Genomic DNA, 57,671 nt, shown 5'->3' with positions numbered 1-57,671 from the left:
AAAAGTGGATTCAGTTACAACAACAGTTTTATACTGAAATTGAAAATAAGTTTTCACCACAATTAATATTAGTGACATCCGTGCCGCCAATGGACTTATTTCCTGCTTTGCCAAATCCTTTAGGATGGTTATTTGGACAATACTCCAGTGCCATGAATCAGAAATTAGCAAATTTTATTCAAAATAAATCATTACAACAGAAGGCAACGCGCTATCAATTAATTCAGTTTGATTTAGCACATTTTAAAGCTTTAAATTTACAAATGGCAAAAGATGGTTTTCATCCAAGTAAAGAGATTTATCAGATTTGGGCAAAAGAAATTTCAACGTTTATTTTCAGCAAATTCCTGTGATAAAATAAGTGAAATTTAACAAGAACATAAAATATGAATTACTACGCAAGAACTCTCTATTAGGTTTCAACTACCTAATGAGAGAAATATGGATAAACTTAAATGCCTTAAACAACAATATGTAAAAGTTGTTAAAAAGGGGTTAACTGGTGATTATGATGATGAATTTTTTCCTAATCGCCAAGATAAATGGTATCGCCATTTTAGTACAAAGCAGGAGAAAAGTTTTTATTTCTTACATCGTATTGAATACAAAACTTATCGTATTAGATTAAGGTATAAGCGTTGTAAGATATTTGATTCTTGGGAAGACCTTACACCATTCTCTTGCTATGGTGGAAAAAATTGGAAACATAACTCAAAAAGAAAACATCAATACTATCGTGAAAAGAATTAAAGAATAGGGAGCAAAAGCTCCCTATTTTTATCTTAAATTTTAAATACTTGACACCTATATAGATGCATATATTTATATAAATTAATGAAAGAACAGACTTATTTTGTCTTTTAACGTGTTAATGTAAAATTTAAAAATACATATCTACTGCTATTTATGAAAATGTTAAAATAAGTCATGCAGATGAACAAATATTGTTATAAATGACAGATCAAATTATAGAAACCCATCCACTAAAACCATTCCTACCACCCAATGCTAAGCTTTTGATGTTAGGAAGTTTTCCACCACCAAAAATTCGCTGGAAAATGAATTTTTATTATCCAAACTATCAAAATGATATGTGGCGGATTTTTGGATTAATTTTTTTTAATGATAAAGACTACTTTTTAGATTTGTCGAATAAAAATTTTAAAGAACAATTGATTAAAGATTTTTTAAATGACAAAGGCATTGCAATTTTTGACACAGCGTATCAAGTGATTCGTTTAAAAGGCAATGCATCAGACAAATTTTTGCAGATTGAAACACCAACTAACTTAAAATTACTGTTGGATCAAATGCCTGAATGCAACAATATTATGACCACAGGTGATAAAGCCACAGATACTTTGATGTTATCTATGATGGACAGTGCAGAAAAGCCACAGATTGGTCATTCAGTTCAAACTGTATTTGATCGGCGTTCTATAACTTTATACCGTATGCCATCATCTTCACGAGCTTATCCTTTACCATTACAACAAAAAGCTGAAGCGTATAAAAAACTATTTCAAGAAATTGGTTTAATTCACTGATCAATAATATTATCAGTAGATAAATCATCTGTATTCTTGGATTATTTATAATATTTTAAATTTCGCATAATGTATATTATGTTAAATAACATATCAGAGATTGTAGCCTGCACATATAAACTCAAAGAATTTTTAAGACAAAAATTTTGCTTTTTCGATCGCTCTACGATTCACTAAACCTTGTACAGTCTTTCCACCTGATTTAATCCATACATCAAATTGATCACTCGCAGATTTAAAATCAACGGCATTTAAATATTTCAACAATGTTGAACTCTGAAATGCTGAAATTCCAATGTTATAGGTTAAAGACACTAAGGCATCAAATTGACTTTGATTCACTGAAACTTGAACTGCTCTAGCGACTGCTTTTTCAAAACGTTGTAAATCATGTTGCATAAATTCTTGTGCTTGCTTGAGTGTGCATTGGTCATTTTGTGAAACTCGCTGACCGTTTGGATAAATGGTCGTTCCATAACCAATAGTCCAAATATTTGCACTGTCTAAATAAGCCTCTAGACTTAAACCCTCAAAATTACAAATTAACTCGACACCTGCTGGGCTAATATGTGAAATTTTATCCTGAGCAAAGCCAATATTATTCGAGTCATTATCATCTGTTGCGGTTGCAATATCTGTTTGATATTTTGATTGATTTTTCTTTAATTTATTTAAAAGTGTATGTGTTACAGCAGAAATTAATTTAGACCAAAATGAATTCATAAGGTGAAAACTCAAAAATATCAATTTAATAAATTTTAAACATGAATATTGAAGATATATAGTATGCTTTGGTTCCAATATATTTTAATGATAGCCATGATGTTGAGAAAGACTAAATTATCACTTAATCTTTCCCATTTTTTCAACTGATGATAAAATAGACGATGTATCTTCCAGTTGACACGCTTTAATCAAACCGCGAATTTCAGGTAAACAAGAACCACAGTTCCCCCCTGCTTTTAAACACGCAGTCACTTGTTTTTCATTGCTGATATTATTGGCTTTAATCGTTTCAATTATCCGATTTTTACCGACTTTAAAACAACTACACACTAAAGCACCATCACTGCTACCCATTGACATGGCTTGACCTGCAAGCAAAGCCTTACGATGCATCGCACTTAAGCGTTCACGTTTAAATAAACTCGCCACCCAATCCCGATCAGGTAACAATGCTTTGGGTGCAATATATAAACTTGCGATCAATTGACCATCTTGCAGCACCACACTATGACTGATCTGTGCAGTTTGATCTTCAAGGTTCAGCCATTCAAAACTTTCATCTTCAAAAGGTAAAAGTTGTTTTAAATGTTCTGTAGTTTGAGTAAAACGACGACGATCAGCCAATTCATAACGCACCGCTTTTGCCGTTTGAATCTTTGTCCACCACACAGCATTTTCAATTGGACTTTTGACAATATGCTCAAAACCTTTGCGTACATAAAACACGCCTTGCCATTGGGTATAAAATGGCTGAATCATCACAGGTGTATGTTTAAACTCAGGTTCTCCTGAAATCTGATCGACCACAGGATTGACCACTTTACCTATACGCGCATCTGAAGCAAATTGATCATTCCAATGAATCGGGGCAAAAATCTGCCCACGACGAATATTGTCGCTTAACATGACACGCAATACGCACTGTCCCCAAGCCGATTTTACTTCAACCAACTCCCCTTCTTTTAAGCCATATTTCAAAGCATCGTGAGGATGAATTTCACAAAAAGGCTCTGCTTTATGTGTACTTAAATTGGCTGATAAACCTGTGCGTGTCATGGTATGCCATTGGTCACGAATCCGTCCTGTATTTAAAATTAAGGGATATTCAGAATTGGTTGAATACATCGGATCTATTGCAGCGGGGGCAATAAATTTTGCCTTAGCATCCGCATGGCTAAATTGTCCATTTGCAAACAGTTGTGCATAGTCCGTATTTGATTGATTTTTTTGAAGAATGGGCCATTGCACAGGCTCAAGTTCGTTATATTCGGACAATGAAAGTTCAGTTAAACCTTGTAAATTGAAATATCGAAAATTTTTAACATCATCCCGTTTGGAGATTTCCGCATTCTGATAAGCAGATAATTGCGCATGTTCTTTAAAAATCTCATGGCTATTTGCGAAATCAAAACCTGAAAATCCCATTTTTTTTGCCACTTGAGCAACTGCCCACCAATCCGCTTTGGCTTGTGCAGGTGCGTCTAAAAAAGCTCGTTGCCTTGAAATACGACGTTCCGAGTTAGTCACTGTGCCATCTTTTTCACCCCAACCGAGTGCAGGTAATAAAACGTCTGCATATTGTGTGGTATCCGTATCTTGGCAAATATCTGAAATTACAACAAATTCACATTTGTCTAAAGCACGTTTGACCTGATCTGCATTGGGTAAACTTACTACAGGATTGGTCGCCATGATCCAAAGTGCTTTTATTTTGCCACTTTCAACGGCTTCAAAAAGATCTACTGCTTTTAAACCCGCTTGCGTGGCAATGGTAGGACTATTCCAAAAACTTTGTACAAGTTGCTGATGTTTTGGATTATCCAAATCCATATGCGCAGCAAGCATATTGGCTAGTCCGCCAACTTCACGCCCTCCCATGGCATTCGGTTGCCCTGTCATGGAAAATGGTGCAGCACCCAACTTGCCTATTTTCCCTGTGAATAAATGACAATTAATAATGCTATTGGCTTTATCGACACCACGAGAAGACTGATTGACCCCCATGGAAAATAGCGTCATGACTTTTTCTGTTTGGGCAAATTTTTTAAAGAATAATTGTAATTTTTCGAGTGAAATCCCTGTTTTTAAGGCAACATTTCCAATATCTGATTCAGCTTGTGAACTGTCTAAGAATGCATCTAAACCTTGTGTATGTTTTTGAATAAACTCGCTGTCAGCATGACCATTTTGCTGTAAATATTGCAATAAACCATTGAATAGTGAAACATCTTGTCCAATCAAAATCGGTAAATGTAAATCAGCAGTTTCACACGTCGCTGTAAAACGCGGGTCGATCACCACAACAAATAAGTCTCGCTTTTCCTTGGCTTGCATAATCCGTTGATATAACACAGGATGACACCAAGCCGTATTTGAACCGACTAAAACCACCATGTCGGTCTGTTCAAAATCTTCATAACTCGCAGGAACCAAGTCTTCGCCAAAAGCACGTTTATGTGCTGCAACGGCGGAGGACATACATAGTCTTGAATTGGTATCAATGTTTGCTGTACCCAAATAACCTTTGACGAATTTATTCACCACATAATAGTCTTCAGTCAGCAATTGACCTGATACATAAAAAGCGATGCTGTCACGACCATATAGGTCTATACATTGTTGAAATTTATTGGCAATTAAATCTGTTGCGGTATTCCAATCTGTAACTTGTCGTTGATTTACAGTATTTCGCCCAAGCATGGGATGTAAAACACGAGTTTCTAAACCCACTGTATCGGCTAAATTACTGCCTTTAATACAGAGTTTTCCATAATTTGAGGGATGATTGACATCGCCCACCACAGACACTTTTTGCCCAAGCACTGTATTTTCAACTGTTGCAGTCACCCCACACCCCACACCGCAGTAAGGGCACGTGGTTTGGGTAGTCGTTTTATTTTCTGTGGAGCTGTGCAGTTCCATTATAGGGATAGTGTTCATTTTCTGCTGTGCTCCTGAATGATTAAACCGTGATTCAGCTAACTAAGATTTATTTAAAAATAATATTTTGTACAACAGAAGCTTTAATCCTCCCCAACCCTCCTTTAAGAAAGGAGGGAGCCTCTACTATTCAAAATATGAGGGGTTAGGGGAGATTGCTTTATTCACCCTGCCTTCTTCAAAGCAAAATCCTTACCAAACAGCAATTTATTACGAATTGAAGAAATTGGCGTTTGATCCGAAATCAACTCGGCATACCAAGTACCATCTTCCGTATCACCAAACAACACCGCACCAATCACCTTATCTTTTTGAATAATAATCCGTTTATAAATCTGACGTTTTTCATCATTCAACACGATGTCTTCAAACTCTTCATCAGTATTCTTTTCAAGATCAATTCTGCCTGCTGAAAACACATCACAACCACTGACTTTTAACTGTGTTGGAACCGTTGGTGCTTTAAAGGTCAAACTGCCATGCTCCGCCAAATGCGAGGCACAAATAAACGCTTGTCCCCACAACGGCTCAACCAAACCAAATGTTTGCTGACGATGCTCAATACATTCTCCAACCGCATAAATACTTGGGTCATAAGTTTGCATGGTGTCATTGACCAACACGCCACGGTTACAACGTAAACCTGCACTTTGCGCCAAAGCCATATTTGGACGAATACCCACAGCAAAAACCACTAAATCTGCACTTAGAATTGTTCCATCTTTCAGTTGTACTTGCGTCACATGACCATTTTCATCACCAAGCAATGCTTCAGTATTTGCTTCGGTGATGATTGAAATGCCTTTTTGCTCAATACTATGGCGTAGCATTTGGCTCGCTTTGGCATCCAACTGACGTTCCATAATGCGATCCATCAAATGCAAAACCGTGACATTCATACCACGTTGTTTTAGACCATAAGCGGCTTCTAAACCCAAAAGACCACCACCAATCACCACCGCATTTTGTTTAGACTGACAATAATCGAGCATTTTATTGACATCATAAATATCACGAAAACTGATTACACCGTCCAAATCTGCACCCTTAACAGGCGGAATAAATGGTTTTGAACCTGTGGCTAAAATCAGTCGGTCATAATCCACGATTAAACCTTTTTCGGTATAAATCTGCTTACGTGGACGGTCAATGCGTACAGCAGCATCACCTGCAATAAAACGAATATTTTTCTCGCTATACCATGCATGCGGATGCAGCATAATGTCTTCAATGGTTTTATCTCCTGACAATACAGGCGATAACATAATGCGGTTATAGTTGCCCCACGGCTCTTCACCAATCACTGTCACTTCATAACGTTCAGGTGCCATATCAAGCAAATCTTCGAGACAACGCATACCTGCCAAACCATTGCCAATTAACACCAACTTCATTTTTTCCTGTGAAGTGCCGTTATTGGTAATATAAGTTTTTTGTGGTGTCGGGCTAATCATCACTCGACCATTTTCAATTTTGCTCGGAAAAACCAACAATTTTTGCTCCTTATCTTCCAAACAACGCCCTGTTGCCAAGCTGAAATGCTGTTTGTAAATGGGTGAGGCAATCACACGTTCGCCTTGCACATCGCCAATAATGCCACGAGCCATCACAAAAGCTTTGCTAAATGGGTCTTGGTTGCTGAGTGCATAAACACGCTTTTCAGAACCCACACGGAAAATGGCAATTTGTTGATTTTCAATCAACGCGCCAACACCTGTATTTGCGGTAATTTCTTCTAATGCGCAAATATCAATCCAATCTAAATCATTCATTTCTTTTAAAATTGTCATCTTATGTTCCTCTTTTCACTCTTTAGCTTTTTTAGATCTCTTGCTTAAGTTTAAGTTGTTTTTTATCCATCAATTCATTTCAGATTCAAGTTCCCTCTCCTCATAGGAGAGGGTTAGGGAGAGGTATTCTCCTCCTAGAGCCTTGTTACTGAGCCATATTGGGTGCAAGATCAGGCACTTTTAATTTGAAAAATAATGGAAAATTTTCATTTTAACTTTTGCAAGTTTTCTATTGCTTTCATTAAGCCTCAACCACAGGAATACGACTCACATCACGTTCAGCTTCAGTTTTTGGACGAATTTGTCCACGAACTTCAGTAAATTGGATATGCGGATCTTGTTGTTGTTCCGCTTTGGCATTGATAAAGGTCACAAAACGTTTACGCACTTCAGGGTCTTCAACTGCAGTACGCCATTCATCTTGATAAGTCCCGACCACATGACTCATACGGCGTTCAAGTTCGGTAGCGACTCCTAAAGAATCATTGACCACTACATCTTTGAGATAGTCCAAACCACCTTCCATGTTGTCGCGCCACACAGAAGTCCGTTGCAAACGATCCGCCGTTTGGATATAGAACATAAAGAATCGGTCGATATATTTGATTAAGGTTTGTGTATCTAGGTCAGAAGCTAGTAGTTCGGCATGGCGTGGTTTCATCCCACCATTACCACAAACATAGAGATTCCAACCTTTTTCAGTGGCAATCACACCGACATCTTTGCTTTGTGCTTCGGCACATTCACGGGTACAACCTGAAACAGCCATTTTCAGTTTATGCGGTGAACGTAAACCCTTGTAGCGATTTTCAAGGAAAATGGCTAAACCGACAGAATCATCCACACCATAGCGGCACCATGTACTACCGACACAGGATTTGACTGTACGTAATGATTTACCGTAGGCATGACCTGATTCAAAGCCTGCATCAATCAGTTTTTTCCAAATTTCAGGCAGTTGATGCAATTGTGCGCCAAACATATCCACACGCTGACCGCCTGTCAGTTTGGTATACAAACTATATTCTTTGGCAATTTGACCAATCGCAATCAAACCATCAGGTGTGACTTCACCACCTGCCATACGCGGTACAACCGAATAAGAACCATCTTTTTGAATGTTGCCAAGATAGTAGTCATTACTGTCTTGAAGCCCTGCGTGGCTTGGTTTCAGCACAAAGTCATTCCAACAAGAAGCAAGAATATTTGCCGCCGTTGGTTTACAGATATCACAGCCCAACCCATGCCCATGCTGTTGAATCAGATCATCAAAAGTTTTAATTTCATTGACACGTACCAAGTGATACAACTCTTGACGTGAATAAGCAAAGTGTTCGCAAAGATGATTATTGACCGTCACCCCTTGCCGTTGTAATTCCGATTTTAAAACTTGCGTCACTAATGGTGCACAACCTCCACATGCGGTTGCTGCTTTGGTGCATTTTTTCAGTGCGCCTAAAGAGGTTGAACCATCCGCAATTGCCGAACAAATATCGGCTTTAGACACGTTATTACATGAGCAAATGGTGGCACTGTCGGGCAGTAGGTCTACACCACTTCCACCTGATTTTGCAGATGATTGTGCATAGCCGGGCATGATTAAACTTTCAGGATTTTCGGGAACGTCCAATCCATTCAGCATCATTTGCAATAAATCGTTATATTCCTTAGCACAACCGACCAACACGGCACCAAGTAGCTTGGTTTTTTCTGCATTGACCACGATTTTTTTATACACCATCGTGTCTTCATCAGCATAGAAATAGCTCAGTGCATTTGGGGTCATGGCATGTGCATCACCGACTGATGCAACGTCAACACCCATCAGCTTGAGTTTGGTGCTCATGTCTGCACCTGCAAATTCAGTACAACTTTGTTGCAGTACATGTTTTGCCGCAATCCGTGCCATATCATAGCCCGGTGCAACTAAACCATAGATTTTATTTTGCCATAATGCACATTCACCAATCGCATAAATGTCTGCATCAGACGTTTGGCAATAATCATTGATGATGATCCCGCCACGCTCACCAATGGCTAAACCACTTTGACGTGCGAGTTCATCACGTGGGCGAATCCCTGCGGAGAATAAGACAATATCGGTTTCTAGTTCAGAACCATCACCAAACTTCATGACATGCGTAGCATTTACACCATCTTCAATTGAAGAAGTAGCCTTTTGGGTATGAACTTTTACGCCTAAATTTTCGATTTTAGAGCGTAGAACTTTTCCACCTAAATCATCAATTTGTACCGCCATTAACCGTGGTGCAAATTCAACGACATGGGTATCCAAACTCAAATCACGTAAAGCTTTCGCCGCTTCTAAACCAAGCAGACCGCCACCAATCACCACACCTGTTTTAGCATTTAAACTCGCTTTTTTGAGCGCATCTAGGTCTTCAATGGTGCGGTACACAAAACAATTCTGACGATCATTGCCCGGAATCGGTGGTACAAACGCATAAGAACCTGTGGCAAGAACGAGTTTGTCATAGCTAATGACATCGCCGTGATTGGTGGTGATCAACTTATTGACTGTATCAATTGCTGTCGCTTTGGTGCTTAAACGCAGATCAATCCCATAGGCATCGGCAAAATCTGAGCGACACAGAGTTAAATCTTTTGCCGATTTACCTGTGAAATATTCAGTCAAATGCACACGGTCATACGCTAAACGGGGTTCTTCTGCCAAGATGGTAATTTCAACTTCATCACCTGCATGTTCCAACACAGATTCAATGAATTTGTGTCCGACCATTCCGTGACCAATCATGACTAGTTTCATTTCAATTCTCCTCAAATTTTGTTGTTATTGTTGTAGTTAAACGCTATTTTTCAGGCTGATGGCTTCTTGCTCAAGGCTTTGGCGCTCAAGTACCGCAGCTTCAAATAACTTTTGCTCTTTCTCTTTATGCTCAACGGAGAAGCGAATCATCAACACAAAACTTGCTGCAATCACCACCAAACCGCCCAACACCATTAATGTCGTTTGAATGTCCAACATGCCTTTGAGTAAGAACCCTGCTGCAACTGCGCCAACATTGCCACCTGCACCAATAATGCCTGCTACACCGCCCAAAGCATCACGGTCAATGAATGGCACAAGTGCATAGGTTGCACCACATGCCATGTGGGTAAATAAAGCAAATACAGTCATCGCAAGAATGGCGTAGATGGCTGTGTTCATTTGTGAGAATACGATGAGGAATAAACCTTCCATTAAAATCATGGCAAACAACACTTTAGTACGACCATCCAAGCCTTTTTTGGTTGCCACTTTGTCTGAAACAATCCCACCTAAAGCACGGGCAAATAACGCAAGTAAACCGAAGATCCCTGCTGCCATGCCTGCTTCTTTTAAACCAAAGCTGAAATGATCGACGTAGTACATTGCCACGATGTTATGAATGAAAATTTCAATCCCGAAACACGCTGCATACGCACCAAATAAAATCCATACACGGTAGTTTTTAGCGGCGTGTTTTAAAATCGCAAGACCACCTTTTTTATCACTTCCGACATGTACGCCTTGCGCACGAAGTTCCTTAAAGTCACCTTGTGGACAGTCTTGGGTAAATTTCCAATACATCGCCCCCACAATCAGCATCATCACACCGGGAATAATCAGTGCAACTCTCCATCCCATAGTTTGTTCAACGCCAAACATCACCAAAGCACTGAGCATTAACGGCATTAAGGCTTGCGTTGCGCCACCACCTGCATTACCCCAACCCGCGGTGGTTGCATTGGCAGTACCGACAACATTCGGCGCAAACATAATGCTTGTGTGATATTGGGTAATCACAAAACTTGCGCCAATTGCTCCAATCAATAACCGAAAAAAGAGAAAAGATTCATAACTATTGGCACATGCCACACCAAAAACAGGAATACTGCCTATGATCAATAATGCGGTATAGGTTTTACGCGGACCGTATTTATCACACAGTGGTCCAACCATTAAACGAACCAAAATGGTAATGGCGACGGCAGCAATGTTGATATTGGCAATCTGATCTTTAGTGAGATGAAATTCCCCTGCGATGACAGGCATTAAAGGTGCACAGGCAAACCATGCAAAGAAACAGACAAAAAACGCGAGCCAACTCATATGGAAGGCTCTCATTGCTGCGCTGCTAAAACTAAAAAGACTGATTTTTGTTGCTTTTTTTGCTTCTAAATTTGAAGACATAACCTTCTCCTGACTGAACTGAGCGTGTTTTTGCAGTCACTGAATAAACAGATGACTGAAGCGATCAGAGCGGACATCGTTGGCCGTCTTACAAATTTTATTGGAGTCGTCTTTGACTCATGGAAGATATAGCAATGACTATGCCAATATTTTATAAAATAATATAAGATGCTGAAATTTATTATTTTATTTATATGAAATTTAAATTTTACATTTATTTTATAAGAAAAATATTAAAATAGTCTCTCAACTCAACTGCATTGTTGATGTGCTGAATGTGCAAAAGTGGTGCAGTCTTGTCTTGAGCAAATAAGCATTAAACTTATGCAATCTTTTTAAAGCATTAACTCAAGGTCAATAGAAACGTTGATTTTTGTGAACATCTTTAGGTATGTTTTAGCAGAAAGAGTTCTCACCTTAGAAAAATCATTGAATTGCATATTGGCATTTATTTTGCTTACAAATTTTCTGAAAAGTTGCACATCTGTGTAGAAAAACCCATGCCTAAACTCAAAATTGCGCTGATCGATGATGATTTGGCGCGTGCACATTTGATTGAACAGTCCTTGCGTGAGCATGACTTCGATGTAGTGGCATGTCTGAGCATTGATCATGTCAATCTAACGCCCTTAAAACAATTACAGGCAGATATTATTTTATTGGATATGGACAATCCACACCGCGATTTGATTGAAAATTGCGTCAGTCAGTTTGATTTGCCCACAGTTTTATTTACCAAAAACAGTCAAAAAGACACCATTAAAAATGCAATTGATGCAGGCATTACCGCCTATATTATTGATGGGATTGATCCCAACAAACTTGAAGCCATTTTAGAAATTTCCATTGAACAATTTAAAAAACATCAGAAATTGGCAAATGACCTCAAAGATACCAAAACCAAACTCGCTGACCGAAAAGATATTGATAAAGCAAAAGTTTTGCTGATGAAACTGCATCATCTTAATGAAGAAAGTGCCTTTGCCCTGTTGCGTAAAAATGCCATGAGTCATCGTATGACCATGGGCGAAATGTCGCGCAGACTGATTGATGCCCAAGCCTTATTGCAAGGTCAACTGAAGGATGAACCATGAATCATATTGCGCATCTTGAAAAAACAGAATTACAGATTGGTTATATTCCTTTGTTGGACTGTATTGCATTGTTATGGGCAGAACATCAGGGTTATTTTCATGATGTCGGTTTAAATGTCACTTTGGTCAAAGAGGCATCTTGGGCGAGTTTACGTGATCGCTTGGCATTTGGTATTTTGGATGCAGCGCATTGTCTGTCTGCCATGTTGCCTGCTGCTGCAATTGGGGATGATCAATTGGGGATTCCCCTACAAACGTCTTTGTTGCTCAGTCGCAATCAGGCGTATATCAGTCTGAGTCAAAATCTGTGTTATCAATGCAAGATCAGCGCACAAGACAGTCCACAAAGTGCCGCCAGCAAAGTCATTGCTGCAATTCAAAATGGACATGCCTTACAGCTTGCCCATGTATTTAAACATTCAATTCATCATTATGCGCTCAGAGAATGGTTTGCACTTGTCGATGAAAATCTTGCCAAAAATTATCCATTTAACACTTTGCCACCGCCTTATATGGTGGAAGCTATCTCCAAACAAATCATTGATGGTTTTTGTGTCGGTGAACCGTGGAATGTACAGGCTCAGATTCAGGGCTATAGTCAGGTTATTGCTTCAGCGCAACAGATTATTCCTGATGTAGCCGATAAAGTTTTGGCAACAAGCTCAGAATGGGCAGAACTTTATCCCAATACGCTCAATGCACTCAGCACGGCAATTCAACGGGCACAACAAGATTTTGATCAACTTGAACATTTGGATGAGGTGTGGGACTTATTAGAACAGCGTCAGATTATTCAGTTTAATTGCTCCGATTGGGTACATGTTGCACATTTTCATAAAATTCAAAAGATTATTCGTTCTTTTTGTACACAACATCCACCCCAAAGTAATGATTTTGAATGGATGATTCAACAAATGTGCAAATGGCAAAACTTGCAATTGGATGCAAAGAAAATCAATGCCATTGCGATGCAATGTATAGGAAAACACCGATTTTCTGAGGTGGAATGATCACATTGTAGGGAATTTTTGTGTGTTATTGACCAAATAAAGCTTGAGTATAGTTTGGTGCAACTGCACTACGTTTTCCATTCGCATCAAAATAACGATCTACATGGCAGTTTTTGGCTTGGGTATCACAGAAAATACCATTGGCAAATGTAAACTGTGTCTGATTCAACTGCGCTTGTGAAAAAACACGTTCCGCCTGCGCTTGCCCTAAATATTTTTCGGTCAGTACTTTAGATAGACCTTCGGCATTGGCACAGATGTATTGATCACATAAAACCTTTGCTTCGGGTTGCTTTAAATCAATCCCTTGAATCGGGTTCTGTGGTTGAGTTTGCCCTGTTTGACAACCCCATAAAAACATGGGAATACAGACCAGATAAGCCAGTTTTTTCATATAAAAATCCAAATATATCATGCAAAAACAAGCGTATATTTTATATAAATATTCTAGCATTTATACAGAAGAAATATTCTGATCTGTTATGACGTTGTTATCTAAACAACCAAATTCAATATTTTCTAAAATTGTACAATTGGCTTGATGATCTCCTGTGCAATGGTTTGCAGAGGCTTGTAATAAATTCACCATACTTTGTAGCTGAGCAATTTTCTGATTTAACACATCAATATGTTTTAAAGTCAATTGTTTCACTTCTGCACTTTGCCGCTCGGTATTTTTCCACAAAGATAATAATTCTTTCATTTGTTCAGAAGAAAAACCTAAGTCACGCGCGTGTTTTAAAAAGTTGAGCGTTTTTAAATCTTGCTCAGAATAAATCCGATAACCTGAAGCAGAACGTTTGGCTAAGTCCAATAAACCAATTTGCTCATAATAGCGAATCATTTTACTTGAAATCCCTGTCTGTTTTGAGATTTGACCTATATTCATTTCAGTGCCCTCTACTGAAAAAAATGACATCAGTGCAAAGTATGCCTCATGTCATTTTTCTTCATGATTCAATGCGATGATTCAAATTTGATTGCATGAAAATATTTTAAGCGTAAAGCATTGCCTAATACAAATACAGAAGACAATGCCATCGCACCCGCAGCAAATACAGGAGATAACAAAATACCAAATGCTGGATACAACACGCCTGCCGCAATTGGAATCAAGGCGATATTATAAATAAATGCCCAAAATAAGTTTTGATGAATATTGCGAATCGTTGCATTACTTAAAGCAATGGCATTCGGCACGCCTTGTAAATTACCTGACATTAAGACCACTTCCGCTGCTTCAATTGCGACATCTGTTCCTGTACCAATGGCGATCCCGACATCTGATTTTGCCAATGCTGGCGCATCATTGATACCATCCCCAACAAATGCAACACGACCATATTTTTGCTGTAATTGCTGCACAACGTCCACTTTACCTTCAGGCAAAACTTCCGCTTCCACTTGGTCAATGCCTAAGCGAGTTGCGATTGCATGTGCAGTATGTCGGTTATCGCCTGTAATCATGGCGACTTTTAAACCTAACTGATGCAAAGCATCAATTGCAGCAAATGTTGATGGTTTAATTGGGTCAGCCACTGCGACAATTGCCGCTAATTTTTGTCCAATCGCCACATAAATTGGGGTTTTCCCCTCATTGCCTAAACGCGCAGCCTCTTGTTCAAACGCGCTGACATTTACACCAATCTCATGCATATAACGGTCAGCACCGATTTGAACCGCTTGCCCATCAACTTCAGCTTTAATTCCAGAGCCTGTCACTGAGTCAAATGCAGTCACAGACAAAAACTCAATATTTTCATCTTCAGCCGCTTTGACGATCGCCAAGGCAATGGGATGTTCCGATTTTGCTTCGACAGAGGCAACGATTTGCAGAACCTGATCACGCTCAAAACCATCTTGTACATGAAAGTCAGTTAAAGTCGGCTTACCTTCTGTTAATGTTCCTGTTTTATCCACTGCAACAACTTTGACTTCTTGCAATAACTGGAGTGCTTCGCCTTTACGGAATAAAATTCCCATTTCAGCGCCACGACCTGTACCGACCATAATTGAAGTTGGTGTTGCCAAACCCATTGCACAAGGACAAGCAATAATCAAAACCGCAACGGCATTGACCAAACTAAAGGTTAAAGCAGGTTCAGGACCAAAAATAAACCAGATGATGAAGGTTAATAGTGCTAAAAACATCACCGCAGGTACAAACCACATGGTAACTTTATCGACCAAGGCTTGAATAGGTAGCTTTGAACCTTGTGCTTGCTCGACCATACGAATAATTTGTGCGAGTACAGTTGATTCGCCAATCGCAGTCGCGCGAATATTTAAAGTCCCATTTTGGTTGATTGTTCCACCAACCACTGGATGACCTAGCGTCTTTTCTACAGGAATCGGCTCACCTGTGATCATCGCTTCATCGATATAACTATGACCTTCAAGCACTTCACCATCTACAGGTACACGTTCACCCGGACGAATTTCAACAATTGTATCTGTTGTGACCTCGCTTACTGGAACTTCAAGCACTTGCCCATTTCGATGAATACGTGCTGTTTTGGCTTGCATTCCGACTAAATGTTGAATGGCTTGTGAAGTACGTCCTTTGGCTTTTGCCTCAAAATAACGCCCAAGCAAAATCAAACTGACAATAACAGCAGCAGCTTCGTAATATACGTGAACCGTACCTTGAGGTAAGACTTCAGGAATAAATGTTGCGACTAAGGAAAAGCTATAAGCTGCTAAGGTACCTACTGCCACCAGCGAGTTCATATCGGGTGCAAGTCTAAATAAAGCAGGAATCCCTTTTTCATAGAAACGACGACCAGGGAAAATTAATACTAAAGTGGTTAATACAAACTGAATGAGCCAGTTGTTATATTGCCCAATATTATGCATGATCCACATATGGAAAGATGGGATCATATGTGCGCCCATTTCCAAAATAAAAATAGGAACAGCCAAAATTAACGAAATAATTAAATCTCGTTTCAGTTGTTGCAGTTCAGTTTCTTTTTTATCTTGTTGTTGGCTGTTGTCCTGCTCAAGTAGTTTTGCATCATAGCCTGCTTTTTTTACAGCTTGAATCAAGTCACCACTAGAAACACCACCATCTGCTTGAATCCAAGCGTGTTCAGTTGCCAAATTGACATTAGCTTGTTGTACACCTTGAACTTTTTTCAGTGCTTTTTCTACACGTGCGACACACGATGCACAGGTCATTCCATCAATAATAAGCTCTATAGGTTGTGCTTTAGGTACATCATAACCTGCGCGTTCAACTGCTTTGACCAAAGTATTTCGGTCAATCGGTTGTGAAGATGTAATGACTGCCTTTTCAGTGGCAAGGTTTACCGCTGCACTTTCTACGCCATCCACTTTTTTTAAGGCTTTTTCTACACGTCCCACGCATGAAGCACATGTCATTCCTTCGATTGACAAGGTTTCTTGGTATTGCGTGGAAACTGTATTTTGTGAGCTCATGATGACCTCCAACGATTTCAATATTCTGAGTTCAGCATACAGATTGACATCATGGGAAGGTCAAGAATTTTTTTGGTATTTATTATTTTTCTACAACACGCTTGACCTTACCATGATGATAAGGTTTAAAATTTAAACCAATACAATTTCTGTTGGAGAATAACCATGAAATTATTGATTGAAAATATGACATGCGGTGGCTGTGCGCGTGGTGTTACTGCAACAATTCAAGATGTCGATGCGAATGCAAAAGTTGATATTGATTTAGCAACAAAAATTGTGACTGTTGAAACATCTGAAAGCTTAGACAAAGTGACCGCAGCTTTAGCAGAAGACGGCTTCCCTGCAAAAGTTCAGTAGTTCAGTAAATAACTGTATAAAATGCGTTCATTATAAACCGTGTATTGATATACGGTTTATATTTTTATTACCCAATAAATTTAAATAATACATAATCTTATTACCACATCAATTAACTTTAATCTTTTAAATTATTGACCATTAACTCTAAGTTATTTCGAATCAGATAGGCTAAATTAATATCAATATTATTCAACATTTTTTGTTCTAATAATTCGACCACTTGGTTACATTCCGCCAATTTATCCCAACCTGAAGCCGTGAGTTGAATTAAAATACGGCGTCCATGCGTTGGGTCTGAATGCTTTTCAATCCATCCTGTACTTTCAAGATCTTGTAAAATTTTATTTGCAGATTGTGGCTTAATAAACGATTTTTCAGCTAGTTTTGCATTGGATAAACCTTTTTTTGCAGCTAAAACTGAAAGTGCAGTGTACTGCGGTAAACTGATATTTAAAGGTTTAAGCTGCTCAGTCAATTGTTTGCTGATAATACGATCTACACGTGCCAGCATATAGCTGAGTTTAGGTGCATTTAAGTTGTGTTGATTCACGTAAAATTCCAATTCTAAGTTCTATTCAATAAGTATAAGAAGTATGATGCGAAAATCATACTTCTTAAAACGTCAATTAATTTGAGGTTTTTAGCACAGGCGTAACCGTTTGATTTTTACGTCTAACCAGCAGTAATGCAGCTATTGCGGCAATCAAAATGATTGGAATACTTGAACCAATGACCATGGTAGAACTTGAGCCGAAAGATAACAATAAACCTGCTAATAATGGACCTGCAAAAGACCCTATTCGCCCTATTGCTACCGCAGCACCTACACCCGTACCACGCATTGCGGTTGGATAGAACATTGCAGCTAAACCATATAATGCAGATTGTCCACCGACAATAAATAAACCACAACCGACAGCCGACAGTGCTAACAAAGCAACCGTTGGTGAAATCGCTAAACAACACAAAGAAAATAAGATCCCGACATAAATAAATGTAATCACAGAACTCATTTTCAGTTTATCTAACATCATACCCATTAAAATAGAACCAAATATTCCTCCGATGTTATAGCCGATTTGTACATAATTGGCTTCGGTTTTATTTAGACCTTGTGCGCCCATTAATAGCGGTAACCAATTGAGTAAGAAGTATAAAACTACAAGCGTACAGAAAAAACTCACCCAAAGTTGCAAGGTTGAAAAACGGCGTTCTTTGGCAAATAAAACCTCCCAATAAGGCGTACTTGGTTTGTGATGCTGTGCCAAATATACTTTTGATTCGGGTAAATATTTCAGTAATAACGGAATCAATAAAATTGGAGCTAAACCGCCAATATAGAAAATATGACGCCATTCACTGTCACCTGCGAGCGCCATTGCTACAAATGAAGTTAACATGCCACCAAATGGAATACCGCTATACATAATACTTACAGCAGTGCCTTTGTGTTGATCTGAAACCGCTTCTGAAGTCAAAGTGATCATCATAGGTAATGCACCACCCATGCCCAATCCTGTTAAAAAACGGATAATAATCAATAAATTATAGTTATTTGCAAAAGCTGTCAGTAACGACATAATGCCAAACAATAAGATACTGAAAATCAAGACTTTTTTACGACCAATTTTGTCTGCGATTCGACCACCCAATAAAGCACCAGGCAAAGTTCCTAAGGTTGCAGCACTAAATGCCCACGCCATTTGGGCATTATCTAGTCCAAATTCAGCACGCATACGCGGTGCAGCAACGCCCATCGACTGTAAATCAAAGCCTTCAAATACTGCTATGGCAAAGCAGAGTGCTAGTGTTGTGACGACTCTTCCTGAGTAGCCTTTTATTGTATCCATCACTATTTTCCTTGTTCTGAACCAAATATATTTTTTAGAGTTATTTCTCTCGCATGAAAAACAACCAGTAAAATATCAGATAAACTTACAAAAAAATCAAATGTTTTTTTTGATTAAATTAGTAAATATTAAAAATAACTATAAAATACAATAGATTAAAATAAAAATGAAAATATTTTCAAAAAAGACTTGAATGTAAGTAAAACTGATATTAAATTGATTTACATCAAATCAAACTTCGCAAATGGAATATGCACTATGAGCTATGAGAATCGTTGGAAAACTGTAGATGTAAAAGTTGAGTCAGGCATTGCTTGGGTGACGTTTAATCGTCCAGAAAAGAAAAATGCAATGAGCCCGCAACTCAATAAAGATATGATTGATGTACTTGAGGTTTTAGAACTTGATGGTGATGCACGGGTTTTAGTGCTGACAGGTGCAGGAGATTCATGGACTGCAGGAATGGATTTAAAAGAATATTTCCGTGAAGTTGATGAACAACCTGAAATTTTCCAAGAACGTATTCGTCGTGATTCATGTCGTTGGCAGTGGCAATTGCTACGCATGTATTCAAAACCAACGATTGCGATGGTAAATGGTTGGTGTTTTGGTGGTGGTTTCTCACCTTTAGTTGCATGTGATTTAGCGATCGCAGCCGATGAAGCAACTTTTGGTCTATCAGAAATTAACTGGGGTATTCCACCGGGCAACTTAGTCAGTAAAGCAATGGCGGATACTGTAGGACATCGTACTTCTTTGTATTACATTATGACGGGTAAAACTTTTGGTGGTAAAGAAGCCGAAAATATGGGATTAATCAACAAAAGTGTTCCGCTTTCACAGTTAAAAGATGAAGTCACTGAATTAGCAAATACACTTTTAGAAAAAAATCCTGTCGTGTTGCGTACAGCAAAAAATGGCTTTAAACGTTGCCGTGAATTGACATGGGATCAAAACGAAGACTATTTATATGCCAAATTAGACCAATGTATTCATCGTGATAATGAAGGCGGTCGTCAAGAAGGTTTAAAACAATTTTTAGATGAAAAATCAATCAAGCCAGGCTTACAAAGCTATAAACGTACAGGCTAATTTATTCATCTAAATGGACATGTAAGGAAACATACCATGCAAAATGTACAGTTACTCATTAACGGTCAATCTTTAAATGCAAGTTCGGGTAAAACTTTTGATCGCATTAGCCCAATTGATGGCTCTATTGCTTCAACTGCTGCGGCAGCAACAATTGAAGATGTAGATCAAGCGATTGAATCTGCTCATCGGGCTTTTCAAACTTGGTCAAAACTTTCTCCAACAGATCGTCGTCTTAAATTATTAAAGGCTGCCGATCTGATGGATGCAAAAACCGAAGCATTTATTCAGATTGGTATGCGTGAAACTGGCTCTACAGCAACATGGTATGGTTTCAATGTCCATTTGGCTGCAAATATGCTGCGTGAAGCTGCGGCAATGACCACACAAATTGATGGCAGTCTGATTCCTTCAGATATCCCTGGCAATATGGCAATGGGAGTCAGAGTTCCATGTGGTGTTATTGTCGGTATGGCACCGTGGAATGCGCCGATCATTTTAGCCACTCGCGCTCTAGCAATGCCTTTAGCATGTGGAAATACAGTTGTCCTTAAAGCGTCGGAGGCATGCCCTGCGACACACCGCTTAATTGGTGAAATATTGAATGAAGCAGGTTTAGGCGATGGTGTTGTCAATATTATTACCCATGCAGGTGAAGATGCGGCACATATTGTTGAGAGACTTGTATCACATCCACTCAGTAAGCGTATTAATTTTACGGGTTCAACACGTGTAGGCAAAATTATTGCAGAAACTGCTGCAAAGAGTTTAAAACCTGTATTGCTTGAATTAGGTGGTAAAGCACCAGTTTTGGTACTTGATCAAGCCAATATTGAAAATGCTGTTAATGCGATTGCATTCGGTACTTTTTTCAATCAAGGGCAAATTTGCATGTCAACTGAGCGAGTTTTGGTTGATGCTCAAATTGCCGATCAATTTATTGAAAAATTAATTGAAAAAACCAAAAATATTACTGCTGGAAATCCGACAGATTCGGCATTTCCCTTAGGTGTTTTGGAAAGTGAACGTGCTGCGCAACGTATTCAAAAGATGTTAGATGATGCGACCAGCAAAGGTGCAAAACTACCTTTAGGTATTCAGATTCAAGGCACTGTCATGCAACCAACCATCGTGGTTGATGTACAGCCAAATATGCAGATTTATGCAGAAGAAACATTTGCTCCTGTCTGCACAATTCAGCGTTTTCATACACTCGAAGAAGCGATTCAATTGGCAAATGATAGCGAGTTTGGACTTTCCTCTGCTGTCTTTAGTGAAAATATTTCACAAGCTTTTGATGTTGCAAAACAAATCGAATCAGGGATTTGTCACATTAATGGTGCAACTGTGCATGATGAAGCACAAATGCCTTTTGGTGGAGTCAAACAAAGTGGTTATGGTCGTTTTGGTAGTAAAGCGTCTATTCCAGAATTTACTGAATTGCGCTGGATCACTTTACAAACAACGCCCCGACATTATCCCATTTAAAATGTTTGTTGGTAAAGATTGAAAATTTGAGTAAGTCAAATCAAGTTTGTACTTGGCTTACTCAATCTGAAAATATTGAAATAATAGATTAAATAGATAGAACTTTTTTGAAAATTTCAAAATAAATGACATGGAGTGAACAATGGCGCAATTGAATGCAGTCCAAGCCCACGCAGCGCATAATGATGTAGAACGTTTTGTAAAACTCGGTGGGCATGAAATTAATTTTCATTATCAAAATCAAACACTTTATATTTCACCCAAAGAGCAACTTCAAGATTATCCTCAGAAGCTTACAGACCGTTTATTACATTTTGCTCAAACTCAGCCAGATCATTTATTTGCAGCCAAACGTAATATACAGGGAGAATGGGTCAAACTCAGCTATGCAGATACCGTGCAAAAAGCGTGGCATATTGCACAAGCATTACATAATCGTGGCAATTTATCAGCAGAACGACCATTGGTTATTTTGTCGGGAAATGATCTAGAACATTTACTTTTATCAATGGCTGCGATGTTTGCAGGTGTTCCATTTTCAGCAATTTCCCCTGCTTATTCATTAATTTCGCAAGATTTTAGCAAATTAAAACATGTTTTTGATGTCCTTACACCGGGGTTGATTTTTGCAAATGATGGACATGCTTTTGCTCATGCGATTCAAAGCTGTGCGAGTTCAGATATTGAGGTGATTACATGTTCAGGCATGTTAGGTGAACAACGATGTACTGCATTTCAAAGTTTATTAGATACGCCTGTTCATAATGTTAAAGCGCATTATGAAAGTTTAGACGAACATCAAATTGCAAAGTTTTTATTTACTTCAGGCTCAACAAAACTACCCAAAGCAGTACCTACAACACACTTAATGTTATGTGTAAATCAACAAATGATTTTACAAACCTTCCCTGAATTTGCAGACACTCCACCTGTTTTATTAGATTGGTTGTCGTGGCATCATACTTTTGGTGGCAGCCATAATGTCGGTATTGCACTATATAATGGCGGAACCATTTATATTGATGATGGTAAGCCTGTTGCAGGCAAGTTTGATGAAACAATTCGTAACTTAAAAGAAATTTCTCCAACAGTGTATTTAAATGTACCAAAAGGCTGGGAGGAACTCACCGTAGCGTTGGAAAATGATGCTGAATTACGAGAACATTTTTTTGCCAAAGTTAAAATCTTATTTTTTGCAGGTGCTGCATTATCAGATGCAGGTTGGAAACGATTAGATCGTATTGCACAGCAGCATTGTGGTGAGCGTATTCGTATTATGTCAGGTTTAGGCATGACAGAAACTGCACCTTCGTGTTCATTTTCAACAGGTCCTAAAGTGATGGCTGGGTTTATTGGTTATCCTGCGCCGGGCTGTGAAATTAAACTCTCTCCTATTGGTGATAAATTAGAATTTTGTGTACGTGGTAAAAATGTTATGCGTGGTTATTGGCGTTTAGCAGCAGATCAACAAGCCAATATTTTTGATGAAGAAGGCTATTATCGTACAGGCGATGCTGTACGTTTGGTCGATCCAAAGCGTCCAGAACTGGGGTTAATGTATGATGGACGTATTGCCGAAGACTTTAAATTAAATACAGGCACATTTGTTAATGTAGGCACACTTCGTAATAAAGTGCTGATTCAGGGTAATCAACTGATCCAAGATGTGTGTATTACAGGTTCAAATTTAAATGCTTTAGGTTTTCTGATTTTTGCAAAACTTGATGCATGTGCCGAACTTGCAGGTCTGCATAAAAATAGTACAGCCACTGAAATCTTAACGCATCCTAAAGTGCATGAATGGTTTAAAAAATTTCTGATGGAATTTAATAAAGATGCAACTGGAAGTTCAAATACCGTTTCAATGTTATCGCTTATGTTACAAGCACCGCAGTTAGATGCAGGTGAAATTACGGACAAAGGAAATTTAAACCAAAGTAACATTTTAAAAAGACGTCAAGCATTGATTGAAGAACTTTATTCAAAACAAACAGATAATCCTTTAATTATCCGTGTTCCTGTGCTGAAAAATTAAAACCTTAAACAAAAAACCTGAGTAAAAACAGCATATTTAAATTTATGCTGTCAGGATTTTTTTGTCTTATTTTTTGAATATTGGGAATTTAAGTATGCAAATTGATCATGATTTTGAGTTATTTCGAGATAATTTTAAGCGTTTTTTAGCAGAATATGTTGCGCCTTTTTATGAATCTTGGGAAGAAAATGGACTCATTCCACGCGAGTTATGGCATCAATTAGGTGAAAATGGTTTTTTATGTGTTGATGTCGCTGAAGAATATGGTGGATATGGCGCACCAGTGCATTATTCACTGATGTTAGTACAAGAAACAGCGCAAGCAGGTTTTACCTCTTTGGCTGTGGCAATGGGTGGGCAAAGTGAATTGGTTTCACCTTATATTCAAAATATTGGGACAGAAGCCCAAAAAAAATACTGGTTACCCAAAATGGTATCTGGCGAAGTCGTTACAGCAATTGCTATGACAGAAGCCAATGCTGGATCAGATTTACAAGCCATTCGAACTCAAGCCATTTTAAAAGATGATTATTATTGTGTTGATGGTTCTAAAACCTTTATTTCTAATGGTCAACATGCAGATTTAATTGTATTAGTGGCTAAAACTGATCCGCATGCACGGGCAAAAGGAATGTCTATTTTATTGGTCGATGCTCATCTAGAGGGGGTCAAAAAAGGTCGTTTACTCAAAAAAATAGGCTTGCATGCTCAAGACACCGCAGAACTTTTTTTTGATCAAGTGCGTGTTCCTCAGGATCAACTTTTGGGGCAAGAAGGTCAAGGCTTTACTTATCTTATGCAAGAATTACCACGTGAAAGATTAAGTATTTCTATGATGGCTTTAGGGTCAATTTTAGGTGCGATTCAGATTACGACTCAATATGTAAAAGAGCGAAAAGCTTTTGGGCAATATTTAAGTCAAATGCAAAATACACGATTTGTTCTTGCTCAAGCCCAGATTAAAGCCAATGCTGCTCAGGCATTTGTCAAACAATGTGCCGATTTATACCATCAAAAACAACTGAACGTCACGCAAGTTGCTGCGCTAAAATGTTTTATTACTGATACTCAATGCGAAATTATGGATCAGCTTTTACAACTTTTTGGCGGTTATGGCTATATGCAAGAATATCCAATTTCACGTTTTTTTGTAGATGCGCGTGTGCAAAAGATATATGGCGGCAGCAATGAAATTATGAAAGAAATCGTTGCTCGTGAGTTACTCGGGAAATAACTCAAAACCAAAATAAAATTTTCGATTTAAAAAACTAGATTTAAACAATAGTTTGCCAAGTTTTCACCACAAGGCAGTACGGGAGCGTATTGCCAAAAATTAAAAACATAAACATTTCAGGATGAAATGCAATGAAAAAACTCTCTATAAGCTGTGCTGCACTTTTGTCATGTTCAACATTTGCCAATGATTTCATTGATAAAAGCAGTGTGACTTTAACCGCACGTAATTTCTATTTTGACCGTGATTATCAAGAGCAAGCAGCTTTTCCTGCGGCTAAAGACTGGACACAAGGTTTTATTTTAAAAGCGAATTCTGGTTATACCGAAGGAACTGTTGGTTTTGGTTTAAATGTACTGGCAACAGCAGGTTTTAAACTTTATGCCGATGACCATGATGCAGGAACAGGAAATTTACCCCGTGATTTAAAAACCAATCAGCCAACTTCGAGTTATGGTGAAATTGGTTTAACCGCTAAAGCCAAAATCAGCCAAAGTGAATTAAAGGTCGGAACATTAACACCTATGAATCCTGTATTGGTTGCCTCACCTGCTCGGCTTTTACCACAGACATATCAAGGTGTTTCATTACAATCTAAAGATATAAAAAATTTAGATCTACAAGCAGCATATATTAATAAAGTGAATCATCGTGATTCAACAAACTGGGAAAATATTAAAATCTCAGGTGTAAATGGACGTTTCAAAGCAGCAGAAACGGATGGTTTATATTATACAGGCGGATTTTATCAACTGAACCCCGCACTGAGACTTGGCTTATTTTATCTTAATGTAAATGATTTATATGAACAAAGTACCACAGGATTTTTATATAAATGGGAAATAGATCCACGTACACAATTAAATACTTATTTTCATTATTATCGTAGTCGCGATGAAGGACAAGCCAAAGCAGGTTTAGTCGATAATGACCTTTATCATACGCATGTAGAGTTAAAACGTGATAATCACAAATTTATTGTTGGATCATTTCAACATCATGGTGATACCGCATTTCCGTATTTATCGGGTGGTGAAACAGGTTTGCTGATTGATACGTGGCCGGGTGAATTTTTAAATCCTAAAGAAAAAGTTTATAGCTTACGCTATGAATATGATTTTAAAGATTATGTACAAGGCTTACGCTTTATGACGCGTTATACACGAGGCTCAAATATTTATGCGCCACATTTAGGTGGAACGAATCTAAAAGAAGGCGAACTTGATTTTGATGTTGGCTATACCGTGCCAAGTGGAACATTTAAAAATTTAGGTTTAAGAGCGCGTTATGCCATCTATGACAATAATATGTCAGCAACAGCCAATATTAAGCCTGTAAATGAAACTCGTCTTAATATTGACTACACATGGAAATTTAAATAAAAAAATATTTGAAAAATAAGTTGGATTAATAATTTAAGTAAATGATTTGAATAATTTTTTATAAGGACATGATATGCAAGATCTGCAAAATTTAGAACTTCCTCCGATTCACCATACTTTAGGTGGGCATGACCTAAACTGGGACATAGAACAACAAATTTTTACAGCGAAATATATGGGAACATCTGCATTTACCAACCCACGTGGTCATATTGAAGGAGGAATGATTTGTGCGATGTTAGATGATGCAATGGGAATTTTTGCAATATGCGCCAATGAAAATCGTGCGGCAACAACCATTAATTTAACTATGGATTTTTTAAGACCCTGCCATATAGGGGAAATCACTGTTCAATGCCAATTTTTACGACAAGGACGCAAGATCTTAAATATTGATGCTTCAGCGTGGCAAGATGAAAAAGTGGTTGCAAGAATGACGGCTAATTTCCTCGTACTTATCAGTTAGGTTTTGGTTTTCAATGTCTTAATTTTCAATAGTTTTTAATATTTAACGTATCAAACCATGAGATGTATGCTCAAGACGATTGAGCATGCTCAAATCATTCGCTTAACAATAGCGAAAAATAAAAATATGGAATCAAAGGAATAATTTCATGAAAAATCGAACAGATTTATCAAAAAAGTCTAAGAAAATTTTGGCTTTAAGTTGCTTAATGACACTGGTGGCGTGTAATGATGACAATACTGAAACTGTCCAAAATCAGCCTATTGCTATTCCACAATTAAGCCCTGCTGTTGCTGCAAAAATGGCAATAGATTGTCAAAACCTAACTCGTTATCAATATAATAAAACCGTCATTACTGATGCTGAAGTTCAGGCAACAGGTGTATTAAAAGTCGGAAATAATCCTATTCCAGAACATTGCCTAATCAAAGGTTATATGGAACAGCGTGTTAGCCCTATAGATGGACAAACATATCAAATTGGTTTTGAAATGCGCCTCCCAATACAATGGAATGGTAGATTTTTATATCAAGGCAATGGTGGCACAGATGGCAATATTGTTAATGCTGTTGGCAATATTGGCAGTGGCGCTCCTATAAGCAATGCGCTATATACAGGATTTGCTGTTATTTCATCGGATGCTGGGCATAATGCGACACAAAATCCACTTTTTGGCTTAGATCCAGAAGCACGTATAAATTATGGTTATGCTGCTATGGGTAAACTCACCCCTATGGCAAAAGATTTAATCAAATTTACTTATGGAAAATATCCAGATCGCTCTTATGCTGGTGGGTCTTCAAATGGTGGACGTCATGCGATGGTTGGAGCAACTCGCTTTGCAGACCAATTTGATGGTATTGTTGCCAATGCACCAGGATTTCATTTACCACGTGCCGCAGCAGCTCAACTTTATACAGCTCAACAATTACGTCGCGTTGCAACAGATGAAAATGATTTAAGTACTGCTTTAACTTTAGCTGAAAGACAAGTGTTAGCGGACTCAATTTTAGTGAAATGTGATGCTTTAGATGGAATTGATGATGGCATGGTTCAAGACATAGATGCCTGTCGTACAGCTTTTAATATATTTAAAGATGTTCCTACATGTCAGACAAACCAACGTGATGGACAATGTTTAACTGAGTTACAGCTTGATGTTATTGATAAAATTTATACAGGACCAATCAACGCTAAAGGCGAACATCTTTATGCAACACAGCCTTATGATCCTGGATTAATTGGTAATAATTGGGCGAGTTGGAAATTCTCTTCGTCGGTTGGCAGTCAGCGTGATCCTGTTGCAGTAGGTATCATTTTTCAAGTTCCACCAAATCCATCGGTGATGGATGATTCTAGAAAATTTGCTTTTAATTATAATTTTGACACTGATTTTTCAAAACTTTTTAATACAGATCAGACTTATACTGAAAGTGCGATGTCATTTATGCTGCCTCCAAATGAGCTAAATTTAGATACCATTCTTAATAAAGGTGGCAAAATGATCATTGTACAAGGTGCTTCAGATGGTGTTTTTTCAGTTGATGATACACAAAACTGGTATGATAAAATTACATCTACTTATTCAGAAAAATCAATTCAAGCCTCAGACTTTGTAAGATTTTTCCGAGTTCCAGGAATGAATCATACTTCAGCAGGAATCGCAACTGATCAGTTTGATGCGCTGACTGCACTTGTTCGTTGGGTTGAATATGGTGAGAAACCAGATCAAATTATTGCAACAGCACGAGGTATAGGAAATTCAAGTGGTGTCATTAATACTGAAATTCCTCAAAATTGGGCTTCTGGTCGTACTCGTCCATTATGTTTTTATCCTTTAGTTGCTCGTTATAATGGTCAAGGAAATAGTGAAAAAGCTGAGAATTTTAGCTGTAAATAAAAATTTATAAAATTTGCTTAGGCTATTTTGGTCAATATTTTAAAGCAGACACATTGAAATGTATCTGCTTTTTTGATTTTTACTCTTTATTTTTAAAGCTAAACGGTGATTTCTTTGACATCGATTGGTTTGGTTTTTTGGCGGTAAAAGATTTTCCCTAAAGCCAAAACAAGAAAAATAGCGAAAATAAAAACAACACCATAATAAGCATATAGGGTTGCAGGTGCTAAACCTTGGTCGAGAAATAATCCTGCTATCGTTGGTGATAAAATTGCACCTAAACGCCCAAAACCAATAGCATAACCTACCCCTCGACTGCGTATATCTGCCGAATAGATGGTTGGAGAAATTGAATATAATCCTGCAACACAACCATTAATCACAATACCCAGTAATAAACCCACTGCTAATGCAATATTGACTTGTGTTGATACGCTAACAAAAAGAAAAACTCCAAGTGCAGTTAAAGCTAAAAATAAACTTAATGCATAAAATATTTTAATTCTTGAAGCAAGTAAACCGATCAGTGCAGCACCAAAAATACCACCTACACTGATTAAAATACCTGTACTCACCCCTTGTTGTGGTGACATTCCCATAGAAATCAGAATTTTTGGCGTCCAGCTCATCACAAAGTAAAAACCGAACATGACGAGAAAAAAAGCGCCCCATAAACATAAAGTTTGCAAGCCTTGTTGTCCTTGAAACAGTTTGGTCATTTGCCCTACTTGTTCTTTTCCCTGATGATTTTGATAAGTTGGTAGATGCGTCAGTCTACTGATTTGCATACGTGCAATAATTGTATTGATTTTTTCCAAAGCTTGTTTAGGTCGTTTCGCAAGTAAATAATCTAAAGATTCAGGCAGTAACCAAGCACTGATACCCAGCATAATTAAAGTTGAAACGCCACCTGCGAAAAAAATACTACGCCAACCCAAATGTTCAATCAAAGTTAATGATAAAATTCCACCAAATGTTGCCCCTATTCCATAGCCAGTTGACATTAAACTGACGGCTAGACTTCTCCAACGGGCATTTGCATATTCACTTGCAAGAACATTACTACATGCCAAAATACCACCGACTCCGACACCTGTAATAAATCTCAGAAGTGCTAAGGTGCTATGGCTTGGCACAAAAGCACATGCCAACATGCTGATTCCTGCAATGAATAAACAGATTAAAATCAACAAACGTCGTCCAATTTTATCTGCTAATGGCGCTAAAAAAATTGATCCAGCCGCCATACCAAATAAACCCGAACTCAGTAATAAGCCGATTTGAGCGCCTGAAAGTGACCATTCTGCTGAAACTGAAGGTGCAGTAAATGCCATGACCATGACATCAAAACCATCAATAATATTTAAAAAAATACAAATAATGATAATAAACCACTGATACTTCATCATTTTATTTTGATTTATTTCTTCAACAATATCTCTTTCCATTTATATATCTCTCCGAATTTGGAAAAGATACACAAGGCACAGTCATGATGAGCTTTGAGTGATTATGCATATCCTTATCCATAATTGCCTAGATCAAATAATCCAACCATTTTGCTTTTTATTAAAAGAAAAATAATGTCTATGAAGCATCCTGCTTCCTTTTTATACTGACTTTATGGATCCAAAAAATCAATATATTTTATAAAAATAAAGAAAAATATACCTATTTAAATACAATAAATTATTTTTTAAATTAAAATTAATTAAATATTATCACCACAATAAAGCATAAATTACAAAAAACAGATCAAGTTACAATCATTTAATTATTTTTATTATTCAGTTGACCTTATCTGAAAATTATCTTAAATTGGATCCAATTGGTGATAAGGAGTCGTCACAATGTTTATTAAAAATGCATGGTATGTTGCTTGTCGTTCTGAAGACATTACAGAAAAACCTTTAGGACGCACAATTTGTAATGAAAAAATTGTTTTTTATCGTGGGCATGAAAATAAAGTTGTCGCTGTTGAAGATTTTTGCCCTCATCGTGGTGCTCCATTATCCTTAGGCTATGTAGAAAATGGTCATTTAGTTTGTGGTTATCATGGTTTAGTTATGGGATGTGATGGCAAAGTCGTGTCTATGCCAGCGCAACGTGTTCAGGGTTTTCCGTGTAATAAAGCTTATGCTGTTATTGAAAAATTTGGTTTTATTTGGATTTGGTTAGGTGATATTTCACTTGCTGATGAAACAAAACTACCTTATTTAGAATGGGCTGATCATCCTGAATGGAGCTATGGCGGAGGATTGTTTCATATTCAATGTGATTATCGTTTAATGATCGATAATTTAATGGATCTGACTCATGAAACCTATGTTCATTCGAGCAGTATTGGACAAAAAGAAATTGATGAATCTTTACCAGTCACTCATGTTGATGGAGACCATGTCATTACTGAACGCTATATGGAAAATGTCATTGCTCCACCTTTTTGGCAAATGGCTTTACGTGGTCATCACTTAGCTGATGATATTCCTGTAGACCGTTGGCAACGTTGTCATTTTTATGCGCCAAGTCATGTACATATTGAAGTCGGTGTCGCGCATGCTGGACATGGAGGCTATCACGCAACAAAAGATAAAAAAGTAGCTGCAATTGTTGTGGATTTTATTACCCCAGAAACAGAAACATCTCATTGGTATTTTTGGGGAATGGCACGCAATTTCCAAGCGGATAACGCAGAACTGACTGAACAAATCCGTCAAGGACAAGGCAAAATTTTTACAGAAGATTTAGAAATGTTAGAGCAACAACAACAAAATATATTACGTAATGCACATCGTAAATTATTAATGCTCAATATTGATGCTGGAGGTATTCAATCTCGTAAAATCATTGAGCGTTTAATTGCAGCAGAAACTCAGCAAAATGAGAATACAATACGCCAATTCCCTAATATTCATGTGATTTAAGGAGTTCGAAAATGGACGTTCGTATTGATAAAATTCACCAACTTACAGCAAATATTCGCGCTTTTGAATTGGTGTCTACAACACATGATCCTTTAGCTCGTTTTAGTGCAGGCTCACATATAGATGTACATTTAAAAAATGGTTTAACTCGTCAATACTCACTCTCAAACAGTAGTCACGAAAATCATCGCTATGTCATTGGTGTATTAAATGATGAAAATTCACGTGGTGGATCACGCTGTATGCACAACGAATATCATGAGGGTGATATTTTAAAGATTGGGCAGCCGCGTAATTTTTTTGAAATTCATGCAGAAACTCAAAGCGCCCTGCTATTTGCAGGAGGTATTGGTATTACGCCTATTCTCTCTATGGCATATCAATTAAAACAACAAAATATTCCATTTGAGTTACATTATTTTGTACGCTCTCATGAAATGTTAGCATTTTATGGCAATTTAACGACACATTTTGCAGAACATCTACATGTTCATATTCAAGATCAGCCTGAAACTCAATGCAATTTGCAACAATTATTGTCTACGCCTTCAGCTAAAAAGCATTTATATGTGTGTGGTCCTCATGGTTTTATGGATTTTATTCGCGAAACAGCACAGCAAATGAATTGGCAAACACCGCAATTACATCAAGAACATTTTGTTGCTCAAAAGCAAACTCAACAAAATGATGAAGCATTTACCATTGAAATACTGGGTTCTGATCAAAAAATTGAAGTTGCAGCACACCAAACAGCCACTCAAGCTTTAATTGAGCATGGTTTTAATATCCCTGTTTCTTGTGAACAAGGTATTTGTGGAACCTGTATCACTTCTGTTGTTTCAGGTATTCCTGAACATCGAGACTTATTTATGACGGATGAAGAACATGCAATGAATAATCAGTTTACACCCTGTTGTTCTCGTTCTAAAAGTAAAATATTAGTGCTAGAACTCACTTAAAAATTGAGCATTTCTCGATGACTACTCATTCAGTAAAAATGTCTCTTTTATTTAAATGATCAGATCTGAATACTGAACAGATTTTATTGACAATTCATTTATATTTTGAAGATAAATAAGTCATTTATGAATTGTCAACAAATCCACCATGTCATTCTTTATTGATTCAAACTTGCTTGGTCTTGCATATCAACATATTCAATATAACCTCGTCCTTCTACATGACGATCAAAATATTGTCCTTTGAACTGATATGCACTCACATAGCCACGACCATGCCCATAGCGATACTCACTATCAATTTCGGCAATAATATTTAAAATAAGTTGTTGTTTTTCATCACGTGCTGTCCAACTAAATCGGCGTGGCAAACGCATTTTGTGCCCATCAGGTGCAACATAGACTTCAGCATCATAATCAATAACTTTAAACTCAACATCGGTATAAACTTCAGCTTTTTGATCTGTATGGCGAATATGCAAAGTGTAAGCTGCTGGCTGCTCTAAAATATCAACTTTAGTTAATAATAACTGTGTCGTTTCATTTAAATTAATGATTTGATAAGTAAAAAAAGTCAGTGGAATTTTATGTTGTTCTGGTAATAACTTACTCATCACACTATATGGTCCCACCGCACGTGCATATTCATAAGTACATAGACCTTGAGCATGTGTCGTTTTATTTTGATAATTTAATTCACCTTTAAACGTACTCAACAAACTAAAATGATCATAAATTGGTGATTTCACAAACCATGACACCTGATCAGACACATCTAAATCAAATGCAAAATCAAGCCCATGATACTGACCTTTCAGTTGAATATGCGGTAATTTTCCAGAAATAGAAACTTCTTGCCCAAGTTCAATCAAATGATTTTCATTTGAAATATGCGTATCTTGAGGAATAATATAAGCTTTCAATAAATGCTGCTCCACCGCAGCAGTGCTTGAAAATAAAGTGGCTGACTGACGCGGATCACCAAGCGTAATATGATCGTGATCGAATGCCAAAACACCAGGCGTTCCAATAAAAATCATAATATTTAAATAACGATGAGGTTCAGGTAATAATGGAAAAAATATTCCATAATGTGACCATGCATATAACTTGTCATTCACACGTGGATCGATCATTTCAGAGGTTTTAAAACTTGATGTCGATGATTTCACAGCTTGGTCTAATAATGCCTGACCTGTTAATAAAGTTTTTCCAAAAAATTTACTAAAAATTGATAGATAAGGTAATTTTCTTTTCATCATTGCCTGTGAATATTTTAAATTTTGTCTATGCTAAAAATAAAAACCAAAATTCAAAAGTGGATTTTAGGACAAGTTTTATGCTTTATAGGACATGAAAAATCATGGAAAATGGTTTAATTCAGTTCATTCAGCCTGATTTGTGAAAATTGCCCGTACTGTTTCCCCTAATAAAACCACACTGCTATGCTCACGCATCAAACTTTCTGCGCGCCCTGCTTGACGATGAAGCAATGCATCATAAATGGAGCAATGTTGTAAATGTGCATAATGCAATCGTTGGTATTCTGACAAAGGTTTATTTGAATCATATGTGAGTGCTTGAGCCGAAGCCATTGGCAGTTGATTATTTTTTGCCAAAGCCTGCATCAAAGCGATATTTTGCGAAGCTTGAATAATAACATCATGAAAAATGACATTTAAATTATGATACTTTTCAATATCATCATCATTAAATTCTGATTTTTCAGCAAATAGTTTTTCGATCTCGACAATACAATGCTTTAGTTTTTCTTGCTGTTCTGTGGTGATGCCTTGTTCAGCCAGTTTTTTTGCAGCCAAACCTTCTAACACGCCACGCACTTCTAAAGCATCATGGATTAAATTTTCTGAAATTTCACGCACCATATAACCACGAGTGGGATTTTTTAATAACAATCCTTCTTGTTCAAGCAAACGAAATGCCATACGGACAGGTTGTCTAGAGACATTTAAAAGTTCAGCCGTTGGAATTTCTGCAATTCGACTGCCCCCCTCTAACTCGCCAGAAATGATCATTTTTCTTAATTTCAATAATACCTGTTGCCCTGAAGACATACCTTACTCATTTAAAAAACTATTTTGATTATGCTAACAATTTCACTGCTAAACTGACAATTGATTTATGCAAAGAAATGAAGACTTTATCCATTTATCATGGACTGACTTATTTTACCATCTTGCTTATTTTCAGTTCAAAATAATAAAAAACCAGAGATGAACTCTGGTTTTTTTATCCTGCATTTAGCTAGCTTTGGGTAGATTTTCAAACTTTTTTATTTCATAAGGTAAACCGACATAGTTTTCTGCCAATGTGGTTTGTCCTGCTTCAGAACCTAAAATATAAGCCAATTCCGCTTGTTTAATTTTTAAATCAAAGTCACTTTCAGTTTCAAAACGATGTAATAAATGCGTCATCCACCATGAAAAACGTTCTGCTTTCCACACTCGTTTTAAACATTTTTCTGAATATTCAATAATACCTTGTTCAGAATTATTAATATAATATTCAATTAATGCACTCGATAAATATGCAATATCAGAAGCAGCTAAATTTAAACCTTTAGCACCAGTCGGCGGTACAATATGTGCCGCATCACCAGCCAAAAATAAATGACCAAATCGCATTGGTTCTGTCACAAAACTGCGTAATGGTGCAATACTCTTTTCAATTGATGGACCTGTCACCAAGTTTTCACGACTTTCAGCATCTAAACGGTTTTTAAGCTCTTCCCAAAAACGCTCATCCGACCATTCTTCAACACGATCTGTCAGTGGTACTTGCAAATAATAACGACTACGGGTATTTGAGCGCATGCTACACAAAGCAAAACCATGCTCCGACTGTACATAAATCAACTCATCAGAAACAGGAGGAACATCAGCCAAGATACCCAGCCAACCAAATGGATAAACTTTTTCAAAAGTCTTAATTTTATCTTGCGGAACACTTGCACGACATACACCATGATAGCCATCACAACCTGCGATAAAATCACATTGAATCTGATATTGCTGATCATTCTGTGTAAAAGTCACATAAGGTTGCGCATAAAAATCATGAATTTTAACGTTTTGTGCTTCATAAAAAGTGGTTAAATCTGCCTCGCGTCGTGCTTGCATCAGATCTTTTGTTACTTCAGTTTGCCCATAAACGGTAACTTGTTTACCCTGTGTTAAACCAGATAAGTCGATACGATGTTTTTCACCACCTGTTAAAATTTCAATGCCATGATGCGGTAAACCTAATTCATTTAAATGCTGATCCACACCTGCTTCTTTGAGTAAATCAACAGAAACTTGCTCTAAAATACCTGCACGAATACGGGCTGCAACATAATCCGCACTTTTTTGTTCAATAATAATATGCTCAATACCCGCTTTATAAAGCAGTTGCCCAAGCAATAATCCTGCTGGACCCGAACCAATAATTGCAACTTTAGTCTTTAAAATTTCCATTTTTCTTACTCCTGATCTTATGTCATTTAAGTTAAATTTTTTATGTGAAATAGACTATAGTAAAAAAATGAAATTCACCGTATAACGGTATCAATATCCGTATAGCGGACAAAATTTAAAAACCTAAATATAGGGAAATAAAATGCGTTATGCACTTATTTACAATGAAAGTTCAGGTGAAACCATCACTCAAGATGATTATATTGCAAGTTTTGCCAAAGGCTTAAGTTTACTCGAAGCTTTTGGCATAGACCGACAAAAGCTCAATGCAACACAAATTGCAGATCGGACAGGCATGAGCCGAACAGCCGCACGACGTTATCTAAGGACTTTAAAATTTCTTGGATATTTAGAGGGTGACGATCATTATTTTTGGTTGACACATAAAGTATTACGTTTTTCGAGTTCATATTTAAGTTCAGCACATTTACCTAAAATTGCTCAACCGATTTTAAATATTTTATGTGCTCAAACCTCACTGACTTACTCCATTGTGGTCTTAGATGATCATGAAGTTGTACCCATTGCACGTAGTTTTTTACCTCAACAAGATATTATTCGTAGTAGTCCTTATGGCATGCATTTAGGCAATCGTTTACCTGCACATGCAACATCAACAGGAAAAGTACTCTTGTCTGCATTTAGTGCAGATGAACAAAAAAAATGGTATGAAAAATATGGGCTTAAACGTCTAACACCATTTACAGTGCAAACTAAAGAAGACTTTTATGCTGTGTTAGAGCATGTTCAAAAACAAGATTTTTGCCTTTCTAAAGAAGAGCATGAACTTGGTGTCATTGCACTGGCTGTGCCTATTGTGAACAGTCAAGGGCAAGCCATCGCTGCATTAAACTGTATGTCACAAACCCATCGTGTGACTGAACAATATTTAATAGAAAATATTTTACCCCTGTTAAGAAATACCGCTTATGAGCTCAGGATGATGCTATAAAATCATGTAAAATATTTTTGGAACAGTGTTCCAATTTTTTAAATAGCTTGCTAACATTGTACTCACATGGATGAATTTCGTATTTAAAGTTCAAGCAAAACTTTAAATTTAATTTAATATTCAAGAAGAATAGTACAATGAAAATTGCAATAGATGGTTATTGTTATCACCGACACTTTAATCAGCATTATCCACTTTTAGAGCAGGAAGCCGTTCCTCAACTTGATTTTTGGCAATGCCTCGAACAAGCAATTCAATTTCAAATTGAAGGAATTTCGATTGAAAGTTTTATGCTTCCTGATCCTACAGAAGACGACATTCTAAAATTACGTCAGATTTTATCAGCCCGGCAACTAGAATTGGTTTGGGCATGGGGACATCCTTCAGGTTTTGAAAGTGGGCAAAATGCACAGGCACTTGTTGATTTTCAAAAGCATGCAAAAATTGCCCAAGCCTTAGGTGCAAAAACCATGCGCATTTGCGCAGGTGGGCGTAAAAGTCGACCTCAAGGTACATGGCAAAATCACAAAAAATCTTTACTCCCTTTACTTGAAAAAGCAACTGATTTTGCAATACAGCATCAGCTCACACTGGCGCTTGAAAATCATGTTGATCTGTTGGCAGATGAAATCGTCGATCTGGTTAAAACGATAAATAGCCCTCATTTTGGAATTTGTTTAGATACTGCAAATAATCTAAGAATGTTAGAAGATCCGTGGCAAGCGATTGAAAAAATGGCACCTTATGCGAAAGCAACACACATTAAAGATGTTCAAGCATTTCAAGGTGATCCTAAAACATTTGCATTTTGGCCCAGTGTCGTTTCGGGTCAAGGTTTAATTCCATTAGAAAAGACATTTCACTTGCTCAATCAATTGAATTATCAAGGACTTTTAGCCTTAGAAATTGATTATTTACATCCGCAATATACCTCTGAATACGATGCTTTTTCACAAAGCTTAAATTATTTAAAAAATCTCAAACAATCAGTTTTAAATCAACGCTAAGAACGCAAGGAAAGCAAATATGTCTTTAAAAAAAATCGCCATTATTGGTGCAGGTGTGATGGGAAAAAAACACGCTCAAACCATTATTCAACATCCTCTTACAGAGTTGGTTGCCGTTTGTGACCCATTTTCAGATGCGATGGCAAAGGAATTTGCTGTCCCAAATTTTCAAGATCTCAATGAATTATTTAAAAATCAATTGATTGATGGTGTAATTATTGCTAACCCAAATCGCTTCCATGTTTCAACAGCGATAACTTGTATGCAACATGGCATACCCTGTTTACTTGAGAAACCACTTGCATTGAATACAGAAGAAGCCTTAAGTTTAATCAGCGAACAAGAAAAATTAAATATACCTATTTTAGTGGGTCATCATCGTCGTCACAATCCGATTATTCAACAAGCTAAGGAGTTGATTGAAAAAGGTATTGTGGGTGAAATCAATACTTTTAATGCCCTATGGAGTGTTTATAAACCTGATCCATATTTTGATATTGAATGGCATCGAAAAGCGGGTGCAGGTGTTTTAGCCATCAACCTTGTGCATGATCTGGACTTAATGCGCTATTTAAATGGCGAAATTGTTTCTGTCCAAGCTATGACTTCTCATAAAAATCGTCAATTAGATGTGGAAGATACGATTTCAATTTTAGTTCGTTTTGAAAATGGCGCTTTAGGTACATTATTGGCATCTGATGCAGCGGTTTCACCGTGGGGTTGGGATCAAAATACTGAGGAAAATAAAAATAGTTTTGCCACTTCGCCTGACCAAGATTGTTATTATATTAGTGGTTCACAAGGAGCATTGAGTGTACCAAATTTAGAATATTGGAATTATCCAGAAAATAGCCAAAAAAGTTGGGCTGTAAATTTAGTGAAAAGTAAAATAGAACCCAATAAACAAGAAGATGTTTATTTACTTCAGCTAAGCCATTTTGTTGATGTCATCAATGGGCAAGTTGAACCTATTTCATCGCCACAAGATGCGATTAAAAATATTCAACTTTTAGAATGTATTGAACAAGCAGCTAAGGAACAACGTACAGTTCATTTATCGTCTTTAACTCAATTACAAAAAACTGCTTAATACTGCTTAATATCACCCTCCTACATGTCATAAAAAAACAGGGAAAATGCCCTGTTTTTTTATTGTAACTCTCAAGTATTATTCGAATACTGACTGACTTCATTTAGACGCTGCAGATCTGCTTCATCGAGTTTTAAATTGAGTGCTTTTATAAATGAATCAATTTGTATAGACGATGTCGCTGAAGCAATTGGAGCCATAATACTCGGTTGTGCCATCGCCCAAGCCAAAGCAATTTCAGAAAGCTCTGCTTGATATTGAGTTTGCAATTGATCCATCGTCTTTAAAATATTTAAGCCATGTGGATTAAAATAACGCGCTAACTGACGTTTTCGTGCTGAACCCTCAAGTTGAGAAATATCACGATATTTTCCACTTAAAAAACCCGCAGCCAAACTAAAATAGGTGATCACTTTTAATTGATTTTCAACACAAATATCACGATATTCCGTCTCGTATTGCTCTCGCTCCACCAAACTATAACCCGGTTGAAAAATTTCGTATTTGGGTAAATTTTGACGATAACTGACCTCTAGAGCCTCTTGCAATTGTTTTGCTGAATAATTAGATGCACCAATTTGACGAATTTTACCCGCTTGAATTAATTCAGCATAGGCAGATAAGGTTTCTGCAATGGGTGTATTTTCATCTGGATAATGACTCAAGTACACATCGAGATAGTCTGTATTTAAACGTTCCAAAGATTCTTCAACTGCTTGTTTAATATATTTTTTAGATAATCCTTGCTTTCCCTCTGCTAAGGGCGCACCTACTTTGGTAATTAAAATTACTTTTTCTCTGTTCGAAGGTGTACGCTTGAGCCACTCACCAATCACTGTTTCTGACTCGCCGCCAACATGTCCTGTTACCCATGTCGAGTACATATCTGCCGTATCAATTGTATTTATACCGCGCTCAAGTGCGTAGTCTAATAAACTGCATGAATCTTCTTGATTGACCGTCCAACCAAACACATTTCCACCCAGAATGATTTTTGAAAAACTTATATCCTTTTTCATCTTATTTCTCACTTTTATTGACTTAAAATTTGTTGTGGTCATTCATTCAACTAAATTAAACATTTATATGTAAAAAGCCAGTTCAATTGAACTAGCTTTTTATTGCTTTAATAAAAAATATGAATTATTTCAATGGTGAAATCGCTGTAGACAATGCAATCATTGACTGCATTTCATGCGTTAACCATTGTGGACCACCTTTTGGTGGCCAAATACCATCAGCGACTGATTTTGCACGAACTTCAGAACGTTCATTCAGTGAAGCATATGGCCAAATACTCACAATGCGTGGATGCCCATCAAGTGCGTACATTGCAACCGTTAATTTTGAGTATTGAGTACGTGTAGGCACTGCATTTTTCCATGCCTCTAAAACATGTGGAACACCGCCATGCTTTAATTCATAAGTACGAATTTCATAAACTGGACCAAATTCGCCTAACTCAACCTCTGGTAAAAAGTCAAAACCTGCAAAATGTTCAACAGAATATTGAATGATATTTTCACTTGAATTAAATAAATTTCCTTGAGCAGCTAAATGTGCATCACCCGCTTCTTGATCTGCTTTAGACTCAAAACTACGTAATACAACAACTTGATTTAATTGACCAATATCTGAAAACCAGACTCCTAATAATTTCGCTTTTGCTTCTGTCTCTGCATGAAAATCTTGAATACCATTTGCAACATTTGCAGCCGTACCCATTTTGATCGTGATATTAATTAGTTCATAAAGTTTCATGCGGTTTTGCGCTCCTGAGTAAAATTTTGAGATTGAGTTGTTTGTGATTTTTCACACAAATTTTCATTTGTATGATTGTTTGAATCATCTTTGAGTTTGCCTGCTGCAAATTGTGCAATTCGCCAAGCAAACACCATTCCTGGTCCAAGCGTTGTACCTGGTCCTGGATAAGTACCTTTAAAAATAGAAGATAAGTCATTGCCACAGGCAAATAAGCCCTGAATCACTTGATTGTTTTGATTGAGTACACGACCAAATTCATCACCTGTAATTCCACCACTACTTGCACAGTCCATAGGGACGACAGGTAATGCATAAAATGGAGCTTTCTGTAATTTTCCTAAACATGGATTCGGTTTTACATCTGGATCGCCATTAAAACGATTCATTACACCGCTACCTTTACCAAAATCTGTGTCTTCGCCTTGTTCCACAAGATGGTTAAAACGCGTCACTGTTTGGTTCAATGTTGCTGCTTGAATACCCACTTTGGTGGCAAGGTCTTCCAGTGTATTTGCTGAAAATAAATATTTTTCTCGTAAAAAGTAATCTAACTTTTTCGCACCAGGTAAAACGAAGCCGAGCCCATATTTTTGAATCGCGGTTTCATCACAAATGAGATAAGACACCACTTTTTCTTTGGCTTTATTGGACTGAATTTGTGCCATACAAAAATCATGATAGGAATCAGATTCATTGACAAATCGTCTTCCATCAGCATTCACAGCAATCACGCCTGGTTTCGCACGGTCTAAAATAATGTGCGGCCAAACTGCTTTATAGCCATTTTTATGGGTATGAATTGAACATGGAAAATACAAAACACTACTGTCTACAGATGGATCAATTTTAGCGCCAATGTTCTGTGCGAAACTTAAACCATCACCTGTGTTTGAAGTCGGTGAAAGTGAGTCAGCGATTAATCCTTGAGGAAATAGTTTTTTGCGTAATTGAGCATTCCACCCCACACCACCTGTTGCCAAAACAACGCCTTGACGCGCTTTCACCATAATCTGTTGATTATTTTTATTAATTTTTGCACCAACTACTTTGCCATTTTCATAAATGAGTTCTTGTAATGGTGCATCTAACCAAACAGGTACATTATTTTGTTTTAAGTTATAAAATAAGCTCCCGACCAAGGCATTTCCCATCACTAAGCGAGTACCACGCGCATAGCGTAAACGTGACATAAAATAAGGCAGCACGACTTTCATCGTTGTCATAAAATTGGTGCCAGACGAAAATGGGTTCAGTAATGCATTTAATTCACTACGATTCACCATCATGCCACCTAAACCCATAAACTCAGGACGGGGTGGACGCACGTATTTAAAATCTGTACCTAACACACGAGCATCAAATTCGGCAGGTGCCAAAGCTCGACCACCAAAAGCTTCTCCCGGTTGGTTTTTGACATAATCAGGATGTGCTAAACATGCATTCAGTTTCACCGTGGTTTTTTCATCTAAGTCTTTAATCATTTTTGGACTAGATTCTAAAAATGCATCACGTAAATGCTCTCCACCACGCTCACCCACCACCGATTTAAGAAAAACCCGTGCTTGTTCAATATCATCAGGAACACCTGCTGCGACACTTAAATGCGACCCCGGTGCCCAAATCGTACCTCCAGAAGTTGCGGTCGTACCGCCCACCTGATCTGCTTTTTCACATAACAGCACATCTAAACCATTTAACTTGGCAAATAATGCGGCTGACATTCCTGCCGCACCTGCACCAATAATGAGTAAATCGACTTGTTTTTCCATGTCAGCATTTCCTATGTATTTTGTTTTTGTACAGATTGCGTGGATTTAGCATGTTGAACCAAATGATTTGCAGCCAAATAACCAAATGTCATAGCAGGTCCTAAAGTAATTCCTCCGCTTGGGTATTGACCTCCCATCACAGTATTCATGTCATTACCTACCGCATAAAGCCCATCAATCGGACGTTGAGTATTTTTATCTAATACACGCGCATCATGATCGGTGATTAATCCTGCAAATGTTCCTAAGCTTCCCGGTACCACTTGCACTGCATAAAATGGTCCTTTTTGTATCGGTGCAATACACGGATTTGGTCCATGATCACTATCCCCTTGCGCTTTTTGATACGGCGTAGAACCTCGTTTAAACTCAGGGTCTTGCCCTTGTTCTGCATGCAAGTTGTATTGCGTAATGGTCTGTTTAAAATTCGCAGTATCAATACCACATTGTTGAGCTAAGTCTTCTAAACGATCTGCTTGTTTGAGATAACCATTTTCAATCCAAGGCTGCATCGAAATTGGAAAAGGTTTCACTGCACCCAAACCATAACGTCGGATAAATTTATGATCACAAATCAACCAGCAATGTGCCAAGTCACCTTGATTCGTATGTTTAAATAAATCTTTGACAAATAAAGGATATGAATCACCTTCGTTGGTAAAACGTTTGCCATTTTTTAATACAGCGATTAAGCCCGGTTTCCCACGTTCAACCAAATGTGGAAAACGTCCTAATATGCCATCTAAACGAGGCATTAATGACACAGGTGCCCAAGCGCCTGACCATGGCAACTGCGTATCCACTTGAGCGCCAACCATTTCAGCAAGCTTTAAGCCATCTCCTGTATTGGTTTCAGGTGCAGCCGAGTAATGAGGTGTTCCTAAAGCAACATGTTCAAATAATTGTTGTTTGCGTTTTTCATCATGTGGAAATCCGCCTGTTGCCAAAACTACACCGCGTTTCGCTAAAATTTTAACCAAACCTTGTGGTGTTTTAAAAATTGCACCGACCACTTTATTATTTTCATAAATCAGTTGTTGCGCAGCATGATTTGCAAATAGTCTCACTTTTTGATCAAGTGCCGACTTGAGTAAACGTGCAACCAATGCATTACCATTGACAATTTGGGTTGAACGATGACGAAATAACAAATCTGCAAAATGTCGTAAAACACGCTTAGTCGCATACATAAACGAAGACACAGCATTAAATGTATTAATGAAATGTTTCATATCAGCACCAGATGCGATTCCCATGCCCCAAACTGTGGTTTCAGGAATTGCAGGTCTCAGCAAATGTAAGTTTTTCCCAAGTTGTCGCCCATCAAATGGTGCAGCAACAACAGAACGCCAACCCACACGAGAACCTTCTATATCAAAAAAGTCTGGAACCAATGCACCTGCATTGAATTTGACCTCTGTTGATTTCTCAAAAAAATCGATCATTTCAGGCGCTTTTGTTAGATATTGATGAATACGAGCTTCATCATATTTTTCACCCAGTACATTTTTTAGATATTTTTTAGGCTGCTCGATAGGCTCTAACTGCCCTGCACGCTGTGCATGTGGCGTGTTCGGGATCCATAGCCACCCCCCAGATACCGCCGTTGTGCCACCAAAAACACTTGCTTTTTCAGCAACAATCACATCCAAACCTTGAACTGCCGCAGTCACTGCGGTAGAAAGTCCACCTGCTCCAGAACCAATCACCAAAACATCACATTCATATTGGTCACGATTTTTTTGAGCTAGAGAATTAAACTCATGTTGAGTTGACGCATTCATGACATCACCCCGCAATAGCATCTGCTTCAGCAAGCGCAACGAGTTGTTGAATTGCTTGCAAATTAATTTGAGCACGTTGCAGCGCTGGTCGTTTTGCAAGTGCAAGATTCGGAACTTCTGCTGCTAAAGTAATATCTTTCGGTAAAGCTCGAATCAGCGAAATCAAATCAATTTCACCTTGCCCTGGAACTAAACGATTAGAACGCGCAATTTTAATTAGACCTTCATCACTTGGGTCATATTCAGCTAAACCATCACAAAGTTGTACATAGTTCATTTGTGTCACAGGTAGCGCTTTGACTTGTTCTAAAGTTGAATCTGAACGATCAAAATGCAGTGAATCAATTAATACTGCTGCATTTTTTTGTCCCGATTGCGTCACGATCTGTTGAGCATGTTGCAGATTTTTAACAGCCGTCCACGGCATAAATTCAAGATCACAACTTAAATGATATTGCTGACTCAACTCGCAGAACGCTGCATAATTTTCAACTAAGCGTTGATGCTCAGTATCATTGCCTGCAATAAGAATATGTTTTGCACCTAATTGTTCAGCAACTTCCAAAAACTGAATATATTTTTGACCATCAAAATCAGGCGTTAAACGTATAATTTCTACATCAGCAACTTTCACGCCTGTATCGGCTAAAGCTGCTTGCGTTTCACGAATTAATGTTGCGTCTGTTAAAATCGGATAGTCAGCTTCATTCGGTGCCGCAGGTAAAAGACGTAAACCGACCTGTGCGTAGCCACATTCTGCCGCGATCTTAATTGCTTCAACAGGTGATACATCCGCAACAGTTAAAAATGACAGTGAATACTGGCGTTGTTTAGATTCAGGCTGCATCATCTACGCCTCCTGAACGCTCATTTTCAAGTAGAAAATTCACCATCAAATCACGAACTTGAATAAACATATCTGTACCTGTTACCGCAGTACAACCGAGTGCCAATGCCTGAGTCACAAATGGTGTTTTTTCTGGTTTAGTGACAACATCCGCAACTGACATGGTATGAGTTAACTTGTCTAGCTGAAATGCTGCTGATGGATCACCATTCATGCCCATCGGAGTTGCATTCACAATGACATCAAAACCTGTTGGGTCATTGTCATGTGCAACAACCTTGCCTTTGCCAAGCGCATTTAAATGGTCAACCAATTGTTGCTGACGTTGTGCATCGACATCAAAAATTGCCAGTTCTGCAACACCAGCCAACAATAATTCGTAAGCAATCGCTTTGCCTGCACCACCTGCACCCGCTAAAATGGCACGTTTATTTTCTAATTGAATATTTTTTAATTTAATCGCTTGCACCATGCCTGTACCATCCAGCATGTCACCTTCCCAACCTGCTTCACAGCGACGAATGGTATTCACTGCACCAATGAATTTTGCACGTTCTGTCACTTGGTCACAGCACTGTAAAGCTGTAATTTTGTGTGGCACAGTCACGATCAAACCATCTGTATTGAGCATGTTTTTCGTGTTATTTACAAACTCTGGAAAATGATCTGGATGTACATCTGCAGGTGGCACAATGGCATTTAAGCCTTTTGAAATCAGTTCCAAAGTCACCCCTTCAGGTGATTTTACTTGTTGGATGGGATGCCCAACCACAAAATAAAGACGAGTCGATCCATTCAATTGAATACTCATAATTCAATATCCTTTTAAAATTCAGTAAATTAAAGTGTTTTTATTAAGCTTTTGCGTCGTCTAAAGCTCGTTGTTGCATACGTTGTGGTGAATAAATCATTTTCATGAGGAGTAAAGCCATGACCATCCCTGCGGCAGGCACACAGAGTACAAGGAAAATTTTACTTGCTGACCAGCCTTGATTGAGGAAATAAGCACCAGCAAATGCACTAGCAACCGCACCTAAACGTCCAATACCATGCATCCAACTGTTTCCTGTTGCACGTGCAAAGAGAGGATAAAATGCACTTGATAAACCATTTACACCTGAGTTTGCACCATTCATCCACATGCCAACAAAGAAACACATTGCACTATATACGTAGAAGTTATGTCCCACTTCACCAATGAAAATCATGAAGACAATTGCGATCAGATAACAAATCACCAAACCGATATGTGCATTGATTTTATCCATCAAATAACCGCAAGCATAACAACCGATCGGACCACCAAGTTGATAAATTGCAGTAATCATAGATGCTTCACTGATACTGAAACCAAACTCATTTGACATCATTGGCAACCAGCTTCCAAGTAGATACACGACAAATAAACCTGAAGCATATGTCCACCACAGTAGGAAACTACCAAGGAAATAAAATGGGCTAATAATCGTTTTAACTGGATTATCTACAGACTTCGTTTTTGGTTTTGGTAGTACAAAAACTTTGTTCGTCGTATCAAAATCAGGTGCAATTTTGTGAATAATGGCATCAATTTCAGCTTTAGGATGTTGCTTTAAAACCTTAAAACCAATGGATTCGGGCAGTTTAAATGCCACAATCACTGCCAAGATCAAAGGTAATATTCCACCAATAATCATCATGGCATGCCAGTTATAGTGCGGAATAACCCATGCCGCTAAAAAGCCACCTAATGCTGCACCAAAAGTAAAACCACTTAAAATCAATGTGACCATTCGTGCATTTACACGCATTGGTGAATAATCAGTGGTTAGCGTCACAGCTTGTGGCATCACACCACCCATAAATAATCCTGCAATAAAACGGAAAATCATCAGTTCTGTGACATTGGTTGAAACTGCTGCAATGAGCGTAAAAAATCCAAAACCAATTAAATTTACAATTAATAATTTTTTACGCCCAAATTTATCGGCTAATGGTCCTGAAATCACGGCACCTAATGCCAATCCGACCAAGGCTGCACTCATTACAGGTGCTAATGCAGTTGTGGTAATTCCCCACTCATTTTTAATGACGGGTGCAACAAAACCCATAATTGAAATATCAATACCGTCAACAACAACGATCATTAAACAAATAAAAATAATAAATTTTTGTAAAGGTGAAATTCTATTTTCGTCTAGAAATTCCCTTAAATCTACCTGTTGCTGCATACACTTGCTCCCTTAGCGTTCACCTATTTCATTTATGCGGTTCCATGCATAAATAGGTTTAAATTTGACTTAGGTTAAAAATGAACTGAGAAGGCTTCAGTTTTTTACCCTAGATCATGCTGATTTATCTAAAAATCATTTAGGATAGAATCTAAGATGTAATATAATCTGTTTTTTGATTTTTTGGAACACTGTTCCAAAAAATATTAGTAATTAATTTGGATTTTTTATGCTGAGTAATAATGACCGCACTTTAACCGTGCTCGAAGCGTTATTAAAAGATGTAAATGGATGTGCTTTAAGCCAGCTTTCAACTGATTTAGATATTCCCAAATCTGCAATGCATCGTTTATTAAGCTCGATGAAAGACATGGGCTATATCTATCAAGATGAACTAAGCCAGCACTATAAACTGACCTTAAAAATCGCTTCAATGGGACTGACATATTTGTCTTCTCGCTCAATTACAGAAACTTTTCAGCCACTACTCAATCAGTTGGCTGAAGAATCTGCTGAACTGGTGCGTTTAGGTCTCATTGAAAATGAAAACATTATTTGGATTGCAAAAGCTCAAGGTTCAAAATCAGGTTTAAAATATGACCCTGATTCGGGCAGTGTTGCGTATTTACCTGCATCTTCTTGTGGTTTAACTTATCTTTCTGCACTTAATGAGGCTGATTTTTTACGCTTAGCAGAACGCGAAGGTTTTGAAAAAGCAAAATTATTTGGTCCCAATACACCCAAAAACTTAGAGGAGCTTAAAGTTTTAGTACAAGCATCTAAAGACCGAGGTTATGGTTTAATTCAAGATACTTATGAGTTAGGGATGACTGCTATGGCAAAAGTTATTCTAAATCCGCATACAGGTATTCCTTTTGGGACGGTGAGTATCGCAGGTCCATCTGTACGTTTAAATGAAAAACGTGTTGAAGAACTCGCACCAGCATTACTTGAAACGGTGGAAAAAGTCAGCCAAATTATTCATTTGTCACAATATTAATGATAAAAAGCGATCTAAGTAGATCGCTTTTTATTGGGGAAAATAAATGGTTTAGAAGTTGAAACGCGTGGTTAAACCCAACACCCATGCATCATCTACTTGCTTTAAACCACCTGCTTGATGCACATATTGAATATTTGGACGCAACATGATTGCTGGTGACCAATTCAAAGTATAATTCAGCTCAATATTGAGCTCATCATTTTGAATAGGTCGGTATAAAGGATTTGTGTAATCTGCCGCAGTTAAACCGTTTTGTTGGTTCTGATAATGCTGACGATCACGAACGCGCTCATTAACATCAAAGCGTGCAAAACCTAAACCAATGCTGTCTTGTGGACGAGCATCGAATGCGCCTTTATACCAAAATGCCAACTGCTGTGACGCTTCAACAGTGGTGGTCGCTTTATCATTCCAAGTGAAATTGGCAGATGCAAATAGACCACGTTTACTGTCATTTTCATGTGCAGTCAGTTGTTGCTGTGCATTTAACCAGACACTTTGTTTATGATCATGGACTTTTGCAGGTGTATCTGCATCAATGATCTGACCTTGTGTATTGGTTTTTATGTCATTTGCATCCGCAGTCGCATAAAATGCACCGAGTTTATATTCTCCTGTTAAACCATTAAAAGCAGCGAGTTTAGGTTTCCAAGTCAACTCGACAGGAATCAAAACGCCTTCGGCATCATCCATGCCTAAGTTAAAGCCACGATCTTCAAAGGTATTTTCAGGGTTAATTTCATAAACCCCTGCCGCAAGTGACCATTCAGGTAGAAATTGGTATTTTAGGTTCATCCCCCATTGTGAAACTGGACTGTTGTACCAAATACTGCCTACGGTTTTACCCAGTTGACCACCACATAGCATTAAGTTTTGAAACTCACAGTGCGAAGCATTGAAATCTTCGGACAATCCCATTCGTCCAATTTTAAACTGCACAGTGTTGTCTAAAAACCCAGATTTTATCCATGCTTGTGATAAACGCCAAGATTGTCCTCGACCATAAATTTCTTGCGCACTACTAAACTGTGATGCGCGTGGATCAGAAATTCGTTCTGCGGATAATGCTTGTCCGTCACGTTTGGTGATCATGACACTGGCTTGGGTATTTTCCAAACCTGCGATTTTCTCCAAATCAAATTGTGAAGCTAACGTGAGTTGAGAAGCATGTAACATTTCTCGATCATCGTTATAACCACCATCGATATTTGTTGCACTTTCATTTTGAAAACCCAAAGTAAACTTATAGCCTTTTTCTTCCAAGCTCTTGCGTTCACCATTCCAGTCTCCCAAAAGCCATTGTCGATCTTCTGACCATGGCATTTGAGCAAATGTAAATTGTGATACAAATAGCGCTGAACTCAGCACAGTTAAGGGTTTTACTAAACAATGTTTCATATGCTTTTCCTTAAGCAAAGATGATTCAACATAAATAACCTTACAATTTCACAGCAGGACTTAATTCAGAACTTGCACCATGAATATTAGTTAAGGTAGCGGTGATTGATTGCACTTTTTGAGTCGGTTTCCATTGAATTTTGGCTTTGCCATTTTCATCAGTCACGACTTGTTCTGTACCTAAGAAGATTTCTGCTTCATTGGCATTTTTTTGCGAATTTCCGAAAAATTCAACACGATACATTGCATTTTTTTGCGCTTGAACTTCAACAGTTACAACGCCTTGTTTCACTTGTAACGTTGGTGCAGTAATATTTTGATTGGCTTTGGCATTACAGTTTTGTTGTGTTGCATCTTGACATGTATGTTGTAACGTCTTTTCATCCATCACCACACCACGACCACGTGAACCAACAAATTCAGCATGCTCTAACGCAGGAACATTCATAATAATTGCACCAGTACGTTGCTCAGGTACACAAGAACCACCAGCTTCACAACGTTTAACATCTTTGCCATTATTCCAAATCAAGTTTTTGGTTAATGTAATATGCGCATTGGCATCTTTTTCTGAGCGAATCGCAACACCAATACGATTATCATGTACTCGATTGCTGTCTAAAATATTGCCGTCACCCGTAAGATTAAAACCAATTGAGTTATGACTTAACTCATTATAAGCAATGTAATTGCGTTTGCCCCAGTTGATTTGCAAGCCATCTGAATAGTTTTTAAACGTATTGCCAACAATGCTATTGTCATTGCCCCATAAAATTTCAATGCCTTGTGAAGGCTCAGGATTTTGAGCAGTCGAAATAAATTGATTATTTGCAACCAAGTTAAATGCTGCACCTCGTGTCAACTCAAGACCATCACCATTGTCCTGAAAATAGTTATTTAATACTTTGTTATTATTGGTTGTGGTTGCTGTTGAACCGCCTTGACCATCATCGCCTGTGAGCATAACACCCGCGCCACCATAATTATTCATGATTCTGTTGTGTTGAATCAGATTATTACTTGCACGGTTAATTAACACGCCTATACAGAAGTTTCTAACTTCAAGTCCCTGAATTTGCACATTTTGAGTATCTCGTAGCACTAAACCAGGCAAAGTTGTTGTACGTACGTTTGTACCAAACTGTCCTGAAACTGCACCAGGACAAGCTTCTACACCTGTACCTTTGACATATTTAGAGCCATCAATTGCAATATATTGACCATTGGCTGCCCATGCTTCACCGACAATAGAAACTGCTGTACGAATTTCTGGTAAAGGCTTTTCAGGAAAAATGACAAAAGGCGCTTGCCCTACAGCTTTTATCTGAATTTGATGTGCTTCTGAAGGCTGACTATTTGCTTGTTCAATAGCCCAACGTAAAGTGCCTTTTTCACCATGATCTGCGTATTGATCAACCACAAAAGTTTGTGCGTGGCTAAGACTTCCTAAACCGAGAACCAAAGCACTCAGCGCAAAAATAGACGATTTCATTGATTTTCCCTAATGTAATGATGTATTTAGTTTGGTTCAACAATATTTAAAAGTTGTTTGAGCTGTTTAACTTCAATTTGTCCAGGTGCAGAAGCCTCACCGATCATGCCAAAACTCATACTTCCGCCCATATTGGCAGTGGCAATACGAGAAATTGCACCCAATTTCGCCATCGACATAGTGAGTAACGGCTTTTTAGTTTGCTGGCTGACATTTAAAGTTGCATTCATCAAGGTAAATACATCTTGTTTAGACTGTGGCATCACTGCGATTTTTAAAATATCAGCGCCCATAGCATCTTGTTTTAACAAACGTTTTTCTATTTCAGCTTGCTCAGGTGTACGGTTAAAGTCATGATTTGACATGATAACGTGTACATTTTTTTGATGTGCCAGTTGTGTTAATTGTTGAACAACCGCCTCATCTCTAAACATTTCAATATCAAGCAATTGCATAAAAGGCTGTTTCAAATATGCACGATAGTTTTTTTGATAATCTGCATCACTGATTTTGAGTTGTCCGCCTTCATTTGCAGTTCGAATCGTTGCAATTAAAGGTTTATCTTTTAAAATTTGATTGAGTTCCTGCCCCAATGCAATCACTTGCTTACTGTCAGCAGCAAAATCAAGTAAATCGATACGAAACTCTGCAATATCCGCATCAGGATGATTTGCAATAATTTTGGCTTGTTCAATTGCTTGTGCTTTGGTTTTTGCTGTAATCGGTACAATGGTTTTTACAGGCATTTCACCGATATTGACATTTTTAATCTGATAAACAGCATCATTTTCAACAGTATTCAATGCAGTATTTGCCTGTACCAAAGAACAAGACAACGCAATCGCAACAGTCAAACATGTTTTGAGTGCAAATCTATTCATTTTCAATCCCAATCATTTTTCCTGTACATCCAGTGGTTTTGTTTCACCAGATGTACATCACTTTAAAATCTATGTATTTAATTAAATATCGAAAAATACAGTTTCTTTGTCGCCTTGAACATAAATATCAAAGCGATAGACGATTTCACCATTTTCTTCGCTGCGCTTAGCAATCAAAGTTTGGCGACGTGGCTCCCACTCAATGCTATTCAATACAGGATCTTTTGCATTCGCTTCAGCTTCATCTTCAAAATAAACACGTGTGTTTAAACCTAAGTTGATACCACGTGCAAAAATAATCAGATTAATATGCGGTGCTTGTGTTGAACCTTTACGACCAGGAACAGTACTTGGTTTGATGGTATTAAAATGCCATACACCTGTTTGGAAGTCTGCGCCAGCACGTCCCCAACCTTGGAAGTTTCGATCTGCATTTTTCTCTTGAAAATCTGCATCACTTGGATAAACGCCGTTTGCATCAGCTTGCCAAATTTCGACTAAAACATCACGTAATGGCACACCCACACCGTCAAATACACGTCCTTCTAAACGGATACGTTGACCTTCTGGATTATTTTTCAACAAGTCATTATTAAAGTTATATTCAAAAACCTCGATACCTGCTTGTTTAGGTAACAAACCGATATGAACATAAGGTCCACCTGTTTGCGATGGGGTTTCATGTAATTCTTGGAAATTCCAACCGTTCATAGCATTTACTCCATGTATTAAACTAATTCATTTTCAAAATAGGTTTTGCGACGACCACGTAAAGTGATGTCAAAACGATAACAACGGCTATCGGCTTCGATAAAATTGCTCTTGTCTTCAAGGGCAATCAAAGCACGTCGTTGATCTTCTGAAGGAATGGTTTTAATAATTGGACAACTGTCAATCAGTGGATCACCTTCAAAATAAAATTGTGAAATTAAACGTTGCGCCCAACCATCAGCAAGTAAAGAAAAATGGATATGCGCAGGACGCCATTCATTAATACGGTTACGCCAAGGATATGGACCAGGCTTAATGGTACGGAAAATATAAAAACCATTTTCATCTGTCATCATACGACCACAACCACCAAAGTTTGGATCTAAAGAGCCAATAAATTGGTCATTTGGATGACGATAGCGACCTGATGCATTGGCTTGCCATACTTCAAGTAACGCATTTTTTACAGGACGACCAAATTGGTCACGAACATAACCATGTACAATGACACGCTCACCAATTGGTAAGCCTTCTTTAGCACAGTTTAAAATAAGGTCATTATCTTTAGGACCGAAATGCTCTGCCGAAAAACGTGGTGAAGTCACTTCTGAAATGGTTTCACCAATCGAAATTAATGCATTTTTTGGTGAACGCAATACACTTGTTTTATAGCCTGGTGCATACGCAGGTGGATGATCTTCACTATTGCGCTGTGCATATGCGCCCCAAATATTTTTAGACATCATAGTTTCCTTTTAAAAAGTAAATTCCTTAACGTGTTATGACTTCGTTATTCAGCATCTAAGCCGAGTTCTTTAAACACTTCTTCAGCCATATGCATCGCTGCATTTGCCGCAGGTAAACCTGCATAAAGTGATGAATGAATAAATAATTCTTTTAAATCGTCTTTTGTCACACCATTGTTAAAACAAGCACGCAAATGTAAACGTAGTTCATCTGTTCTGCCCAATGACAACAAAATAGCAATCGTAACTAGACTACGTGTATGGCGCGGCATTCCTGGACGTGACCACACTTCTCCCCATGCAAAACGACTGATAAAGTTTTGAAAATCTGCATTAAAGTCATTCAAATTATCCAAAGAGCGCTGCACGTGTTTTTCACCTAACACTTCACTGCGAACCTGAATGCCTTGTTGATAACGTTCTTCATCGTTCATAAAGATTTCCTCTTAGGTTGCATCTGTATGTGCAACAAATGATTTAATTAAGATCGCAATTGCCGCAGCAGTCGCTGGAATAAGTAATAAAGATAAAATTGCAGTAAATGACCACTGATTACCCAGTAATACCGCACCAATCCACGCACCAAATACAGCGCCGAAACGTCCAATACCTGACATCCATGCCACACCTGTTGCACGACATTGGGTAGGATAGAAACGAGCACTTAATGCTGGCATTGCAGACTGAGCGCCATTGGCAGCCATACCTGCACATAAGATAAATATTGCTAAGAATGTTGGATAATTTAAGCTTTGACCCACAATAAAAGCGAATACACCAGCTAAGAAATAAAAGCCTGCAATCACACGGTTAGGGTTAAATTTATCCATTGCCCAACCGATAAATAGCGCACTGAGTACCCCACCGAACTGGAACAATCCACCAATAAATGCAGCATGTTCCATGCTTGCACCTGTTTCACGCATCAATGTTGGCAACCAACTGGTCAAGAGATAAATAATCACTAGACCCATGAAATAGGTAAACCAGAGTAAAAAAGTGCCTTTGATATATGATTTTGAAAATAACATACCAATTACAGAATTTTTATTTGCTGCTTCACTCTTTTCTTCTGGAACATGGAATTCATTAACAGATGCAACTTGTTCAGGCGCGATTTTATTTAAAATCTTTTTAACTTTGTCTGAGGCATTACCTTTCACAATCAGATAACGATATGATTCAGGCAACCAAAGTACGACCATGACCATTAAAATAAGTGGTGCCCAACCGCCCACCAAAAACAGACTGTGCCACCCAAAGTTTGGGATCAACCAACTACTGAGAAAGCCACCAATCGCCATACCGAGGTTATAACCACAGAACATACATGTCACAAGCAATGAACGGATACGTGCAGGACAATATTCTGAGAATAAAGTCGTTGCATTTGGCATTGCTGCGCCTAAGCCAATTCCTGTGAGAAAACGAAAAATAACCAACTGATCTAAAGTTGAAGAATAAGCACAAGCTAAGGTAAAGCCGCCAAAAATCAGCATTGCAATCGTTAAAACAATTTTTCGCCCAAAGCGATCCGCAAGTGGACCTGAAAATAATGCGCCAAAAATCATCCCACCTAAGGCAGCACTCATCACAGGACCTAGATCAGCCTTGGCAATACCCCAATCTTGTGCCAATGCAGGTGCAATAAAACCCATTGCAGCCGTATCAATCCCATCAACAAAAACAATGAGAAAACAAACAATTGCTATCAGCCATTGATATTTTGATACAGGAGCATTATTGATTAATGCTTGGGCATCTATCCCCTTTTTAAGGACAGTACTCTCCTGAGATGCCATGTCTATCTCCTTTAGGCAAAATCTGTTTTAAGCTATGTTAAATTTATGCAATGAATTTAGCTAAAATCTGGCTAAACTCTACAGGGCATTCAATATTAGACAAATGCGAAGCTTCTATGCTTTGCAGCTCACTGCCCTGTATTTTAGACTGCATAAATTCACCATCTTGAAGTGTAGTCACGGGATCTTTCGCCCCACAAATCAATAAAGTTGGAATACCAATTTCAGCTAAATCTGCACGAACATCTGCATCAGCCAATGCACGACAAGACGCTGCATAACCTTGAGCTGGTGTTGCGGCTAAGCTTTGAATCGTACGTTGTGCTAAGTCATCGTGTTGATAATCAAATGACTCACTAAACCAACGGGTATGTGTGGTTTTGACTAAGTCCGCTAGACCTTCTTTTTCGACTTGGTCTGCACGTGTAAGCCATGCTTCTGCCTGTCCAATTTTGGCAGCAGAATTTGCCACAGTAATACTTTCAAAACGATCCGCAGTATTGATCCCAAGCCATAAACCTGTAATACCACCCATCGAGATGCCACAAAAATGTGCTTTTGCAATATTTAAGGCATCTAAAATATCCAGTACATCTTCGCCAAGGTTTGCCAAAGTAGAGTTTTCAATTACATCACTTTGACCATGACCGCGTGTATCGTAACGAACAACTTTGTAATTTTCTTTAAAATAAGCAACTTGCTCATCCCACATGTGATGATCCGTTCCTAAAGAGTTCGAAAAAATAATCACAGGTGCATGATCTAAACCATCAACTTGAATTGCTAAAGCCTTTCCTTGTCGATTAATAATTTTGTTCATCACTTTGCCTCTCCTTTGGCATGTTTCAGCACAGCTTCGATTTGATCTTGAATATTTCCCAAATAAGACTCAGGTTTAAATATCTGTTGCAATTGTTCAGCATTAAAATACTGCTGAAGCTCTGCAATTTCAGCAACAACGTCTTGTAAATGACGTTGCTCAGCAACCGCTTTTTTACATGCAGCTTCGACCAAATGATGTGCATTTAGACGTCCCATTTTAGGGGCTAAAGCCATCATGACCGCTTCCGCCATAATCAAACCTTGTGTGCATTCAATATTACGCTGCATATTTTCAGAATTAACTTCTAAGCCTTGTAATACCTCATGTGTGCGCTGCAATGCACCTGCACAAAGCTGAAAAATTTCAGGTAGCGCAAGCCATTCTGCATGCCATGCACCTAAGCTACGTTCATGTTCCTGAACCATACTTTGGTACATGCTCGACATTAAGGCAGGTACTCGATTTGCTGCTGCCAAAATGGATGCAGCCGCGACTGGGTTACGCTTGTGTGGCATTGTTGATGAGCCACCACGTCCTTTAGCTGTCGGTTCAAACACTTCTGCAATTTCTGTTTGCATCATGAGTGACCAATCACGTGCCATTTTCCCAGTATTACCTGTAACAACTGCTAAAAAATGGGCAATGTCCAGTATACGATCACGTTCGCCATGCCAAGTGCAATCAGGTTTAGACAAATCAAGTCGCTGTGCATAAGCCTCAACAACTGCCGAACCTTGATCTAAAATAGATGCTAAAGAACCAACCGCACCGCCCAATTGAACAGTGAGTACTCGAGATTTTATTTGCTCTAAACGTTCTAAATCACGCTGAAAACTACTTGCCCAACGTGCAGCTTTATGCCCTAACGTAATCGGTAGTCCTTGCTGTAACCATGTACGCCCAATCATGACCTGATCGCGATACTGTTCTGCTAAATAAACTGCAACATCATGAGCACTTTGTAATTGTATTTGAATAATAGATAAAGCATCTTTTGCTTGTAAAATTGTCGCAGTATCAATGATATCTTGACTTGTTGCACCCCAGTGTACATAACGAGAAGCTTCTTCATCGACATTTTTTACAGCAGCAGTAAATTGCTTTACAAAAGGAATTGCAATATTGCCAGCCAATGCAGTTGCTGTTGCCAAGCTTTCAAAATCAATCGCATGTATGCCTTGCTCTTCAGCAACTTGGGCAATAATGCTTGCGGCACTTTGCGGAATGACACCAACATCAGCTTCCGCCTGTGCCAAAGCAACTTCTGCCTTAATCATGTATTGAATCAATGCCTGATCACTAAAAATCTGAGTGACATCAGCTTGATAAAACAAACTTGCAAATAACTGGCTCATTTTGCTGATCCTTAAACTCTTTCAATAATCAAAGCAATGCCTTGACCAACACCGATACACATTGAGCACAGGGCATATTTACCACCTGTTGCTTCAAGCTGATTCAGTGCGGTAATCACCAAACG

At 38.1% G+C, this 57,671-nt stretch carries 50 protein-coding genes (1 of these 50 running past the window's edge); 19 read left to right on the top strand and 31 right to left on the bottom strand.

What is annotated here, in order from left to right; genetic code table 11:
- The 3 genes from HX005_RS07160 to HX005_RS07150 all read left to right on the top strand — a co-directional run.
- Nucleotides 1-353: the final stretch of an SGNH/GDSL hydrolase family protein gene (locus tag HX005_RS07160; protein WP_286376828.1), read on the top strand. Its footprint begins 382 nt before the window's first position; only the last 353 of its 735 coding nucleotides appear in the window; its start codon lies off the left edge, out of view; the stop codon is at nt 351-353.
- 88 nt (nt 354-441) lie between these two features.
- A complete protein-coding gene (locus HX005_RS07155; protein ID WP_107007685.1) occupies nt 442-750 on the top strand; it encodes a hypothetical protein in 309 nt (102 codons plus the stop codon).
- A 203-nt stretch (nt 751-953) separates the two neighbouring features.
- On the top strand, nt 954-1,547 hold the full coding sequence (locus HX005_RS07150) for a uracil-DNA glycosylase family protein (protein ID WP_286376827.1): 594 nt from the start codon (nt 954-956) through the stop codon (nt 1,545-1,547).
- Nucleotides 1,548-1,679: 132 nt separating this feature from the next.
- Here the strand turns inward: HX005_RS07150 and HX005_RS07145 are convergent, their stop codons facing one another.
- From HX005_RS07145 to HX005_RS07125, 5 genes are all read right to left on the bottom strand, one after another.
- Nucleotides 1,680-2,270: a lysozyme gene (locus HX005_RS07145; RefSeq protein WP_286376826.1), complete on the bottom strand. Its 591-nt coding sequence runs from the start codon at nt 2,268-2,270 to the stop codon at nt 1,680-1,682.
- 120 nt (nt 2,271-2,390) lie between these two features.
- On the bottom strand, nt 2,391-5,213 hold the full coding sequence (locus HX005_RS07140; RefSeq protein WP_286376825.1) for a nitrate reductase: 2,823 nt from the start codon (nt 5,211-5,213) through the stop codon (nt 2,391-2,393).
- A gap of 164 nt (nt 5,214-5,377) precedes the next feature.
- Nucleotides 5,378-7,003 (bottom strand): nitrite reductase small subunit NirD, encoded by a 1,626-nt coding sequence (nirD, locus tag HX005_RS07135; protein WP_286376824.1) that lies wholly within the window; start codon nt 7,001-7,003, stop codon nt 5,378-5,380.
- A 241-nt stretch (nt 7,004-7,244) separates the two neighbouring features.
- Nucleotides 7,245-9,791, bottom strand: a complete 2,547-nt coding sequence (gene nirB / locus HX005_RS07130) for a nitrite reductase large subunit NirB (RefSeq protein WP_286376823.1) — start codon at nt 9,789-9,791, stop codon at nt 7,245-7,247.
- Nucleotides 9,792-9,827: 36 nt separating this feature from the next.
- Nucleotides 9,828-11,198, bottom strand: a complete 1,371-nt coding sequence (locus tag HX005_RS07125; RefSeq protein WP_286376822.1) for an MFS transporter — start codon at nt 11,196-11,198, stop codon at nt 9,828-9,830.
- A gap of 500 nt (nt 11,199-11,698) precedes the next feature.
- Here HX005_RS07125 and HX005_RS07120 point away from each other — a divergent pair, with 500 nt between their 5' ends.
- Both HX005_RS07120 and HX005_RS07115 read left to right on the top strand, forming a co-directional pair.
- On the top strand, nt 11,699-12,292 hold the full coding sequence (locus HX005_RS07120) for an ANTAR domain-containing response regulator (RefSeq protein WP_107007743.1): 594 nt from the start codon (nt 11,699-11,701) through the stop codon (nt 12,290-12,292).
- Complete coding sequence (locus HX005_RS07115) at nt 12,289-13,302, top strand: ABC transporter substrate-binding protein (RefSeq protein ID WP_286376821.1); 1,014 nt, start codon at nt 12,289-12,291, stop codon at nt 13,300-13,302. The genes HX005_RS07120 and HX005_RS07115 overlap by 4 nt, the downstream gene beginning before the upstream one ends.
- A 25-nt stretch (nt 13,303-13,327) precedes the next feature.
- Here the strand turns inward: HX005_RS07115 and HX005_RS07110 are convergent, their stop codons facing one another.
- From HX005_RS07110 to HX005_RS07100, 3 genes are all read right to left on the bottom strand, one after another.
- Nucleotides 13,328-13,696, bottom strand: a complete 369-nt coding sequence (locus tag HX005_RS07110) for a YcgJ family protein (RefSeq protein WP_286376820.1) — start codon at nt 13,694-13,696, stop codon at nt 13,328-13,330.
- 60 nt (nt 13,697-13,756) lie between these two features.
- Complete coding sequence (gene cueR, locus HX005_RS07105; RefSeq protein WP_286376819.1) at nt 13,757-14,191, bottom strand: Cu(I)-responsive transcriptional regulator; 435 nt, start codon at nt 14,189-14,191, stop codon at nt 13,757-13,759.
- A gap of 68 nt (nt 14,192-14,259) precedes the next feature.
- Nucleotides 14,260-16,743, bottom strand: a complete 2,484-nt coding sequence (locus HX005_RS07100) for a heavy metal translocating P-type ATPase (protein WP_286376818.1) — start codon at nt 16,741-16,743, stop codon at nt 14,260-14,262.
- A gap of 159 nt (nt 16,744-16,902) precedes the next feature.
- Between HX005_RS07100 and HX005_RS07095 the strand changes: the two genes are divergently transcribed.
- The gene (locus HX005_RS07095; protein ID WP_286376986.1) at nt 16,903-17,103 is read left to right on the top strand and encodes a heavy-metal-associated domain-containing protein; all 201 of its coding nucleotides are present in this window, start codon (nt 16,903-16,905) and stop codon (nt 17,101-17,103) included.
- A gap of 118 nt (nt 17,104-17,221) precedes the next feature.
- On the opposite strand, the gene HX005_RS07090 is transcribed toward HX005_RS07095, so the two are convergent.
- Both HX005_RS07090 and mhpT read right to left on the bottom strand, forming a co-directional pair.
- Nucleotides 17,222-17,617, bottom strand: coding sequence for a MarR family winged helix-turn-helix transcriptional regulator (locus HX005_RS07090; RefSeq protein ID WP_107007740.1), 396 nt, complete (start codon nt 17,615-17,617; stop codon nt 17,222-17,224).
- A 115-nt stretch (nt 17,618-17,732) separates the two neighbouring features.
- Nucleotides 17,733-18,956 carry a 3-(3-hydroxy-phenyl)propionate transporter MhpT gene (mhpT, locus tag HX005_RS07085; RefSeq protein ID WP_286376817.1) on the bottom strand — a complete coding sequence of 408 codons (1,224 nt, stop codon included), beginning with the start codon at nt 18,954-18,956 and terminating at the stop codon, nt 17,733-17,735.
- 258 nt (nt 18,957-19,214) lie between these two features.
- On the opposite strand from mhpT, the gene HX005_RS07080 reads away from it, so the two are divergent.
- The 7 genes from HX005_RS07080 (at nt 19,215) to HX005_RS07050 (ending at nt 28,553) form a co-directional block, all read left to right on the top strand.
- Nucleotides 19,215-20,048: a p-hydroxycinnamoyl CoA hydratase/lyase gene (locus HX005_RS07080; protein WP_107007674.1), complete on the top strand. Its 834-nt coding sequence runs from the start codon at nt 19,215-19,217 to the stop codon at nt 20,046-20,048.
- A 36-nt stretch (nt 20,049-20,084) separates the two neighbouring features.
- Nucleotides 20,085-21,536: an aldehyde dehydrogenase gene (locus tag HX005_RS07075; protein WP_286376816.1), complete on the top strand. Its 1,452-nt coding sequence runs from the start codon at nt 20,085-20,087 to the stop codon at nt 21,534-21,536.
- 142 nt (nt 21,537-21,678) lie between these two features.
- Nucleotides 21,679-23,571 carry a feruloyl-CoA synthase gene (locus HX005_RS07070; RefSeq protein ID WP_286376815.1) on the top strand — a complete coding sequence of 631 codons (1,893 nt, stop codon included), beginning with the start codon at nt 21,679-21,681 and terminating at the stop codon, nt 23,569-23,571.
- Nucleotides 23,572-23,665: 94 nt separating this feature from the next.
- Entirely contained in the window at nt 23,666-24,805 is a 1,140-nt protein-coding gene (locus HX005_RS07065; RefSeq protein ID WP_286376814.1) for an acyl-CoA dehydrogenase family protein, read from the top strand.
- Between the two features lie 131 nt (nt 24,806-24,936).
- The gene (locus tag HX005_RS07060) at nt 24,937-26,187 is read left to right on the top strand and encodes an OprD family porin (RefSeq protein WP_286376813.1); all 1,251 of its coding nucleotides are present in this window, start codon (nt 24,937-24,939) and stop codon (nt 26,185-26,187) included.
- 73 nt (nt 26,188-26,260) lie between these two features.
- Nucleotides 26,261-26,653, top strand: coding sequence for a PaaI family thioesterase (locus tag HX005_RS07055; RefSeq protein WP_286376812.1), 393 nt, complete (start codon nt 26,261-26,263; stop codon nt 26,651-26,653).
- Between the two features lie 148 nt (nt 26,654-26,801).
- Nucleotides 26,802-28,553 carry a tannase/feruloyl esterase family alpha/beta hydrolase gene (locus HX005_RS07050; RefSeq protein ID WP_502872728.1) on the top strand — a complete coding sequence of 584 codons (1,752 nt, stop codon included), beginning with the start codon at nt 26,802-26,804 and terminating at the stop codon, nt 28,551-28,553.
- A gap of 98 nt (nt 28,554-28,651) precedes the next feature.
- On the opposite strand, the gene HX005_RS07045 is transcribed toward HX005_RS07050, so the two are convergent.
- Nucleotides 28,652-30,001: an MFS transporter gene (locus HX005_RS07045; RefSeq protein ID WP_286376811.1), complete on the bottom strand. Its 1,350-nt coding sequence runs from the start codon at nt 29,999-30,001 to the stop codon at nt 28,652-28,654.
- Between the two features lie 402 nt (nt 30,002-30,403).
- Here HX005_RS07045 and HX005_RS07040 point away from each other — a divergent pair, with 402 nt between their 5' ends.
- Together HX005_RS07040 and HX005_RS07035 are read left to right on the top strand one after the other, a co-directional pair.
- Nucleotides 30,404-31,477, top strand: coding sequence for an aromatic ring-hydroxylating dioxygenase subunit alpha (locus HX005_RS07040; RefSeq protein ID WP_286376810.1), 1,074 nt, complete (start codon nt 30,404-30,406; stop codon nt 31,475-31,477).
- 11 nt (nt 31,478-31,488) lie between these two features.
- A complete protein-coding gene (locus tag HX005_RS07035; protein ID WP_286376809.1) occupies nt 31,489-32,436 on the top strand; it encodes a PDR/VanB family oxidoreductase in 948 nt (315 codons plus the stop codon).
- Nucleotides 32,437-32,594: 158 nt separating this feature from the next.
- Here HX005_RS07035 and HX005_RS07030 read toward each other — a convergent pair whose 3' ends face one another.
- From HX005_RS07030 to pobA, 3 genes are all read right to left on the bottom strand, one after another.
- The gene (locus tag HX005_RS07030; RefSeq protein ID WP_286376808.1) at nt 32,595-33,695 is read right to left on the bottom strand and encodes a DUF6670 family protein; all 1,101 of its coding nucleotides are present in this window, start codon (nt 33,693-33,695) and stop codon (nt 32,595-32,597) included.
- 126 nt (nt 33,696-33,821) lie between these two features.
- Nucleotides 33,822-34,511 (bottom strand): GntR family transcriptional regulator, encoded by a 690-nt coding sequence (locus HX005_RS07025; RefSeq protein WP_286376807.1) that lies wholly within the window; start codon nt 34,509-34,511, stop codon nt 33,822-33,824.
- A 186-nt stretch (nt 34,512-34,697) separates the two neighbouring features.
- Nucleotides 34,698-35,912, bottom strand: coding sequence for a 4-hydroxybenzoate 3-monooxygenase (gene pobA, locus HX005_RS07020; protein ID WP_286376806.1), 1,215 nt, complete (start codon nt 35,910-35,912; stop codon nt 34,698-34,700).
- A 142-nt stretch (nt 35,913-36,054) separates the two neighbouring features.
- Here pobA and HX005_RS07015 point away from each other — a divergent pair, with 142 nt between their 5' ends.
- From HX005_RS07015 to HX005_RS07005, 3 genes are all read left to right on the top strand, one after another.
- Nucleotides 36,055-36,864 (top strand): IclR family transcriptional regulator domain-containing protein, encoded by an 810-nt coding sequence (locus HX005_RS07015; protein WP_286376805.1) that lies wholly within the window; start codon nt 36,055-36,057, stop codon nt 36,862-36,864.
- Between the two features lie 137 nt (nt 36,865-37,001).
- On the top strand, nt 37,002-37,871 hold the full coding sequence (locus HX005_RS07010; protein WP_286376804.1) for a sugar phosphate isomerase/epimerase family protein: 870 nt from the start codon (nt 37,002-37,004) through the stop codon (nt 37,869-37,871).
- Nucleotides 37,872-37,890: 19 nt separating this feature from the next.
- Nucleotides 37,891-38,961 carry a Gfo/Idh/MocA family protein gene (locus HX005_RS07005; RefSeq protein WP_286376803.1) on the top strand — a complete coding sequence of 357 codons (1,071 nt, stop codon included), beginning with the start codon at nt 37,891-37,893 and terminating at the stop codon, nt 38,959-38,961.
- A gap of 71 nt (nt 38,962-39,032) precedes the next feature.
- Here the strand turns inward: HX005_RS07005 and HX005_RS07000 are convergent, their stop codons facing one another.
- From HX005_RS07000 to HX005_RS06970, 7 genes are all read right to left on the bottom strand, one after another.
- Nucleotides 39,033-39,980, bottom strand: a complete 948-nt coding sequence (locus tag HX005_RS07000; RefSeq protein ID WP_286376802.1) for an aldo/keto reductase — start codon at nt 39,978-39,980, stop codon at nt 39,033-39,035.
- 124 nt (nt 39,981-40,104) lie between these two features.
- On the bottom strand, nt 40,105-40,722 hold the full coding sequence (locus tag HX005_RS06995) for an NIPSNAP family protein (protein ID WP_286376801.1): 618 nt from the start codon (nt 40,720-40,722) through the stop codon (nt 40,105-40,107).
- Complete coding sequence (locus tag HX005_RS06990) at nt 40,719-42,494, bottom strand: FAD-dependent oxidoreductase (protein ID WP_286376800.1); 1,776 nt, start codon at nt 42,492-42,494, stop codon at nt 40,719-40,721. Before HX005_RS06990 ends, HX005_RS06995 begins: the two co-directional genes overlap by 4 nt.
- Nucleotides 42,495-42,505: 11 nt before the next feature.
- A complete protein-coding gene (locus HX005_RS06985) occupies nt 42,506-44,278 on the bottom strand; it encodes an FAD-dependent oxidoreductase (protein WP_286376799.1) in 1,773 nt (590 codons plus the stop codon).
- A 4-nt stretch (nt 44,279-44,282) separates the two neighbouring features.
- A complete protein-coding gene (locus HX005_RS06980; RefSeq protein ID WP_286376798.1) occupies nt 44,283-45,128 on the bottom strand; it encodes a sugar phosphate isomerase/epimerase family protein in 846 nt (281 codons plus the stop codon).
- Nucleotides 45,115-45,936: a shikimate dehydrogenase family protein gene (locus HX005_RS06975; RefSeq protein ID WP_286376797.1), complete on the bottom strand. Its 822-nt coding sequence runs from the start codon at nt 45,934-45,936 to the stop codon at nt 45,115-45,117. Before HX005_RS06975 ends, HX005_RS06980 begins: the two co-directional genes overlap by 14 nt.
- Nucleotides 45,937-45,979: 43 nt before the next feature.
- On the bottom strand, nt 45,980-47,335 hold the full coding sequence (locus HX005_RS06970; RefSeq protein ID WP_286376796.1) for an MFS transporter: 1,356 nt from the start codon (nt 47,333-47,335) through the stop codon (nt 45,980-45,982).
- Between the two features lie 229 nt (nt 47,336-47,564).
- Between HX005_RS06970 and HX005_RS06965 the strand changes: the two genes are divergently transcribed.
- On the top strand, nt 47,565-48,335 hold the full coding sequence (locus HX005_RS06965) for an IclR family transcriptional regulator (RefSeq protein ID WP_286376795.1): 771 nt from the start codon (nt 47,565-47,567) through the stop codon (nt 48,333-48,335).
- A gap of 51 nt (nt 48,336-48,386) precedes the next feature.
- On the opposite strand, the gene HX005_RS06960 is transcribed toward HX005_RS06965, so the two are convergent.
- From HX005_RS06960 to HX005_RS06915, 10 genes are all read right to left on the bottom strand, one after another.
- Nucleotides 48,387-49,736 (bottom strand): carbohydrate porin, encoded by a 1,350-nt coding sequence (locus tag HX005_RS06960; protein WP_286376794.1) that lies wholly within the window; start codon nt 49,734-49,736, stop codon nt 48,387-48,389.
- Nucleotides 49,737-49,776: 40 nt separating this feature from the next.
- Entirely contained in the window at nt 49,777-51,228 is a 1,452-nt protein-coding gene (locus HX005_RS06955; RefSeq protein ID WP_286376793.1) for a right-handed parallel beta-helix repeat-containing protein, read from the bottom strand.
- A gap of 26 nt (nt 51,229-51,254) precedes the next feature.
- Entirely contained in the window at nt 51,255-52,109 is an 855-nt protein-coding gene (aroD, locus tag HX005_RS06950; RefSeq protein ID WP_286376792.1) for a type I 3-dehydroquinate dehydratase, read from the bottom strand.
- Between the two features lie 81 nt (nt 52,110-52,190).
- A complete protein-coding gene (pcaG, locus tag HX005_RS06945; protein ID WP_286376791.1) occupies nt 52,191-52,820 on the bottom strand; it encodes a protocatechuate 3,4-dioxygenase subunit alpha in 630 nt (209 codons plus the stop codon).
- 17 nt (nt 52,821-52,837) lie between these two features.
- Complete coding sequence (gene pcaH, locus HX005_RS06940) at nt 52,838-53,563, bottom strand: protocatechuate 3,4-dioxygenase subunit beta (protein WP_107007647.1); 726 nt, start codon at nt 53,561-53,563, stop codon at nt 52,838-52,840.
- A 47-nt stretch (nt 53,564-53,610) separates the two neighbouring features.
- Nucleotides 53,611-54,000 carry a 4-carboxymuconolactone decarboxylase gene (gene pcaC, locus HX005_RS06935; protein ID WP_107007646.1) on the bottom strand — a complete coding sequence of 130 codons (390 nt, stop codon included), beginning with the start codon at nt 53,998-54,000 and terminating at the stop codon, nt 53,611-53,613.
- 12 nt (nt 54,001-54,012) lie between these two features.
- Nucleotides 54,013-55,368 carry a 4-hydroxybenzoate transporter PcaK gene (gene pcaK, locus HX005_RS06930; RefSeq protein ID WP_286376790.1) on the bottom strand — a complete coding sequence of 452 codons (1,356 nt, stop codon included), beginning with the start codon at nt 55,366-55,368 and terminating at the stop codon, nt 54,013-54,015.
- A gap of 43 nt (nt 55,369-55,411) precedes the next feature.
- On the bottom strand, nt 55,412-56,191 hold the full coding sequence (gene pcaD / locus HX005_RS06925) for a 3-oxoadipate enol-lactonase (protein ID WP_502872727.1): 780 nt from the start codon (nt 56,189-56,191) through the stop codon (nt 55,412-55,414).
- Entirely contained in the window at nt 56,188-57,546 is a 1,359-nt protein-coding gene (pcaB, locus tag HX005_RS06920; RefSeq protein ID WP_286376788.1) for a 3-carboxy-cis,cis-muconate cycloisomerase, read from the bottom strand. The genes pcaD and pcaB overlap by 4 nt, the downstream gene beginning before the upstream one ends.
- 11 nt (nt 57,547-57,557) lie before the next feature.
- Nucleotides 57,558-57,671: hypothetical protein (locus tag HX005_RS06915; RefSeq protein ID WP_286376984.1), on the bottom strand; the 114-nt coding region annotated here is incomplete at its 5' end.

The organism is Acinetobacter sp. R933-2, assembly GCF_030325485.1.
Lineage (GTDB): Bacteria > Pseudomonadota > Gammaproteobacteria > Pseudomonadales > Moraxellaceae > Acinetobacter > Acinetobacter sichuanensis.
This window is presented reverse-complemented; position numbering and strand designations above follow the sequence as displayed.

Bases quoted from the DNA above. Each gene is read 5' to 3' on its own strand.
- HX005_RS07025 (WP_286376807.1), bottom strand. From the start codon at position 34,511: ATGTCTTCAGGGCAACAGGTATTATTGAAATTAAGAAAAATGATCATT.
- HX005_RS07110 (WP_286376820.1), bottom strand. From the start codon at position 13,696: ATGAAAAAACTGGCTTATCTGGTCTGTATTCCCATGTTTTTATGGGGT.
- nirB (WP_286376823.1), bottom strand. From the start codon at position 9,791: ATGAAACTAGTCATGATTGGTCACGGAATGGTCGGACACAAATTCATT.
- pcaB (WP_286376788.1), bottom strand. From the start codon at position 57,546: ATGAGCCAGTTATTTGCAAGTTTGTTTTATCAAGCTGATGTCACTCAG.
- HX005_RS07055 (WP_286376812.1), top strand. From the start codon at position 26,261: ATGCAAGATCTGCAAAATTTAGAACTTCCTCCGATTCACCATACTTTA.
- HX005_RS07090 (WP_107007740.1), bottom strand. From the start codon at position 17,617: ATGCTGGCACGTGTAGATCGTATTATCAGCAAACAATTGACTGAGCAG.
- HX005_RS07050 (WP_502872728.1), top strand. From the start codon at position 26,802: ATGAAAAATCGAACAGATTTATCAAAAAAGTCTAAGAAAATTTTGGCT.
- HX005_RS06965 (WP_286376795.1), top strand. From the start codon at position 47,565: ATGCTGAGTAATAATGACCGCACTTTAACCGTGCTCGAAGCGTTATTA.
- HX005_RS06990 (WP_286376800.1), bottom strand. From the start codon at position 42,494: ATGGAAAAACAAGTCGATTTACTCATTATTGGTGCAGGTGCGGCAGGA.
- HX005_RS07035 (WP_286376809.1), top strand. From the start codon at position 31,489: ATGGACGTTCGTATTGATAAAATTCACCAACTTACAGCAAATATTCGC.
- HX005_RS07065 (WP_286376814.1), top strand. From the start codon at position 23,666: ATGCAAATTGATCATGATTTTGAGTTATTTCGAGATAATTTTAAGCGT.
- HX005_RS07010 (WP_286376804.1), top strand. From the start codon at position 37,002: ATGAAAATTGCAATAGATGGTTATTGTTATCACCGACACTTTAATCAG.
- HX005_RS07145 (WP_286376826.1), bottom strand. From the start codon at position 2,270: ATGAATTCATTTTGGTCTAAATTAATTTCTGCTGTAACACATACACTT.
- HX005_RS06970 (WP_286376796.1), bottom strand. From the start codon at position 47,335: ATGCAGCAACAGGTAGATTTAAGGGAATTTCTAGACGAAAATAGAATT.
- HX005_RS07140 (WP_286376825.1), bottom strand. From the start codon at position 5,213: ATGAACACTATCCCTATAATGGAACTGCACAGCTCCACAGAAAATAAA.
- HX005_RS07120 (WP_107007743.1), top strand. From the start codon at position 11,699: ATGCCTAAACTCAAAATTGCGCTGATCGATGATGATTTGGCGCGTGCA.
- HX005_RS07000 (WP_286376802.1), bottom strand. From the start codon at position 39,980: ATGAAAAAGGATATAAGTTTTTCAAAAATCATTCTGGGTGGAAATGTG.
- HX005_RS07075 (WP_286376816.1), top strand. From the start codon at position 20,085: ATGCAAAATGTACAGTTACTCATTAACGGTCAATCTTTAAATGCAAGT.
- HX005_RS07150 (WP_286376827.1), top strand. From the start codon at position 954: ATGACAGATCAAATTATAGAAACCCATCCACTAAAACCATTCCTACCA.
- mhpT (WP_286376817.1), bottom strand. From the start codon at position 18,956: ATGGATACAATAAAAGGCTACTCAGGAAGAGTCGTCACAACACTAGCA.
- HX005_RS06960 (WP_286376794.1), bottom strand. From the start codon at position 49,736: ATGAAACATTGTTTAGTAAAACCCTTAACTGTGCTGAGTTCAGCGCTA.
- pcaC (WP_107007646.1), bottom strand. From the start codon at position 54,000: ATGAACGATGAAGAACGTTATCAACAAGGCATTCAGGTTCGCAGTGAA.
- HX005_RS07125 (WP_286376822.1), bottom strand. From the start codon at position 11,198: ATGTCTTCAAATTTAGAAGCAAAAAAAGCAACAAAAATCAGTCTTTTT.
- HX005_RS07015 (WP_286376805.1), top strand. From the start codon at position 36,055: ATGCGTTATGCACTTATTTACAATGAAAGTTCAGGTGAAACCATCACT.
- pobA (WP_286376806.1), bottom strand. From the start codon at position 35,912: ATGGAAATTTTAAAGACTAAAGTTGCAATTATTGGTTCGGGTCCAGCA.
- HX005_RS07155 (WP_107007685.1), top strand. From the start codon at position 442: ATGGATAAACTTAAATGCCTTAAACAACAATATGTAAAAGTTGTTAAA.
- HX005_RS06955 (WP_286376793.1), bottom strand. From the start codon at position 51,228: ATGAAATCGTCTATTTTTGCGCTGAGTGCTTTGGTTCTCGGTTTAGGA.
- cueR (WP_286376819.1), bottom strand. From the start codon at position 14,191: ATGAATATAGGTCAAATCTCAAAACAGACAGGGATTTCAAGTAAAATG.
- aroD (WP_286376792.1), bottom strand. From the start codon at position 52,109: ATGAATAGATTTGCACTCAAAACATGTTTGACTGTTGCGATTGCGTTG.
- HX005_RS07005 (WP_286376803.1), top strand. From the start codon at position 37,891: ATGTCTTTAAAAAAAATCGCCATTATTGGTGCAGGTGTGATGGGAAAA.
- HX005_RS06985 (WP_286376799.1), bottom strand. From the start codon at position 44,278: ATGAATGCGTCAACTCAACATGAGTTTAATTCTCTAGCTCAAAAAAAT.
- HX005_RS06980 (WP_286376798.1), bottom strand. From the start codon at position 45,128: ATGATGCAGCCTGAATCTAAACAACGCCAGTATTCACTGTCATTTTTA.
- pcaG (WP_286376791.1), bottom strand. From the start codon at position 52,820: ATGAACGGTTGGAATTTCCAAGAATTACATGAAACCCCATCGCAAACA.
- HX005_RS07115 (WP_286376821.1), top strand. From the start codon at position 12,289: ATGAATCATATTGCGCATCTTGAAAAAACAGAATTACAGATTGGTTAT.
- HX005_RS07045 (WP_286376811.1), bottom strand. From the start codon at position 30,001: ATGGAAAGAGATATTGTTGAAGAAATAAATCAAAATAAAATGATGAAG.
- HX005_RS07030 (WP_286376808.1), bottom strand. From the start codon at position 33,695: ATGAAAAGAAAATTACCTTATCTATCAATTTTTAGTAAATTTTTTGGA.
- HX005_RS07070 (WP_286376815.1), top strand. From the start codon at position 21,679: ATGGCGCAATTGAATGCAGTCCAAGCCCACGCAGCGCATAATGATGTA.
- pcaK (WP_286376790.1), bottom strand. From the start codon at position 55,368: ATGGCATCTCAGGAGAGTACTGTCCTTAAAAAGGGGATAGATGCCCAA.
- HX005_RS06975 (WP_286376797.1), bottom strand. From the start codon at position 45,936: ATGAGTATTCAATTGAATGGATCGACTCGTCTTTATTTTGTGGTTGGG.
- HX005_RS07060 (WP_286376813.1), top strand. From the start codon at position 24,937: ATGAAAAAACTCTCTATAAGCTGTGCTGCACTTTTGTCATGTTCAACA.
- HX005_RS07040 (WP_286376810.1), top strand. From the start codon at position 30,404: ATGTTTATTAAAAATGCATGGTATGTTGCTTGTCGTTCTGAAGACATT.
- HX005_RS07080 (WP_107007674.1), top strand. From the start codon at position 19,215: ATGAGCTATGAGAATCGTTGGAAAACTGTAGATGTAAAAGTTGAGTCA.
- HX005_RS06995 (WP_286376801.1), bottom strand. From the start codon at position 40,722: ATGAAACTTTATGAACTAATTAATATCACGATCAAAATGGGTACGGCT.
- HX005_RS07100 (WP_286376818.1), bottom strand. From the start codon at position 16,743: ATGAGCTCACAAAATACAGTTTCCACGCAATACCAAGAAACCTTGTCA.
- nirD (WP_286376824.1), bottom strand. From the start codon at position 7,003: ATGACAATTTTAAAAGAAATGAATGATTTAGATTGGATTGATATTTGC.
- pcaH (WP_107007647.1), bottom strand. From the start codon at position 53,563: ATGTCTAAAAATATTTGGGGCGCATATGCACAGCGCAATAGTGAAGAT.